This is a genomic window from Cellulophaga sp. RHA_52, from assembly GCF_007827205.1.
Taxonomy (GTDB): domain Bacteria; phylum Bacteroidota; class Bacteroidia; order Flavobacteriales; family Flavobacteriaceae; genus Cellulophaga; species Cellulophaga lytica.
Window position 1 is genome coordinate 1,742,844 of sequence record NZ_VIRZ01000001.1, and the last position, 57,671, is coordinate 1,800,514.

39 protein-coding genes and 5 tRNA genes (2 of these 44 cut by a window edge) are annotated in these 57,671 nt (G+C 34.2%); 34 read left to right on the forward strand and 10 right to left on the reverse strand.

Annotation, left to right across the window (positions count from 1 at the left end; genetic code table 11):
• The 3 genes in view from JM80_RS07685 to JM80_RS07695 are tightly spaced (at most 24 nt apart) and all read left to right on the forward strand, a layout consistent with a single transcriptional unit that may run on beyond the window.
• A protein-coding gene (locus JM80_RS07685; RefSeq protein WP_144709628.1) for a TonB-dependent receptor crosses the window boundary here: on the forward strand, positions 1–1,823 show its 3' portion. It extends 679 nt beyond the left edge of the window; the window shows 1,823 of its 2,502 coding nt (coding positions 680–2,502); its start codon lies off the left edge, out of view; it ends in the stop codon at positions 1,821–1,823.
• Positions 1,824–1,847: 24 nt separating this feature from the next.
• Positions 1,848–2,801, forward strand: coding sequence for a carboxylesterase (locus tag JM80_RS07690; RefSeq protein WP_038504699.1), 954 nt, complete (start codon positions 1,848–1,850; stop codon positions 2,799–2,801).
• A complete protein-coding gene (locus JM80_RS07695; RefSeq protein ID WP_144709629.1) occupies positions 2,798–3,733 on the forward strand; it encodes a glycerophosphodiester phosphodiesterase family protein in 936 nt (311 codons plus the stop codon). Before JM80_RS07690 ends, JM80_RS07695 begins: the two co-directional genes overlap by 4 nt.
• Positions 3,734–3,808: 75 nt before the next feature.
• Here JM80_RS07695 and trpA read toward each other — a convergent pair whose 3' ends face one another.
• The 9 genes from trpA to JM80_RS07740 all read right to left on the reverse strand — a co-directional run bounded on the left by trpA (position 3,809) and on the right by JM80_RS07740 (position 11,501).
• The gene (trpA, locus tag JM80_RS07700) at positions 3,809–4,570 is read right to left on the reverse strand and encodes a tryptophan synthase subunit alpha (RefSeq protein WP_144709630.1); all 762 of its coding nucleotides are present in this window, start codon (positions 4,568–4,570) and stop codon (positions 3,809–3,811) included.
• Positions 4,571–4,579: 9 nt separating this feature from the next.
• A complete protein-coding gene (gene trpB / locus JM80_RS07705; protein WP_144709631.1) occupies positions 4,580–5,761 on the reverse strand; it encodes a tryptophan synthase subunit beta in 1,182 nt (393 codons plus the stop codon).
• A gap of 31 nt (positions 5,762–5,792) precedes the next feature.
• A complete protein-coding gene (locus JM80_RS07710) occupies positions 5,793–6,434 on the reverse strand; it encodes a phosphoribosylanthranilate isomerase (RefSeq protein ID WP_034646244.1) in 642 nt (213 codons plus the stop codon).
• The gene (trpC, locus tag JM80_RS07715; protein ID WP_013620130.1) at positions 6,431–7,216 is read right to left on the reverse strand and encodes an indole-3-glycerol phosphate synthase TrpC; all 786 of its coding nucleotides are present in this window, start codon (positions 7,214–7,216) and stop codon (positions 6,431–6,433) included. The genes JM80_RS07710 and trpC overlap by 4 nt, the downstream gene beginning before the upstream one ends.
• Positions 7,217–8,209 carry an anthranilate phosphoribosyltransferase gene (gene trpD, locus JM80_RS07720; protein ID WP_034646242.1) on the reverse strand — a complete coding sequence of 331 codons (993 nt, stop codon included), beginning with the start codon at positions 8,207–8,209 and terminating at the stop codon, positions 7,217–7,219.
• Between the two features lie 46 nt (positions 8,210–8,255).
• Positions 8,256–8,819, reverse strand: coding sequence for an aminodeoxychorismate/anthranilate synthase component II (locus tag JM80_RS07725; RefSeq protein WP_144709632.1), 564 nt, complete (start codon positions 8,817–8,819; stop codon positions 8,256–8,258).
• A 4-nt stretch (positions 8,820–8,823) separates the two neighbouring features.
• The gene (locus JM80_RS07730; RefSeq protein ID WP_144709633.1) at positions 8,824–10,221 is read right to left on the reverse strand and encodes an anthranilate synthase component I family protein; all 1,398 of its coding nucleotides are present in this window, start codon (positions 10,219–10,221) and stop codon (positions 8,824–8,826) included.
• A gap of 240 nt (positions 10,222–10,461) precedes the next feature.
• Positions 10,462–11,022, reverse strand: coding sequence for a YceI family protein (locus JM80_RS07735; protein ID WP_013620126.1), 561 nt, complete (start codon positions 11,020–11,022; stop codon positions 10,462–10,464).
• 20 nt (positions 11,023–11,042) lie between these two features.
• Positions 11,043–11,501 (reverse strand): MarR family winged helix-turn-helix transcriptional regulator, encoded by a 459-nt coding sequence (locus JM80_RS07740; protein ID WP_144709634.1) that lies wholly within the window; start codon positions 11,499–11,501, stop codon positions 11,043–11,045.
• Positions 11,502–11,573: 72 nt separating this feature from the next.
• Here JM80_RS07740 and JM80_RS07745 point away from each other — a divergent pair, with 72 nt between their 5' ends.
• From JM80_RS07745 to JM80_RS07865, 25 genes are all read left to right on the forward strand, one after another.
• On the forward strand, positions 11,574–11,885 hold the full coding sequence (locus JM80_RS07745) for a rhodanese-like domain-containing protein (RefSeq protein WP_013620124.1): 312 nt from the start codon (positions 11,574–11,576) through the stop codon (positions 11,883–11,885).
• A gap of 52 nt (positions 11,886–11,937) precedes the next feature.
• Positions 11,938–13,221 (forward strand): DUF2851 family protein, encoded by a 1,284-nt coding sequence (locus JM80_RS07750; RefSeq protein WP_144709635.1) that lies wholly within the window; start codon positions 11,938–11,940, stop codon positions 13,219–13,221.
• Between the two features lie 9 nt (positions 13,222–13,230).
• Positions 13,231–13,458 carry a PspC domain-containing protein gene (locus JM80_RS07755; RefSeq protein WP_013620122.1) on the forward strand — a complete coding sequence of 76 codons (228 nt, stop codon included), beginning with the start codon at positions 13,231–13,233 and terminating at the stop codon, positions 13,456–13,458.
• A gap of 69 nt (positions 13,459–13,527) precedes the next feature.
• Positions 13,528–14,541 carry a TrkA family potassium uptake protein gene (locus tag JM80_RS07760; RefSeq protein ID WP_013620121.1) on the forward strand — a complete coding sequence of 338 codons (1,014 nt, stop codon included), beginning with the start codon at positions 13,528–13,530 and terminating at the stop codon, positions 14,539–14,541.
• Between the two features lie 81 nt (positions 14,542–14,622).
• Positions 14,623–16,695, forward strand: a complete 2,073-nt coding sequence (locus tag JM80_RS07765) for an amino acid carrier protein (protein WP_034646240.1) — start codon at positions 14,623–14,625, stop codon at positions 16,693–16,695.
• 9 nt (positions 16,696–16,704) lie between these two features.
• The gene (locus tag JM80_RS07770) at positions 16,705–17,580 is read left to right on the forward strand and encodes a helix-hairpin-helix domain-containing protein (protein WP_144709636.1); all 876 of its coding nucleotides are present in this window, start codon (positions 16,705–16,707) and stop codon (positions 17,578–17,580) included.
• 12 nt (positions 17,581–17,592) lie between these two features.
• On the forward strand, positions 17,593–18,762 hold the full coding sequence (locus JM80_RS07775; protein ID WP_013620118.1) for an acyl-CoA dehydrogenase family protein: 1,170 nt from the start codon (positions 17,593–17,595) through the stop codon (positions 18,760–18,762).
• 531 nt (positions 18,763–19,293) lie between these two features.
• Positions 19,294–19,488 (forward strand): 30S ribosomal protein S21, encoded by a 195-nt coding sequence (gene rpsU, locus JM80_RS07780; protein WP_013620117.1) that lies wholly within the window; start codon positions 19,294–19,296, stop codon positions 19,486–19,488.
• A 112-nt stretch (positions 19,489–19,600) separates the two neighbouring features.
• On the forward strand, positions 19,601–20,491 hold the full coding sequence (locus JM80_RS07785) for a tyrosine-type recombinase/integrase (protein WP_144709637.1): 891 nt from the start codon (positions 19,601–19,603) through the stop codon (positions 20,489–20,491).
• Between the two features lie 46 nt (positions 20,492–20,537).
• A complete protein-coding gene (gene hpf, locus JM80_RS07790; RefSeq protein WP_013620115.1) occupies positions 20,538–20,834 on the forward strand; it encodes a ribosome hibernation-promoting factor, HPF/YfiA family in 297 nt (98 codons plus the stop codon).
• Between the two features lie 110 nt (positions 20,835–20,944).
• Positions 20,945–21,018, forward strand: a tRNA-Thr gene (locus JM80_RS07795).
• Positions 21,019–21,102: 84 nt separating this feature from the next.
• Positions 21,103–21,184 (forward strand) — tRNA-Tyr (locus JM80_RS07800).
• Between the two features lie 101 nt (positions 21,185–21,285).
• Positions 21,286–21,358 (forward strand) — tRNA-Gly (locus tag JM80_RS07805).
• 174 nt (positions 21,359–21,532) lie between these two features.
• Positions 21,533–21,604: transfer RNA gene (locus JM80_RS07810), tRNA-Thr, on the forward strand.
• Between the two features lie 53 nt (positions 21,605–21,657).
• On the forward strand, positions 21,658–22,845 hold the full coding sequence (tuf, locus tag JM80_RS07815; RefSeq protein ID WP_013620114.1) for an elongation factor Tu: 1,188 nt from the start codon (positions 21,658–21,660) through the stop codon (positions 22,843–22,845).
• A gap of 67 nt (positions 22,846–22,912) precedes the next feature.
• Positions 22,913–22,985: transfer RNA gene (locus JM80_RS07820), tRNA-Trp, on the forward strand.
• Positions 22,986–23,041: 56 nt separating this feature from the next.
• Positions 23,042–23,230: a preprotein translocase subunit SecE gene (secE, locus tag JM80_RS07825; protein WP_013620113.1), complete on the forward strand. Its 189-nt coding sequence runs from the start codon at positions 23,042–23,044 to the stop codon at positions 23,228–23,230.
• A gap of 13 nt (positions 23,231–23,243) precedes the next feature.
• A complete protein-coding gene (gene nusG / locus JM80_RS07830) occupies positions 23,244–23,795 on the forward strand; it encodes a transcription termination/antitermination protein NusG (protein ID WP_013620112.1) in 552 nt (183 codons plus the stop codon).
• 73 nt (positions 23,796–23,868) lie between these two features.
• A complete protein-coding gene (rplK, locus tag JM80_RS07835) occupies positions 23,869–24,306 on the forward strand; it encodes a 50S ribosomal protein L11 (protein WP_013620111.1) in 438 nt (145 codons plus the stop codon).
• A 20-nt stretch (positions 24,307–24,326) separates the two neighbouring features.
• Entirely contained in the window at positions 24,327–25,019 is a 693-nt protein-coding gene (gene rplA, locus JM80_RS07840; protein WP_013620110.1) for a 50S ribosomal protein L1, read from the forward strand.
• A 22-nt stretch (positions 25,020–25,041) separates the two neighbouring features.
• Positions 25,042–25,557 carry a 50S ribosomal protein L10 gene (gene rplJ / locus JM80_RS07845; protein WP_034646237.1) on the forward strand — a complete coding sequence of 172 codons (516 nt, stop codon included), beginning with the start codon at positions 25,042–25,044 and terminating at the stop codon, positions 25,555–25,557.
• 49 nt (positions 25,558–25,606) lie between these two features.
• The gene (gene rplL, locus JM80_RS07850) at positions 25,607–25,984 is read left to right on the forward strand and encodes a 50S ribosomal protein L7/L12 (RefSeq protein ID WP_013620108.1); all 378 of its coding nucleotides are present in this window, start codon (positions 25,607–25,609) and stop codon (positions 25,982–25,984) included.
• A 132-nt stretch (positions 25,985–26,116) separates the two neighbouring features.
• Positions 26,117–29,926 carry a DNA-directed RNA polymerase subunit beta gene (rpoB, locus tag JM80_RS07855; RefSeq protein ID WP_013620107.1) on the forward strand — a complete coding sequence of 1,270 codons (3,810 nt, stop codon included), beginning with the start codon at positions 26,117–26,119 and terminating at the stop codon, positions 29,924–29,926.
• 61 nt (positions 29,927–29,987) lie between these two features.
• Complete coding sequence (gene rpoC, locus JM80_RS07860; protein ID WP_013620106.1) at positions 29,988–34,286, forward strand: DNA-directed RNA polymerase subunit beta'; 4,299 nt, start codon at positions 29,988–29,990, stop codon at positions 34,284–34,286.
• Positions 34,287–34,291: 5 nt separating this feature from the next.
• Complete coding sequence (locus tag JM80_RS07865; protein WP_034646236.1) at positions 34,292–34,603, forward strand: DUF3467 domain-containing protein; 312 nt, start codon at positions 34,292–34,294, stop codon at positions 34,601–34,603.
• A gap of 108 nt (positions 34,604–34,711) precedes the next feature.
• Here the strand turns inward: JM80_RS07865 and JM80_RS07870 are convergent, their stop codons facing one another.
• Positions 34,712–36,301 carry a peptide chain release factor 3 gene (locus JM80_RS07870; protein WP_075694365.1) on the reverse strand — a complete coding sequence of 530 codons (1,590 nt, stop codon included), beginning with the start codon at positions 36,299–36,301 and terminating at the stop codon, positions 34,712–34,714.
• Between the two features lie 376 nt (positions 36,302–36,677).
• On the opposite strand from JM80_RS07870, the gene JM80_RS16565 reads away from it, so the two are divergent.
• The 6 genes from JM80_RS16565 to JM80_RS07900 all read left to right on the forward strand — a co-directional run.
• A complete protein-coding gene (locus tag JM80_RS16565) occupies positions 36,678–41,267 on the forward strand; it encodes a gliding motility-associated C-terminal domain-containing protein (protein ID WP_255436715.1) in 4,590 nt (1,529 codons plus the stop codon).
• A 19-nt stretch (positions 41,268–41,286) separates the two neighbouring features.
• Positions 41,287–42,237, forward strand: a complete 951-nt coding sequence (locus JM80_RS07880; protein ID WP_013620102.1) for a type IX secretion system membrane protein PorP/SprF — start codon at positions 41,287–41,289, stop codon at positions 42,235–42,237.
• Positions 42,238–42,254: 17 nt separating this feature from the next.
• Positions 42,255–44,192 carry an OmpA family protein gene (locus JM80_RS16650; RefSeq protein WP_075694363.1) on the forward strand — a complete coding sequence of 646 codons (1,938 nt, stop codon included), beginning with the start codon at positions 42,255–42,257 and terminating at the stop codon, positions 44,190–44,192.
• A 215-nt stretch (positions 44,193–44,407) separates the two neighbouring features.
• Positions 44,408–48,883, forward strand: a complete 4,476-nt coding sequence (locus JM80_RS07890; RefSeq protein ID WP_255436716.1) for a Calx-beta domain-containing protein — start codon at positions 44,408–44,410, stop codon at positions 48,881–48,883.
• A 353-nt stretch (positions 48,884–49,236) separates the two neighbouring features.
• Entirely contained in the window at positions 49,237–56,715 is a 7,479-nt protein-coding gene (locus JM80_RS07895) for a collagen-like protein (RefSeq protein ID WP_222428950.1), read from the forward strand.
• Between the two features lie 31 nt (positions 56,716–56,746).
• On the forward strand, positions 56,747–57,671 hold the 5' portion of the coding sequence (locus tag JM80_RS07900; protein WP_144709639.1) for a gliding motility-associated C-terminal domain-containing protein. It continues 1,094 nt past the right edge of the window; 925 of the gene's 2,019 nt are visible here — the first part of the coding sequence; its start codon is at positions 56,747–56,749; the stop codon falls past the right edge of the window.

Consider the following 57,671-nt stretch of genomic DNA (forward strand, 5'->3'; position numbering starts at 1 on the left):
TGCATATTATTCAAAATAAAGCTAAAAATGAGACTTCTGCTTCCTTAAAAACAGGTATTGGTAATTACAATCAGTTTTTAGTAAACGGTTATGTAAACACACCTTTAGTAAAAGATAAGTTGTTTGCTCGTGTAGCTGCAATTTACAATAGAAGAGATGGGTATATAGAAAACCTTTCTGGAGGAGACCTAAATGGTAAAGAAACTTTGGCACTTAGAGGTTCTTTAAAATATATGATTAGTGATAATACTACGTTTGATTTTATTGCAAATTGGCAACAAGATACACCTCCAGGAACTTCTTTTAAAAGTGGAACTTTTGCTCCTTTAGGAGGTGACTTAAGTCCTAACTCTTTTGCAGATTTAGAGCGTGGTAAAGAATTAGGGTTAGACCGTACAGTATATGGTTTTACAGGAATTTTAAAGTCGGCACTTAATGACAATTGGGATATAACTTCTACTACTGCTTATAGAAAATTTAATTCAGATGAGGCTTTTGATGCAGATGGTACAGCGGCACCAGTTTTATTTTTTAGAGAGGTTGCAGAAGGAGAACAATTTAGTCAAGAAGTACGTTTTAATTTTGATAATGATGATAAACTATCTGGTTTCTTTGGAGCTAATTTCTTTTATGAAAACGGGTCACAAGCAGTACCTTTTGAGGTTAATGAGCAAAGTTACCTAGCACTTTTAGTAGCAACAGATGCTTTGGTTATAAACGGTGTGCCAACTTTATTTCCTAATATTCCTAACGACCCAGGTAGTTTTGGACCATTAGCAGGAGCTCCTTTATTGCCATTTAATAAAGAGGAATCTATTAATTACGGAGAAAATTACTCTGGTGATATTTTTGCAGATGCTTCTTATGATGTTACAGAGAAATTAACTCTTACACTAGGACTAAGAGCAACTTTAGAAAATAGTAATGCTGGTTTAGAGGTTATAAATGCAGATAATCCAGGATTGTTAGGTAACTTTTTAGGAGCTTTCCCTAACAACTTATTTACGCCAACAAACGGTAGAATTTCGGCAAGTGAAACTTTTACATCTGCCGTAGGTAGGTTTGCTGTTAATTATGATTTAAGTGATGCGGTAACTGTTTTTGGTAACGTTGCACGCGGAAGAAGACCAAATGTAATTAATGTATCGGCTACAGAAGTAAATGTGTTGTCAGACGAAACTGTATGGTCTTATGAGCTAGGACTAAAATCATTAATGTTAGATAATAAACTACAGTTTGATATTAATGGATATTATTATGACTACAGTAATTTTCAAACTACAATTGCACGTTTAGATGAAACAGATGGTTTGGTAATTCTTCCTAATGATAGTGGTAGTGCAACAGCATTAGGTTTTGAGGCTGCTATGCAGTACCAATTTGCAAAAAGTAGTTCTTTCTTTGCTAATTATGGGTATATAGATGCTTCTTTTGATGATGAAGATTCAGACGGTAACCCACAGCAATTGGCAGGAAATACGTTTAGGTTAACACCAGAACACTCTTTCTCAGCAGGATTTAATATCAACCCTACTTTAAGTGAAAAAGTAGCTGTATTTTTAAGACCAACATATACTTACAAGTCTAAAGTATTTTTTGAAGAAACTAATCTGCCAAATATATCTCAAGATGGTTATGGTTTATTAAACATTAGAACAGGTATAACTATACAAGATAGGTATGAAATTAGTTTATATGCAACTAATGTTTTAGATGAAGAATTTATTATAGATGCGGGTAATACAGGTGGTGCTTTTGGTATACCAACATTTATTGCAGGTCCTCCAGCATTTTATGGACTTCAATTGTCTGTGATATTTTAAGGTAAATTATTAAAAAACAATAAAATGATAAATAAAAAGACATATATCCTTTCTTTATTTCTAGTATTTGCGTTTTTTGCAACCGCACAAAAAGCGGCAAAAATGCAAAATTTAAAAGAGTTAGAGAAAAAGATACAAATAGAGGAGAGTAATGTAGTTGGTATTAAGGCAGATAATGAAGCTAGAATTATATGGGCAGACGATTATAAGTATAAAAAATCTCCTATTGCATTTGTTTACTTACATGGCTTTGGTGCTAGTTATGCAGAAGGTGAGCCGGTAATGTCTCAACTTTCAGCAAACTTTAAAGCAAACACATATATGGCTCGCTTAGAGGAGCACGGTATTTACAGAGATAATACTTTTGAAGACTTAACACCAGAAAATTACATTGCATCTGCAAAACAGGCAATTGCTTATGGTAAACAATTAGGAGATGAGGTTATAGTAATTAGTACATCTACAGGTGGTACATTAAGCTTAGCAATAGCAGCAGAAGATAAAGATATTAAAGCGTTGGTTTTGTATTCTCCGTTTATAGATTTGCTTAACCCAGCAATGAAAGCAGTAATACAACCAGGAGGTAAAGAGCAATTTGTTAAGGCTTTAGGGGGTACAATGCAAGTGCAAGAACGTCCAGAATTAGAAGCAAAGTATTGGTCTACCAACTATCACATAAATGGCTATATTTCTTTAATTACTATGCTTACAAATACAATGACAACAGAAACTTTTTCTAAAGTCACTTGTCCTGTATTTTTAGGATACTATTATAAAAATGAAGAAGAGCAAGATAAAGTTGTTTCTGTGCCAGCAATGCAAGTAATGTTTGATGCTCTTGGTACGCCAGAAGAAGATAAGACTAAAATGGCTTTTCCAAAAAGTGGAAATCACGTTATAGCAAGTGATATTAGATCCAAAGATTGGGAAGGTGTTTATGTAAATACAGTTGATTTTTTAAATAAAATAATAAAATGAAACTAAAAATAGCTATTTGTGGCCTTATTGGCCTTGGTTTTATGGCTTGTAAGCAGAGCGATAAAAAGAAAAAAACAAAAGAAGAAGCTGCTCCGGTTGAAGAAACAGTTGTTACTTATAATTTTGATTTAGAAGGTCACCGTGGTGCTAGGGGTTTAATGCCAGAAAATAGCATACCAGCTTTTACAAAAGCTATAGAGTTGGGTGTAAATACAATAGAGTTAGACCTTGCAGTAACAAAAGACAAACAAGTGTTGGTGTCACATGAGCCATATTTTAATCCGCTTTTTTGTTTAGATTCTCTAGGGAAAACTATTGCTAAAAAAGATTCTATTGCATTAAATATTTATGAGCATACGTATAAGCAAACTCAAAAATACGATTGTGGTAGTATGGGTAATGTTAAGTTTCCAGAGCAAAAGAAACAGTACGTTACAAAACCGTTATTGTTAGATGTTATTGCTCTTGCAGATTCTTTAACAGCAGGTAATACAACACCAATTAAATACAATATAGAAATTAAGAGTTTGCCAGAGGGCGATGATATTTATCATCCAAACCCAAAAGATTTTTCTGATTTAGTTATAGCAACTATTAAAGATAAAATTGCAGTTGAAAATGTAGTACTACAAAGTTTTGATTTTAGAGTGTTGCAATATTTACATCAAAATTATCCAGAGTATACATTGGCTGCTTTGGTATATAAAGATGATGTTAAAACTAATTTAGATAAATTAGGGTTTGTGCCACAAATTTATAGTCCGCTACATAATATGTTATCTAAAGAGGTTATAGCAGAGCTTCACTCAAAAAATATGAAAGTTATTCCTTGGACAGTTAATAATGAGACTGATATGGAAGAATTACTTGCAATGGGAGTAGATGGTTTAATTACAGATTATCCTAATAAAGCTATTAAGTACAGAAAATAATACTACAAATAACCAAAAACTAAAAAGCTGTTTCATAATTGAAACAGCTTTTTTTTATGATAAATAAGTTTAAACTTATCTTATTTTTTGTACAAACTCTTTAATAGTATTTACACCATTTTCTGTAAGGTGTTTTATAAATGCGGAGCCAATAATAGCACCTTTTGCATCTTCTGTTGCTTGTGTAAATGTTTCGTTATTATTAATACCAAAACCAACAATTTGTGGGTTTTTAAGTTGCATACTAGCTATGCGTTTAAAATAAGCAGTTTGTTCATCTCCAAAACCAGACTTAGAACCCGTTACACTAGCAGAACTTACCATATAAATAAATGCATCAGAAGCTTCATCAATCTGCATAATACGCTCGTCACTAGTTTGTGGTGTAATTAAAAAGATATTTTTTAAATTATACTTTTTAAAAATAGCCTCGTATTCATCCTGGTAAACAGCCAAAGGTAAATCTGGCATAATTAAACCATCTATACCTATTTCTGCACATTTTTTACAAAAGGCTTCAACACCATATTGTAGCATTGGGTTAAAATATCCCATAACTATTAAAGGTATAGAAACAGTTTTACGTATATCTTTTAACTGCTCAAAAAGTAAATTGGTAGTCATACCATTTTTAAGCGCAATTGTAGAGCTGTTTTGTATTGTTGGGCCATCTGCTAATGGGTCACTAAAAGGCAATCCAATTTCTATCATATCTATACCGCTAGCTTCTAAATCTTCAATTATTTTAACCGTATTGTTAAGCTCTGGGTAACCTGCTGTAAAGTACAATGAAAGAAGTTTTTTGTCTTCTTGCATTTTTTTATTAATTCTATTCATTATACAATTTTATAAGTTAAAATATTTAATGTAATTATCTAAATCTTTATCACCACGACCAGATAAACTTAGTACAACAACGTCGTCTGGTTTAAAAGTTTTATGTTTAAAAATAGCTAAAGCATGGCTACTTTCTATAGCAGGTATAATACCTTCTAATTTTGTTAATTCTAAACCAGACTGCATAGCCTCATCATCTGTGGCAGAATAAAATTCTCCTCTTCCTGTTTTGTATAAATGTGCGTGTAGTGGTCCAACGCCAGGATAATCTAAACCAGCAGAAATAGAGTAGGGCTCTGTAATTTGTCCGTCATTGGTTTGCATTAATAGTGTTTTACAACCGTGTATAACACCTTCTTTACCAAGCGCAGATGTAGCAGCGCTTTCGCCAGAATTTATTCCTTTACCTGCAGCTTCTACAGCAATAATACCAACTTCTTCTTCGTGTAGAAAGTGATAATATGTACCAGCAGCGTTACTACCGCCACCAATACAAGCAACTACATAATCGGGATTTTCACGACCTTCTTTTTCTTTTAGTTGCCACTTTATTTCTTCGGATATAATAGATTGAAATCTAGTAACCATATCTGGGTAAGGATGTGGCCCAATTGCAGAACCAATAATATAATGTGTGTCTACAGGGTTGTTAATCCAGTCACGAATAGCTTCATTAGTTGCATCTTTTAGTGTTTTACTACCAGACAGTGCAGGTCTTACTTCTGCACCTAGCATTTTCATACGTGCTACGTTTGGTGCTTGGCGTGCAATATCTATCTCACCCATATACACCACACAGTCCATACCCATTAGTGCACAAACTGTAGCAGTGGCAACACCGTGTTGGCCAGCGCCGGTCTCAGCAATAATGCGTTTTTTACCTAGTTTTTTTGCCATTAAAATTTGGCCAATAGTATTGTTAACCTTATGAGCACCAGTATGGTTTAGGTCTTCTCTTTTTAAATAGACTTTTGTGTTGTACTTTTCAGACAATCTTTTTGCAAAGTACAAAGGAGACGGCCTGCCTACGTAATCTTTTAAAAGCTGATCAAACTCTGCTTTAAAGTCTGGCTCTGCCATCACTTTAAGATAGTTTTGGCGTAGGTTTTCTACGTTAGGATATAACATTTCTGGAATATAGGCACCGCCAAATGTTCCGTAATATCCTTTTTCTGTTACATTATAATTCATCTGAATTAGTATTTAGTTTTAAGTAGTTGTTTTAGATACTTAATGCTGTTTTAAATTCTTTTAATTTTTCAATATTCTTTAACCCTGGTTCAATCTCAAAACTACTGTTTACATCTAGGGCAACGCAGTACTTTGAGGCAGACGTTTTTAAAAATGCTTTAACCTTTTCGGTGTCTTTTATACCTATACCGCCACTTAAAAAATAGGGTTTGGTAGATGGGTAATTTTCTAAAACAGACCAATTAAAAGTATAACCGTTACCACCAGGTAGTTTACCTTTGGTGTCAAACAAAAAATAGTCGCATACTTTTTCAAAAGGAGTAATAACGCTAAAGTTAAAACTGTCTTTAATTGAAAAAACTTTTATAATTTGTGGTTGTTTCCCTTTAAGGCCAAGATTAGAATTTCGTAAACCTTTACAAAATTCAGGAGATTCTTTACCGTGTAGTTGCACAACATCTAGACTGTATTGGTTAATTTTTTCTACCACATAATCTAAATCTGCATCAACAAAAACACCAACTTTTTTAATGTTCTTGGATATAGCACCCATTTTTCCATTAAAATACCTAGATGAAGGTTCCCAAAATATAAAGCCTAGATAGTCTGGTTGTAAAGCTGCAACAGCCTCCATATTATCTAAATACTTCATACCACAAACTTTTAGTTTCATGAGGTTAAAGATGTTATAAAATTAGTGGCACTATCGCCAGGGTTATCAGTCTTCATAAAATTTTCACCTATTAAAAAACCTTTGTAGCCGTATGGTTGTAATTCTTTAATGGCCTCTATATTGCTTATGCCACTTTCAGATACTTTTACAAAATCATTAGGTATTAAAGCAGATAAGGATTTACTAGTGTCTAAACTTACCGTAAAAGTTTTTAAATTACGGTTGTTTACGCCTAGCATATCTAAACTAGGCATAATAGATTTTTGCAATTCTTCTTGGTTATGTACTTCTAGTAAAACATCTAAGTCTAGACTTTTAGCAAACTCAGAAAATTGTTTTATTTCTTCTCTAGTAAGTATAGCTGCTATTAACAAAATAACATCTGCGCCATAAGCTTTTGCTTCTAGTATTTGGTACTCATCTATAATAAACTCTTTACGTAGTAATGGCATTTGTACTGCTGCTCTGGCGGTTAGCAAATCATCTAAAGAGCCACCAAAATATTTGCCATCTGTTAAAACAGACATACCGCAAACGCCAGCATTTTGGTAACCCGTAGCAACATCTTGTACAGATAGGCTATTATTTATTACTGCTTTTGATGGTGACCTTCTCTTATGTTCTGCAATAATACCAGAACTACTGTTTTTTAATACAACAGCTAAAGAGTTACTAGGTCTATTAAATAAAACTGAAGCCTCTAATTGAGATACAGGAATAAGAGCTTTTCTTAAAGCAACTTCCTTACGTTTGTCTAGTACTATTTTTTCTAAAATATCCATTTATGCACTTAGCTTTTGTAATTTTTTTAATGCTTCTAAACCTTTACCACTACGTAAAGATTCTTGTGCTTTTAAAAAGCCTTCTTTAGGGGTAATATTTTGTACTGTAGCAATTGCAATACCTGCATTTGCACAAACAACATTGTTTTGCGGATCTGTACCTTTTCCACTTAAAATATCTACAAATATTTTAGCAGAAGCCTCTACAGTATCTCCACCAACAATGTCAGATTGTTTAATTTGCTGTACTCCAAAATCCTCAGGTTTAAGCATACTTTCTGATAGGCGAGATATTGTTTTTGTTTTTCCAGTTAAACTAATTTCATCATAGCCATCTAAGGCGTGTAAAACAGTAAAGTTTTTATCTGTGTTTTGATAAAGGTAACCGTACATTCTGGCTAATTCTAAATTAAAAACACCTACCATTTGGTTTTTAGGAAAAGCAGGGTTTACCATTGGGCCTAACATATTAAAGAAAGTTTTTACTGCCAACTCTTTACGTATTGGAGCAACATTTTTCATTGCAGGATGAAAAAGCGGAGCGTGTAATACACAAATACCAGCTTCATCTATGGTTTTTTCTAAAAAGCCTGCATCATTACTAAATTTAATACCCAAAGACTCCATTACATTACTACTGCCACATTTGCTAGATACACCATAGTTACCGTGTTTTGTAACTTTAATACCAGCACCAGCAGTAACAAATGAGGCAAGCGTAGAAATATTAAATGTATCTTTACCATCACCGCCAGTGCCACATAAATCTATTGGGTTGTAGGCAGATAAATCTACAGCTAAACAAAGGTCTAAAAGAGCATCTCTAAAACCTTCTAGCTCTTCAATAGTTACACTACGCATCATATATACAGTTAAAAATGCTGCAATTTGACTGGTGTTATAATCACCTTTTGCAATATTAACCAAAACATTTTTTGCGTCTTCTTTAGAAAGAATTTCGTGATTAATTAATCTATTTAATATTGTTTTCATTTTTATTTTTTTAGTTGAATAAGTAAATTTTTACGAATAGTTTATTTTACTTATTTACCCAATTTTTTAGCATTTGTTTTCCTTTAGGTGTTAGTACAGATTCTGGGTGAAACTGTACAGCATTAACGTCATAAGTCTTATGGCGTAAAGACATTATTTGTCCGTTTTCATCTACAGAAGTAGCTTCTAAAACATCTGGCAAATCAGAGTTTACAACCCAAGAATGGTAACGCCCAACTTTTAACTCGTTACCTAAACCTGCAAATAAAACATCGTCTTTAATAACTGTAATAGTGGTAGCAATACCGTGGTAAACTTGTTCTAAATTAAGTAAAGAACCGCCAAAAACTTCACCAATAGCTTGCTGACCTAAACAAACACCTAAAATGGTTTTTGTAGGGGCATATTTAGCAATAATATCTTTTAATAGTCCTGCTTCATCTGGTATACCTGGGCCAGGAGAAAGTACTATTTTTTCAAAAGCATCTACTTCTTCAAGTGTAAGTTGGTCATTTCGTTTTACAGTAACATCACACTCTAAATCTTCTAGGTAATGCACTAAATTGTATGTAAAACTGTCGTAATTATCTATAACTAATATCTTTTTCATCTTCTTAAATATTCTCAGCTATTTCTAAAGCTTTGGTTAGTGCTCCTAATTTGTTGTATGTTTCTTGTAGTTCATCTTTAGGGTTAGATGCAGCAACTAAACCAGCGCCAGCTTGGTAATGTAATTGGTGGTTTTTACTTAAAAAAGTTCTAATCATTATAGCGTGGTTAAAATTCCCATTAAAATCCATAAAACCAATAGCACCACCATAATACCCGCGACTAGTTTTTTCATATTTTTCTATAAGTTGCATAGCCATATGCTTAGGTGCACCGCTTAAAGTACCAGCAGGGAAAGTATCTGCTACAACTTTCATTGTGGGTATGTTGTCTTTTTTTATACCAGTAACCTTAGAAACTAAATGTATTACATGCGAAAAAAACTGTACTTCTCTATAATTTTCTACCGTAACAGTATTCCCGTTTCTGCTTAAATCATTTCTGGCCAAATCTACCAACATAACGTGCTCACTATTTTCTTTGTCGTCTTCTGTTAATTCTTTGGCAATAATAGCATCTTTTTCATCATTACCGGTACGTTTAAAAGTACCTGCAATTGGGTGAATTTCTGCCTTGCCATCTTTTACAATAATTTGTGCTTCTGGTGAGCTACCAAATATTTTAAAATCTCCGTAATCAAAATAAAATAGGTATGGAGATGGGTTTACAGAGCGTAAGGCCCGGTATACATTAAATTCATCTCCTTTAAATTCCTGAGAAAACCTTCTAGACAATACTAATTGAAAAACATCTCCACGCTGACAGTGTTTTTTTGCTAAATCTACCTGCTCTAAAAAATCTTCATCTGTTAAGTTAGAAGTTGCTTCTCCTTCTTTAGAAAAATTATAGGTAGCAAAGTTTCTCACGTTTAATAGTTGTTCTATTTCTGGGATGTTACTTTCTGCATTAAATGTGTGAGCAAATATGTATGCTTCATTTTTAAAATGATTAATAGCAATTACATTTTTATATACTGCATAGTACATATCTGGTATTGTAACAGAGTTGTCTTTTTTAGTAATATTTACATCTTCAAAATAACGAACAGAATCATAAGCCATATAACCAAAAAGCCCATTGTTTATAAACTTAAAGTCGTTATTGTTAGAGTTAAACTTTGTGCTAAAATTGTGTAAAATAGTTGCTACGTCTACAGTGTTATCTATAGCTGTAGTATTGCTAGTACCATCTGGATAGTTTTCAAAAATGGTTTCGTTTTCTATTTTTATAGATGCTATTGGGTTACAGCAGATATAAGAAAAACTATTATTATTTGCGTGGTAATCACTACTTTCTAATAAAATACTATTAGGAAACCTGTCTCTAATTTTTAAGTACATACTAACAGGAGTAATGGTGTCTGCCAGTATTTTTTTGTAGTGTGATGTTAGATTGTATTTCATTTTATTTTTAAAAATTTAAATAAAAAAAGGCTTGTCGTGATAGACAAGCCTTTAATGTATATTGTTACAATGGTGCTTTGCTCACGACGTTTGACGTAAGTTATTCCACCACCATATGTTAGTTGTTATTTTCATTAGTTCAAATATATAAAGGAATTTTATAATACCCAACAAGAGTTGCATAAAAAATAAAAAACCTCACAAAAGTGAGGTTTAAAACATTTATTGGTTTTGTTTTATTTAGAATTGTAAATCTACAACTAAATCAAAATCGTCATAAATAGCTTTATCTCCTAAGTTTTCTATAAAACTACCAGACTTGTATTTAATGTCAAAATCTGTTCTGTCTATTTTTAAACTAGCAGTAGCTTTACTACCGTAAACAGAAATTGTAAAGTCTACCGGCTTGGTAATACCTTTAATAGTTAGTTTACCTTTGGCAGCATAAGCATTTTTACCAGTTGCTTTGCTAATAGTAAAAACTAATTTAGATGTTGTGTTTTTTTCAGTGCTAAAGAAATCATCAGACTTTAGGTGACCTTCTAATTTGCCTTTCATTCCACCTTCTAAGTCTGTAACAGTTAATGTAGTCATATCTACAACAAACTCACCAGCAGTTAATTTATCGTTCTTAAAAACTAAAGAACCATCCTTAAAATCTAAAGTTCCTTCATGAGAACCGGTTACCTTGTATCCTTTCCAAGTAATGTTACTTGTTTCTGTATTAATCTTTTTTTCTTGAGCAGTTAATGATGCTACAGAAAATACTAATGCTAAAATACTAATTGATAATTTTTTCATAATTCTTGTTTTTATTTGTTTTAATTGTCTGTATTAAATTTATCTAATAATTTATTTAAAGTTTTTAAGTCTTCTTCAGTTGTGTTTTTTAAAAGGTTTTTTTCCATATCTAACATTGCGCTACTCATTTTAATGAGTTCTTCTTCACCTTTTTCAGTAATGTAAATTTCTATTTTTCTTCTATTTTCTTTGCAAACAGTACGTTTTACAAAATCTTTTAAAATTAATTTATCTACCAACCTTGTGGTGTTACTCATTTTAGACACCATTCTGTCATTTAACGTGCTAAGGTTTGCAGGTTTGCCATTTTGCCCTTTTAAAATGCGCAATACATTAAACTGTTGCGCAGATACATCAAAAGGTTTTAGGGCTTCTGCTGTTTTTTCAGTTATACTTTGGTGTATTAACAATAGATGAATAATAGTCCTACCTTCTAAGGGTATAGGCTTATTTGTTTTTAAAATTTTTTCTACATCCATGTCGTTACAATAATTGTATATACAAATGTATGTAATTTTATTTTAATTACTTTTGAAAAAAAAATATTTAAGATGGATTTAACACAGGAAGAATGGAGCGCAAAATTAGCAGAAGATGCTAACGCTTTTATATTAGATGTAAGAACAGAAGACGAGATAGCAGAAGGTATTATACCAAATGCTGTAAATATTGATATTTACAAGGGGCAAGATTTTATTGATGAGCTAGAAAAACTAGACAAATCTAAGACGTATTACGTGTATTGTAGATCTGGTAACCGTAGTGGCCAAGCTTGTGCAATTATGAATAGCCTTGGTTTTGAAAACGCTTACAATTTAGAAGGTGGCTTTATGAACTGGGAAGGAGAAGTAGCTGAAAAATAAGTACATGTACTTTTTTTGTTTACATTAGTAAACAAAAACCTTAGTTATAGTTATGCGAGAAGACCTTTTACATTTTATATGGAAATATAAAAAATTACAACTAAAAGGTTTACAAACCACAAAAGGAGACGCAATTAATGTAGTGTCTGTTGGTACGCATAACTATAATGAAGGTCCAGATTTTTTTAACGCACAGTTAAAAATAGGAAGCCAGCTATGGGCAGGCAATGTAGAAATTCACATAAACGCATCAGACTGGTATGCACATAATCACGAAAAAGATAAAAATTACGAAAATGTAATTTTGCATATTGTTTGGCATGATGATGCAACAATATTTAGACCAGACAACTCTGAGATACCTACGCTTGTATTAAAAGATTATATACCTGCTAATGTACTGGCAAACTATCAGCAATTATTTTTGTCAGGAAAACAAAAGTTTATCAATTGCGAAAAAGATATCACTTCTGTAGATTCTTTTTTACTACAAAATTGGTTAGACCGTTTGTATTTTGAAAGATTAGAACAAAAATCTATTGTTATAACCCAACTCCTAAAAGAATCTAATAACAATTGGGAACACGTACTTTTTGTATTGTTAATGAAGAGTTTTGGGTCTAGTATAAACGGAGATTCTTTTTTTCAATTAGCTAAAAATATTGATTTTAGTATTTTTAAAAAGGTTAGTGTAAAACCAATGCAGGCAGAGAGTCTTTTGTTTGGTATGGCAGGCTTATTAAATAATAATGATATTTTAGATGCGTATTACAATCAGCTTAAAGAGGAATATGTTTTTTTGCAAAACAAATTTGGTTTTACTATTAATGATGAAGTCTCTGTAGCTTTTTTTAAGTTAAGACCAACCAATTTCCCTACTATTAGGCTTTCTCAATTAAGCGCATTATATGCAGAGCATCAAGCTTTATTCTCAAAATTAATAAAAGCTAAAACGGCAGAAGAAATATATGGGTTATGTACAGTTGTAGCTAGCGCATATTGGGACAACCACTACACATTTGGAAAACAATCCAAGCAAAGTAAAAAAAGACTTACTGCATCATTTATTAATTTGCTTATTATAAATACAATTTTACCGCTTAGGTTTTGCTACTCTAAATATATAGGAAAGAATGATGATGAAACTATTTTAGAAATTATAACTAGTTTGCCTGAAGAAAAAAATAGCATAATAGATAAATTTAAAACACAAAAGGTAGCTATTAGTAACGCAAAGGATAGTCAATCTATATTGCAACTCTACAAACATTATTGTAAAAAAAATAAATGTTTACAATGTGGTGTTGGTAGTAGTTTATTAAGTAGAAATGGTTAATTTTATAGTATGAATTTTTTCTATAACATATTGTATTATTTTCAAAAACGAGGTTTTGAAGTCTGCAGGCGTATTGCAGAACGTTTTGGCATACGAGCCAGAATTGTGCGTACATCTTTTATATACTTAACATTTGCTACATTAGGTTTTGGTTTTGCATTGTATCTATTTTTGGCTTTTTGGTTAAAAATTAAAGATTTGGTGTATACTAAAAGAACTTCGGTTTTTGATTTGTAGCAAACAATCATAAAAAAAGACTAGATAAAACTAACAATTAATAGTCTTTGTAACAAACACAATATATAAGTGAAGCTTTTAAAACTATTTAGATCTAAAATATATATAGCTCAACTATTAATAGTGTCTATTTTGGTTATTGGAGTTTTGGGTTACAGGTACATATCTAACTATAGTTGGATGGAAGCTGTTTATATGACCGTTATTACAATGGCTACAGTTGGTTTTTCTGAGGTTAAGCCACTAGATACACCATCTAAAGTTTTTACCATATTTTTAATAATATCTAGTGTGTTTATTGTTGCTTATGCAATATCTGTAGTTACAGAGTACGTGCTAGGTAAAAATTCTGTACAACTATTAAAAAAGAAACGTGTGAAAAATAAAATAAAAGATTTTTCTGGGCATATTATTATTTGTGGTTACGGAAGAAATGGAGCTCAAGCAGCAGAGCGTTTAGGTAGTTATAAAAGGCCATTTGTTGTTATAGAAAAAGATAAAGAGGTTATAGAAAGATATGAGGATGAAGTACTTTTTATAGAAGGTGACGCCACAGATGACGAAGCATTAATTGAAGCAGGAGTATCTAAGGCTAAATATTTAATTACAGCATTACCAGATGATGCATCAAACTTATTTGTAGTACTGTCTAGTAGGCAATTAAATAAGGAGTTGTTTATAATTAGTAGAGCCTCTTTAATAAATTCTCAGCGTAAGTTAATACTAGCAGGTGCAGATAAGGTAATAATGCCAGATAAAATAGGAGGAGACCATATGGCTTCACTAGTAGTTATGCCAGATTTAATTAGTTTTATGGATAAACTTTCTACAGAAGGTAAACACACAACTACTTTAGAGGAAATAGCAATAGAAGATCTTACAGATAAAGTTACAGGCAATTCATTAAGAGATTTAGATTTAAGAAAAAGAACAGGTTGTACTATAATAGGTTACATTGCTCCAGATGGCGATTACATTATAAACCCAGAGGCAGATTTGCAGTTAGAATCTAAAAGTAAGGTAATTGTTTTAGGTAGGCCAGAGCAAATTATGAAATTGAATGAAATCTTCCAGATTGGTTGATAATTTAGTTGAAAATTCTTGATTGAGTTGATTATTTTTTGGATATTGCCATCCTAACTAACTCAAAAAATTCAATCAACGATGAAGAAATACCTATATTTTCTTTCTTTTATTATGTCTATGTCTGTTTTAGCTCAAGACTTTAGCGTAGAAGGAAAAGTTTTTAATCCCTCAAATTCTATAAATGATGGAGTGATTAAGTTAGAGGTAAGTGGAGGTGAAGCTCCTTATACTTATAAATGGAGTAACCAAAATACTCCCTTAACCTCAAGTAAAGCCACAGGTTTAGTAGAAGGTATCCCGTATACCTGTGTAATTACAGATTCTAGTGGAAAAAGTGTTACTAAGGTTTTCACTGTAGAATCAGAAGCAATAACCGAAATTTTTAACGGTACTATGACTCCAGCTGTAAGCGCTCTGGGGTCTGTTTTGTTTTGGGACCCTTTTGCAGCAATAGGTATTTATGATCCTGTGGTGTATGCAGACTCTAAAAGAGTGGGTATTCCTAATTGGTCTCCAGAATTAGAAGATAAGTTTACTTTAAAAAAATGGCTTAAATCTAACGGAGAAAAAGTAAAGCAAGGGGAGGCTATAGCTGTTTTATCTAATGCAGCAGGTGAAGATATTAATATTAGCGCTTTAGCAAACGGTACATTAGATCACCTTACAAAAGAGGGTAATGTTGTTTATAACTCAGACAATAAAGAGCACATTATAGAGCAAGGTGCTCATTACTTTGCAGAAATTAAGTATGATGAGCCAATTGTATTAACTCATCCTAACGGAGATCCATTAACTAAACCAATTTCATTTATAGTTATTTGGTTGGTATTAGGAGCTACTTTCTTTACTATTAGAATGGGCTTTATTAATATTCGTGGATTTGGTCATGCATTAGAATTAGCAAAAGGTAAGTATGATGATCCTAATGCACCAGGACAGGTTACTCACTTTCAAGCATTAGCTACAGCAGTATCAGGTACTGTAGGTTTAGGTAATATTGCAGGTGTGGCTGTGGCGGTATCATTAGGTGGTGCAGGTGCTACTTTTTGGATGATTGTTTGTGGTTTACTTGGTATGTCTTCAAAATTTGTAGAATGTACTTTAGGTGTAAAGTACAGAGATATTTTACCAGATGGTAGAGTATTTGGAGGTCCAATGAACTACTTACGTTACGGACTAGAAAAAAGAAATATGAAAGGATTAGGTAAAGTACTAGCAGGTTTATTTGCAGTATTAGCCGTAGGTGCTTCTTTTGGAGGTGGTAATATGTTTCAGGCAAATCAATCTTTTGAGCAATTAGCAGGTCAATTCCCGGCGCTTGCAGGTAACGGGTTTTGGTTTGGTGTGGTAACAGCAATTTTAGTAGGTGTTGTTATTATTGGAGGTATAAATAGTATTGCTAAAGTAACAGGTAAAATTGTACCAGTTATGGCGTCTATATATGTTGTGGCTGCTTTGGCTGTTATTGTAATGAATATTCAGAACATAGGACCAGCTTTCTCTGCAATTGTAGAAGGAGCATTTAGTCCGTCTGCTTTAAAAGGAGGTATTGTAGGTGTATTAGTTGTAGGTTTCCAAAGGGCAGCATTCTCTAATGAGGCAGGTGTAGGTTCTGCAGCAATTGCACACAGTACGGCAAAAACAAATAATCCGCCATCAGAAGGTTTTGTGGCGCTTTTAGAGCCATTTATAGATACGGTAGTTGTGTGTACATTAACTGCATTGGTATTAATTTTTACAGGTATGCATGAGGTAGAAGGTATGGCAGGTGCGCAATTAACATCAGACGCTTTTGGAAGTCAAATTTCTTGGTTCCCATACGTGTTAGCATTAGCAGTTTTCTTATTTGCATTCTCTACAATGATATCATGGTCTTATTACGGTATGCGTGCTTGGACTTACTTGTTCGGGAAAAGTAAAAGAACAGAGTTTATTTATAAAATATTTTTCTTAGTATTTGTTGTAATAGGAGCATCTGTGAGTTTAGGAGCAGTGTTAGATTTTTCAGATATGATGATTTTAGCAATGTCTTTCCCTAATATAATTGGTCTTTATATAATGTCTGGTGAGGTTAAAAAAGATCTGTCAGAATACTTTAGTAAATTAAAATCTAATCAACTGTTTAAAAAGCAGATGGTAGAAAAGGAATAATACATAATAATGAAGAATTTTAAATCCCACTTTCAGTTTGATAAAGAACAGAAAAGTGGGATTTTCTTTTTGTTATTATTAATTGTAATTTTTCAGGCTATATATTATTTGGTTTCAAATGGTGTATTTACTTCTAAAAATAATAGTTTACTACATAATAAAGAGCTTCAGGTTGTAATAGATTCACTAAAAAATCAATCTGTAAAAAAGAATACATATAAAATGTACCCTTTTAATCCTAATTATATAACAGATTATAAAGGTTATAAATTGGGGATGTCTATTAAAGAAATAGATAGGTTGCATTTGTATAGAGAAACGGGTAAATATGTTAACTCTACAGAGGAGTTTAAGAAAGTAACAAATGTCTCAGATTCATTATTAAAAGCAATATCTCCATATTTTAAATTTCCAGATTGGAAAGCTTCAAAATTTGATAAAAAAATAACTGTTGCAAATAAGTCTTCTAGAAACATCAATTATACAGTTAAGGATATTAATAATGCCACTGCAATAGACTTGCAGGTGGTAAGTGGAATTGGAGAAAAAATATCTTCCAGAATAGTTAAATTTAGAGATAGGCTAGGTGGTTTTGTGGTTAATGAGCAGTTGCAAGATGTTTATGGTTTAGATAAAGAAGTTTTAAATCGGTTGTTAAAGCAATTTAAGGTAATTAGTAAGCCTGTTATAAGTAAAATTAATATAAACGAGGCTAGTGCTTATGAAATTTCTAAGTTGGTATATATAAAATATGATGTTGCTAAGGCTATTGTGGTTTACAGAGAAGAAAATGGAAGATTTACATCTTTTAACGATTTGGTAAATATTGAGGGTTTTACTGTGAATAAGATTGATAGAATTAAGTTATATTTGAGCATTGATTAAAAAACAACAGGTATGGCAGGTATGTACTTCACAGAAGAGCATCAATTATTTAGAGAAAGTTTAAAAGAGTTTTTAAAAAAAGAAGTTGTTCCTAACATAGATAAATGGGAAGAGTCTGGTACTATAGATCGTTCTATTTGGAAAAAATTTGGAGATATGGGCTATTTTGGATTGGCCACTCCGGAAGAATATGGAGGATTAGATTTAGACCTTTTTTATACGATTATATTTTTAGAAGAATTACAGAAGATTAATTCTGGTGGATTTGCAGCTGCAATGTGGGCACATGCTTACCTGGCAATGACTCACGTTAATAAGGAAGGAGATAAAGCAATTAAAGATAATTATTTGGCTCCAAGTGTTGCTGGTGAAAAAATAGGATGCTTGTGTGTTACAGAGCCTTTTGGAGGTAGTGACGTTGCAGGTATGAGAACTACAGCAGAAAAAAAAGGAGATACTTATGTCTTAAACGGTTCAAAAACCTTTATTACTAATGGGGTTTACGCAGACTATATGGTTGTTGCAGCTAAAACAAGTCCTGAATTAGGAAATAAAGGTATTAGTATTTTTATGGTAGATAAAAATACAGTAGGTGTATCTGCATCTAAATTAAATAAGTTAGGTTGGAGGGCGTCAGATACTGCTGAGATAGCTTTTGATAATGTAACAATACCTGCGGCTAATTTAATGGGTGAAGAAGGCAAAGGTTTTTCATATATTATGCAGCATTTTGCTTTAGAGAGGTTGGTAATGGGAGTTAATGCACATGCAAGAGCAGAATTTGCTTTGGATTACGCTCGCCAATATATGTCTGAGCGTTCTACATTTGGAAAAACAATAGATAAATACCAAGCACTTCGTCATACATATTCAGATTTATATGCAGATATGGAAATTTGTAGAGAGTATAATTACTCAGTTGCATATAGGTTAAATAAGGGGGAGTATGTAGTAAAAGAGGCTACAATATCTAAGCTGAAATCTACAAAAATGGCAGACGAAGTTATCTACGGATGTTTACAATTTTTAGGAGGTTATGGTTATATGGAAGATTACCCTATGGCTAGAATGTTAAGAGATAGTAGACTTGGACCTATTGGTGGCGGCACTAGTGAAATCTTGAGGGAGATTATTGCTAAAATGGTTATAGATAAAAAGGAGTATAAACCTGCAACAAAATAGCCTTTATCATTTTAGCAAAAATAATTTCCAAGAGATTATTGCTAAAATGGTTATAGATAAAAAGGAGTATAAACCTGCAACAAAATAGCCTTTATCATTTTAGCAAAAATAATTTCCAAGAGATTATTGCTAAAATGGTTATAGATAAAAAGGAGTATAAACCTGCAACAAAATAGCCTTTATCATTTTAGCAAAAATAATTTCCAAGAGATTATTGCTAAAATGGTTATAGATAAAAAGGAGTATAAGCCTGCAACAAAATAGCCTTTATCATTTTAGCAAAAATAATTTCCAAGAGATTATTGCTAAAATGGTAATAGATAAAAAGGAGTATAAGCCTGCAACAAAATAGCCTTTATCATTTTAGCAAAAATAATTTCCAAGAGATTATTGCTAAAAGTAATTGTAAGTCTAATCTTTAGCTGTAAAGTTTAAAGAAAATAGAGAATAAAAAAATAAGTAGTTGTTAATTGAAAATTAGTTTATATATTTGCAGTCTTAAAAATCACAAAAGAGAGGAGGTTATTGCCCATGTTAATTATACCAGTAAAAGAAGGAGAAAATATAGATAGAGCACTTAAGCGTTTTAAGCGTAAGTTTGATAGAACAGGTGGAATGCGTCAGTTAAGAAAGCGTCAACAGTTTTCAAAGCCATCGGTTGTTCGTAGAGCTCAAATTCAAAAAGCACAATACGTACAAGGATTAAGAGATCAAGAAGAAGTATAGTTCTTTAAGATTTAATTCTTAGTATTTTAGTATAAATCCTATTTAGGTTGATGTCTTTCAATCTAAATAGGATTTTTTCTGTTTAATAACATAAATTGTATCTTTAGTTGTTATGTCGTTAGAAGCTTTTGTATCATACCTGTCATTAGAAAAAAAATACTCAACACATACAGTGACTGCTTATAAAAAAGATATAAGTGAGTTTACAGAGTTTTGTGGGGTAAATTACCAATTGACATCTATAGATGATGTTCCGTACGCTTTTGTGCGTAATTGGATAGTGGTTTTGGTTTCAAAAGGAATTTCAAATAGGTCTATAAATAGAAAAATAGCATCATTAAAAGCGTATTACAAGTTTTTGCAAAAGATAGGTCGCGTAGTAGTTAACCCTTTAGCTAAACATAAAGCCTTAAAAATATCTAAGAAAATAGAAATCCCGTTTTCTTTTGAAGAGGTAGAGGCAGCTTTAAATGAGGTAGATTTTGAAGCGGGTTTTGAGGGAGAGAGAGATAGGTTAATAATAGGACTTTTATACGCAACAGGTGTTAGAAGGATAGAGTTAGTTAATTTAAAGCTTAAAAATGTAGATGTAAAAGCTAAGACAATTAAAGTTTTAGGGAAAAGAAATAAGGAACGAGTTGTTCCTTTGGCTCCTTTTGTATGTCCTTGGGTGTATTCTTATTTAGAAAATAGAGAAGCTTTACCGGTAATTAACGATGAGGCATACTTTTTTCTGCTAAAGTCAGGAGATAAAGTGTATGAAAGTCTTGTTTATAGAATAATAAATCGTTATTTTAGTAAGGTCTCTTCTAAGCAAAAAAATAGTCCACATATATTAAGGCATACATTTGCGACACATTTGTTAAATGAAGGGGCAGATCTAAATTCAGTAAAAGAATTGTTAGGGCATTCAAGCTTAGCGTCTACTCAAGTCTATACGCACAATAGTATAGCAGAACTTAAAAAAGTGCATTTAGCAGCTCATCCTAGAAATAAGAAATAACAATTTTTGTATTGCTGGTATTGTTTAATTTTAAAAACCTTCTCTTATGAAAGTAAACACGCAATCAGTTAATTTTAATGCAAACGGAGATTTAATGTCTTTTGTGCAAACCAGATTAGATAAGTTAGAAACCTTCTATGATAAAGTAATAAGTTCGGATGTTTATCTAAAAGTAGAGAACACAAGTTCAAAAGAAAATAAGGTTGTAGAGATCAAAATTAGGGTGCCTAAAGAAAATATTATGGTAAAAAAACAATGTAAGTCGTTTGAAGAGGCAATTGACTCTGCATGCAATTCTATTGAAAGACAGCTTGTTAAAAGAAAAGAGAAATTAAGGGTGTAAATTTTTTTAAATTTTTTTTAAAAAATATTTTGAATAACTGAAAACTAGTTATACATTTGCAGTCCGTTAGAAATAGCGGGCTTTTTTAAAGCAGAAAAGCAAGGTTAAAAGCCGATGTAGCTCAGCTGGCTAGAGCAGCTGATTTGTAATCAGCAGGTCGTGGGTTCGAGTCCCTCCATCGGCTCTAAATTTTGAAAATTAAGTCTTGGTTTTAAGTTTAAAACTAAGTATTTTTGAAAGTTCATTTTGTACTGAAAAAAAAAGTTTTGGGGAGATACTCAAGCGGCCAACGAGGGCAGACTGTAAATCTGCTGACTACGTCTTCGCAGGTTCGAATCCTGCTCTCCCCACAAATTAGTTAAAGCAAGATAAAATTAGGTTATTTTGTTTGAAATAATGGTAGTTGTAGATTTTTAAATTTTTTTAGAAATTTGCAGAATAAAAGAAGAATGCGAGAGTAGCTCAGTTGGTAGAGCGTCAGCCTTCCAAGCTGAATGTCGCCGGTTCGAACCCGGTCTCTCGCTCTAAGTTTTTCTAGGTTTTTGAAGTCTAGAGGAAGTTGTGTAAAAATATATTTTGAAGTTGATTTTTTTGAAGTAGAAAATATGTTTTTATAGACAGCGATGTCGTTCCTGATTATAGGCATTGGTTTTTTAGGTTATTTTTAATAATAACAATTAAATTAAACAACGTTTTACGCCGGTGTAGCTCAGGGGTAGAGCGTTTCCTTGGTAAGGAAGAGGTCACGAGTTCAAATCTCGTCATTGGCTCAAGAAGTATAATTTGTACACTAATATATAACTAAGATTAAAACTCATTAAACATGGCAAAGGAAACTTTTGATCGTTCCAAACCGCACTTAAATATAGGTACTATTGGACACGTAGATCACGGTAAAACTACTTTAACTGCTGCTATTACAACAGTATTGGCAAATGCAGGTCTTTCTGAATTAAGAAGTTTCGATTCTATCGATAACGCTCCAGAAGAAAAAGAAAGAGGTATAACAATTAATACTTCTCACGTAGAGTATTCAACTGCAAACCGTCACTATGCACACGTAGATTGTCCAGGTCACGCGGATTACGTTAAGAACATGGTAACTGGTGCTGCTCAGATGGATGGTGCTATTTTGGTAGTTGCTGCAACTGATGGTCCAATGCCTCAAACACGTGAGCACATCTTATTAGGTCGTCAGGTAGGTATTCCAAGAATCGTTGTTTTCTTAAACAAGGTTGATATGGTTGATGATGAAGAGCTTTTAGAGCTTGTTGAAATGGAAGTTAGAGAATTGCTTTCTTTTTACGAGTATGATGGTGATAATGGTCCTGTTGTTTCTGGTTCTGCTTTAGGTGCACTTAATGGTGAGCAAAAATGGGTAGATACAGTAATGGAATTGATGGAGGCTGTTGATAACTGGATCGAATTGCCAAAGCGTGATGTAGATAAGGATTTCTTAATGCCTGTAGAGGATGTATTTACAATTACAGGTCGTGGAACAGTTGCAACTGGTCGTATTGAAACTGGTGTTGCTAATACAGGTGATGCTGTTGATATCATTGGTATGGGTGCTGAGAAATTAGCTTCTACTATTACTGGTGTTGAAATGTTCCGTAAGATATTAGATAGAGGTGAAGCTGGTGATAACGTAGGTATCTTATTAAGAGGTATTGAAAAGTCTCAAATCAGTAGAGGTATGGTAATCTGTAAGCCAGGTTCTGTTAAGCCACACTCTAAGTTTGAAGCTGAGGTTTATATCTTGAAAAAAGAAGAAGGTGGTCGTCACACACCATTCCATAATAACTACCGTCCACAGTTTTACGTAAGAACAACGGATGTAACAGGAACTATTAGTCTTCCTTCAGGAGTTGAAATGGTTATGCCTGGTGATAACTTAACTATTACAGTAGAATTATTATCTCCTATTGCACTTAGTGAAGGTTTACGTTTTGCAATCCGTGAGGGTGGTAGAACAGTAGGTGCTGGTCAGGTAACTAAGATCATAGAATAGATCTAAAATAATTACATTACATTGAGGGTGTCCTGCCGAGGTAGGATACCTTTCGATGTAAATATAGACGGGCGTAGCTCAGTTGGTAGAGCACTGGTCTCCAAAACCAGGTGTCGGGAGTTCGAGTCTCTCCGCCCGTGCAATAGAAAGGAAATGCGTTTCCTTTTATTTATAAATAATAAAGTAAAACATTCGCATGCTAACATATATTAAAGAATCAGTAGAAGAACTTAGAAATAATGTTACATGGCCAACAAGAGCAGAGGCTTCTAACCTTATGGTTGTTGTCGCTGTTTTTACTATTTTGTTTGCCTTGGCAACTTGGGGTGTAGATGAGCTTTTTAGTAAAGCTGTTAAGTTTTATTTTGATAAAGTTATAAACTAATAACCCTTGTGCTATGTCAGAAGTATTAGAGAAAAAATGGTATGTAGTTAGGGCGGTAAGTGGTCAAGAAAATAAAATTAAAGGCTATATCGAGAGTGAGGTAGCTAGATTAGGTTTTTCAGACTACTTGGAAGATGTTTTAGTTCCTACAGAAAAAGTGGTTCAGGTTCGTAATGGAAAAAAAATAAACAAAGAAAAGGTTTATTTTCCTGGGTACATAATGGTAAAGGCTAATTTAGGAGGAGAGATGGTGCATATTATCAGATCTATAACTAATGTAATAGGCTTTTTAGGAGAAGTTAAAGGTGGCGATCCTGTTCCTTTAAGAAAATCAGAAGTAAATCGTATGTTAGGAAAAGTAGATGAGCTAGCTGTTACAACAGATAGTGTTGCTATTCCTTTTGTATTAGGAGAAACAATAAAGGTTGTTGATGGTCCTTTTAATGGTTTTAACGGAACTGTTGAGAAAATTAACGAAGAAAAGCGTAAACTTGAAGTGATGGTTAAGATTTTTGGAAGAAAAACACCATTAGAGTTAAGTTATATGCAAGTTGAAAAAGTATAATTAAGAACTGTTACATAGTAAAAATGTGTGTTGCTTCCGAATAACATATATTTTTCGAATTTAATTTTATACAATGGCAAAAGAAGTAAGTAAAGTAGTTAAACTACAAGTTAGGGGAGGTGCAGCGAATCCATCGCCACCGGTTGGACCCGCTTTAGGTGCTGCCGGAGTTAACATCATGGAGTTCTGTAAGCAATTTAATGCGCGTACACAGGACAAACAAGGTAAGGTTTTACCAGTTGTTATCACGGTATTTAAAGATAAGTCATTTGACTTTATCGTTAAGACACCGCCAGCGGCAGTTCAGCTTTTAGAGGCAGCTAAGATAAAGAAAGGATCTGGCGAACCTAACAGAAACAAAGTGGCAAGTGTATCTTGGGACCAAGTTAAGCAAATTGCAGAAGACAAAATGGTAGATTTAAATGCATTTACAGTAGAGTCGGCAATGAGTATGATAGCAGGTACTGCAAGATCTATGGGTTTAAAAGTTTCAGGTACTAGACCTTTTTAAAATCTTAAAAGCAATTTAAAATGGCGAAATTAACAAAAAAGCAAAAAGACGCTTACGCAAAGATAGATAAGAACAAACTTTATTCTTTGGAAGAAGCATCTGCTTTAATAAAAGAAATAACTAATACAAAATTTGATTCATCTGTAGATGTTGCTGTACGTTTGGGTGTAGATCCAAGAAAAGCAAATCAAATGGTGCGTGGGGTTGTAACATTGCCACACGGAACAGGTAAAGATGTTAAAGTTTTGGCTTTAGTAACTCCAGACAAGGAAGCAGAAGCAAAAGAAGCTGGTGCAGACTATGTTGGATTAGATGAATATTTGGATAAAATAAAAAGCGGTTGGACAGATGTTGATGTAATTATCACTATGCCAAGTGTAATGGGTAAACTAGGACCTTTAGGTAGAGTTTTAGGACCAAGAGGTTTAATGCCTAATCCAAAAACAGGAACAGTTACTATGGATATAGCTAAAGCTGTATCTGAAGTAAAAGCTGGTAAAATTGATTTTAAAGTTGATAAAACAGGTATTGTGCATGCTGCGATAGGGAAAGTTTCTTTCTCTGAAGATAAAATTGCAGAGAACGCAAAAGAGTTGTTTGATACACTTATGAAATTAAAGCCTACTGCTGCAAAAGGTGTTTATGTAAAAAGTATTTACCTATCTAGTACAATGAGCCCAAGTGTTCAATTAGATCCAAAAGTAGTAGCGTAACTGTTGCTTTAAAGTTTATATTATGACAAAAGAAGAAAAATTAAACGTAATAGAAGATTTAACTTCACAGTTAGCTGAAAATGCAACCATTTATTTGGCTGATATTTCAGGTTTAGATGCTGTAGCTACTTCAGATTTAAGAAGAGCTTGCTTTAAAGCGGGTGTTAAACTTTCAGTTATTAAGAATACATTGCTTGCTAAAGCAATGGAAGCTTCGGATAAGGAGTTTGGAGAACTTCCAGAGGTGTTAAAAGGAAACACTTCTTTAATGTTTTCTGAAACAAGTAATGCGCCAGCAAAATTAATAAAGAACTTCAGAAAAAAATCTGATAAGCCTTTATTAAAAGGAGCATTTATTGAAGAAGAAGTATATATAGGAGATGATCAATTAGATGCTTTAGTTAGCATTAAGTCTAAAGAAGAAGTTATTGGCGATATTATTGGATTGTTACAATCACCAGCTAAAAACGTTATTTCTGGACTTAAATCTGGTGGTGGAAAAATCGCTGGAATTCTAAAAACATTATCAGAAAAATAGTACGCACTAAAAACAATTATATTTTAAAAATTTATTAAACGATAGAAAAATGGCAGATTTAAAAGATTTCGCAGAACAATTGGTTAACTTAACTGTAAAAGAGGTAAACGAGTTAGCAAATATATTAAAAGATGAGTACGGTATAGAGCCTGCTGCTGCTGCAGTAGCTGTTGCTGCTGGTGGTGGAGCTGCTGGTGGTGAAGCTGCAGAAGAGCAAACTGAATTTGATGTTGTATTAAAATCAGCTGGTGCTTCTAAATTAGCAGTTGTAAAATTAGTTAAGGAATTAACTGGTTTAGGTTTAAAAGATGCTAAAGATATCGTAGATAGCGCACCAAAAGCTGTTAAAGAAGGTGTTTCTAAAGACGAAGCTGAAGGTATTAAAAAATCTTTAGAAGAAGCAGGAGCGGAAGTTGAGCTTAAATAATAGCAACAACCATAACGTTTTTGGGATAGGTCTTTACGCTATATGCGTATAGACCTAATCCCATTTTTATATATATTGTATATGAAGTAATATACTACGAGAATACTATTCATAACATAATTTTGTCCATTGATGTTCACAAAACAGACTCAAAGAATAAATTTTGCATCAGCTAAGAATATTCCAGATTACCCGGATTTCTTGGACATTCAGATTAAATCATTTCAGGATTTCTTCCAACTTGAAACTAAATCTGATGAAAGAGGCGACGAAGGTTTGTATAATACCTTCTTGGAAAACTTTCCAATTACTGACACAAGAAATCAATTCGTATTAGAGTTTCTTGATTACTTTATTGATCCACCTAGATATTCTATTCAAGAATGTATAGAAAGAGGGTTAACCTATAGTGTTCCACTAAAGGCAAGACTAAAACTTTATTGTACGGACCCAGAACATGAAGATTTTGAAACTATAGTACAAGATGTGTACTTAGGAACAATTCCTTACATGACACCAAGTGGTACATTTGTTATTAATGGTGCAGAACGTGTTGTTGTATCTCAATTACACCGTTCTCCAGGGGTTTTCTTCGGACAGTCTTTCCATGCTAACGGTACTAAATTGTATTCTGCAAGAGTAATTCCTTTTAAAGGCTCTTGGATAGAATTTGCAACAGATATCAATGGCGTTATGTACGCTTACATTGATAGAAAGAAAAAATTACCAGTAACAACCTTATTTAGAGCTATTGGCTTTGAACGTGATAAGGATATTTTGGAAATCTTTGATTTATCAGAAGAAATCAAAGTTTCAAATGCTGGACTTAAAAAAGTATTAGGACGTAAGCTTGCAGCTAGAGTATTAAATACTTGGCACGAGGATTTCGTAGATGAGGATACAGGTGAAGTTGTTTCTATAGAAAGAAACGAAATTGTATTAGATAGAGATACAGTTCTTGAAAAAGAACACATTGCCGAAATTATGGAGGCAGATGTAAAAACTATTCTTTTACATAAAGAGAATAATGCACAATCTGATTATGCAATTATTCATAATACATTACAAAAAGATCCAACAAACTCAGAAAAAGAGGCTGTTGAGCATATTTATAGACAATTACGTAATGCTGAGCCGCCAGATGAGGAAACAGCACGTGGTATTATAGATAAATTATTCTTCTCTGACCAACGTTACAACTTAGGTGAAGTAGGTCGTTATAGAATGAATAAAAAATTACAGTTAGATATTGGAATGGACAAGCAAGTCTTGACTAAAGAAGATATTATAACTATTATTAAATACTTAATAGAGCTTATAAACTCTAAAGCAGAGATTGATGATATTGACCACTTGTCTAACCGTCGTGTACGTACAGTAGGTGAGCAATTATCTCAGCAGTTTGGTGTAGGACTTGCTCGTATGGCAAGAACTATTCGTGAACGTATGAACGTTAGAGATAACGAAGTATTTACACCTATTGATTTGATTAATGCAAAGACATTGTCTTCTGTAATTAATTCTTTCTTTGGAACAAACCAGTTATCTCAGTTTATGGATCAAACAAATCCATTAGCAGAAATAACACACAAACGTAGATTATCTGCCCTTGGGCCAGGTGGTTTATCTAGAGAAAGAGCAGGGTTTGAGGTACGTGATGTTCACTATACACACTACGGTAGACTTTGTCCTATTGAGACTCCTGAAGGACCAAATATTGGACTTATTTCTTCATTATCTGTATATGCAAAAGTGAATCCTATGGGATTCTTAGAAACTCCTTACCGTAAGGTTACTAATGGTGTTGTAGATACAGAAGAATATGCATATTTAAGTGCAGAGGAAGAGGAAGGTATGAAAATATCTCAAGCCAATATTCCTTTAAAAGAAGATGGTGAAATAGATGTAGATAAGGTTATTGCTCGTGAAGAGGGTGATTTCCCAGTTGTAGATCCTGCAGAAATTAATTATACAGACGTTGCTCCAAATCAAATTGCATCAATATCTGCCTCTTTAATTCCGTTCTTAGAACATGATGATGCCAACCGTGCATTGATGGGGTCTAACATGATGCGTCAGGCAGTTCCTTTGTTAAGACCAGAATCTCCAATTGTTGGTACTGGTTTAGAACGTCAGGTAGCATCAGACTCTAGAGTTTTAATTAACGCAGAAGGAGATGGTGTTGTTGAGTATGTAGATTCTCAAAAAGTTACTATTAAGTATGATAGAACTGAAGAGGAACGTTTAGTTAGTTTTGAAGAAGACTCTAAAACATATAACTTGGTTAAGTTTAGAAAAACAAACCAAGGTACAAGTATTAACCTTAAACCTATTGTAGAAAAAGGTGATAAGGTTAAAAAAGGTCAAGTATTATGTGAAGGTTATGCTACTCAATTAGGGGAGTTAGCCTTAGGTAGAAATATGAAGGTAGCCTTTATGCCTTGGAAAGGGTATAACTTTGAGGATGCAATTGTGATTTCTGAAAAAGTAGTTCGTGAAGACATTTTTACATCTATACATATTGATGAGTATTCTTTAGAAGTAAGAGATACTAAATTAGGAGCAGAAGAATTAACACATGATATCCCTAACGTTTCTGAAGAAGCTACTAAAGATTTAGATGAAAACGGGATGATCCGTATAGGTGCAGAAGTTAAACCTGGTGATATTTTAATTGGTAAAATTACTCCAAAAGGAGAATCAGATCCAACACCAGAAGAAAAATTACTTCGTGCTATATTCGGTGATAAGGCAGGAGACGTTAAAGATGCATCTTTAAAAGCATCACCATCTTTAAGAGGTGTTGTAATAGGTAAGAAATTATTTTCTAGATCTATTAAAGATAAACGTACTCGTGTAGAAGATAAAGATGCTATTAATAAATTAGAGCTAGAATACGAAGTTAAATTCCAACAGCTTAAAGATATATTAGTAGAAAAACTATTTACATTAGTTAATGGTAAAACATCACAGGGTGTACTTAATGACTTAGGAGAAGAAGTTCTTCCAAAAGGTAAAAAGTACTCTATGAAAATGTTAAACTCTGTTGACGATTTTGCTCACCTTGTAGGTGGAAGCTGGACAGTAGATAAGGATCTTAATGCAATGGTTGCAGATTTAATTCACAACTATAAAATTAAGCTTAACGATCTTCAAGGAAACTTAAGAAGAGATAAATTTACTATTTCTGTTGGTGATGAGTTACCTCCAGGAATAATGAAATTAGCTAAAGTTTATGTTGCTAAAAAACGTAAACTTAAAGTTGGTGATAAAATGGCGGGTCGTCACGGTAACAAAGGTATTGTTGCCCGTATTGTACGTCATGAAGATATGCCTTTCTTAGAAGACGGAACTCCAGTAGATATCGTATTAAACCCATTAGGTGTACCATCTCGTATGAACATTGGGCAAATATATGAGACTGTATTAGGTTGGGCCGGTTTAAAATTAGGCAAAAAGTATGCAACTCCAATTTTTGATGGTGCTACATTAGAACAAATTAACGGATACACAGATGAAGCAGGTATACCACGTTTTGGTCATACTTACTTATACGATGGTGGAACTGGAAAACGTTTTGATCAGCCAGCAACTGTAGGTGTTATTTACATGCTTAAATTAGGACATATGGTAGATGATAAAATGCACGCTCGTTCTATAGGTCCATATTCTTTAATTACACAACAACCATTAGGTGGTAAAGCACAATTTGGTGGTCAGCGTTTTGGAGAGATGGAAGTATGGGCACTAGAAGCATATGGTGCGTCTGCAACACTAAGAGAAATATTAACAGTTAAGTCTGATGATGTTATTGGTAGAGCTAAAACGTATGAGTCTATTGTAAAAGGCGAAACAATGCCAGAACCTGGTTTACCAGAATCTTTCAATGTATTAATGCATGAACTTAAGGGATTAGGTTTAGATATTAGATTGGAAGAATAACAAGACCTTGTCTTGAACACTATTTGTTAGATATATTTAATTTTAAGATCACCATATTGTTATGGCTAGACCAAAGGATAATAATACAATAAAAAGGTTCGATAAAATTTCAATCGGATTGGCATCTCCAGAAGCTATTTTGGCAGAGTCAAGAGGGGAAGTTTTAAAACCTGAAACAATTAATTATAGAACCCACAAACCAGAAAGGGATGGTCTTTTCTGTGAGCGTATTTTTGGCCCTGTAAAGGATTATGAGTGTGCCTGTGGTAAATACAAACGTATCCGTTACCGTGGTATTGTTTGTGACCGTTGTGGGGTAGAGGTTACAGAAAAGAAAGTACGTAGAGACAGAGTTGGGCACATTAACTTAGTAGTTCCTGTTGCTCACATCTGGTACTTCCGTTCTTTACCAAATAAAATAGGTTACTTATTAGGATTACCTTCTAAGAAATTAGACATGATCATCTATTATGAGCGTTATGTTGTAATTCAGCCAGGTATTGCTAAAGGACCAGAAGGTGAAGAAATTCAGAAAATGGATTTCTTGACTGAAGAAGAATACTTAAACATACTAGAGTCTATACCAGTAGAAAACCAATATTTGGAAGATACAGATCCAAATAAGTTTATTGCTAAAATGGGTGCTGAATGTTTAATAGAATTATTGTCAAGAATTAACTTAGACGAATTGTCATTTGAGTTAAGACATAAGGCAAATACAGAAACATCTAAACAACGTAAAACTGAAGCGTTAAAGCGTTTACAGGTTGTAGAATCATTAAGGGAGTCTCAAGAAAATAGAGAAAACAGACCTGAGTGGATGATTATGAAAGTAATCCCAGTTATTCCACCAGAGCTTAGACCTTTAGTGCCATTAGATGGTGGTCGTTTTGCAACATCAGATTTAAATGATTTATATAGAAGAGTAATAATCAGAAACAATCGTTTAAAAAGATTGGTAGAGATAAAGGCTCCAGAAGTAATTCTTAGAAATGAGAAACGTATGCTTCAGGAATCTGTAGATTCTCTTTTTGATAATACACGTAAATCATCAGCTGTAAAAACTGAATCTAATAGACCATTAAAATCATTATCAGATTCTTTAAAAGGTAAACAAGGGCGTTTCCGTCAAAACCTATTAGGTAAACGTGTAGATTATTCTGCTCGTTCGGTAATTGTTGTTGGGCCAGAATTGAAGTTATTTGAGTGTGGTTTACCAAAAGATATGGCTGCAGAGCTTTACAAACCTTTTGTTATACGTAAGTTAATAGAAAGAGGTATTGTAAAAACAGTTAAATCTGCTAAGAAAATTATAGATAAAAAAGAGCCAGTAGTTTGGGATATTTTGGAAAACGTTCTTAAAGGACACCCAGTATTACTAAACCGTGCTCCTACGCTTCACCGTTTAGGTATACAGGCATTTCAGCCAAAACTTATAGAAGGTAAAGCTATCCGTTTACACCCATTAGTATGTACGGCATTTAACGCCGATTTTGATGGGGATCAAATGGCAGTACACTTACCATTAGGTCCAGAAGCAATTTTGGAAGCTCAGTTGTTAATGCTTGCATCACACAACATATTAAACCCTGCTAATGGTTCACCAATAACAGTACCATCTCAGGATATGGTTTTAGGTCTTTATTATATGACTAAAGAACGTAAATCTACTCCAGAGGTGCCAATTAAAGGTGAAGGGTTAACTTTCTATTCTGATGAAGAAGTTGTAATAGCTTTTAATGAGGGAAGACTTGATTTAAATGCAGGTATAAAAGTAAGAGCAAAAGACTTTAATGAAGAAGGAGAACTTGTATACCAAATAATACCTACTACAACAGGTAGAGTTTTATTTAATATGATGGTGCCAGAACAGGCAGGTTATATTAATGATGTATTAAATAAAAAATCTTTAAGAGATATTATTGGTGGTATTTTGGCTGTTACAGACGTGCCAACTACTGCAGAATTCTTAGATAAGATAAAAACTTTAGGATATGAATTTGCCTTTAAAGGTGGTTTATCTTTTAGTTTAGGAGATATTATTATCCCTAAAGAAAAACACGAAATGATTGCAGAGGCTAACGGTCAAGTAGACGGTATTATGGCTAACTACAACATGGGTCTTATTACTAACAATGAGCGTTACAACCAGGTAATTGATGTTTGGACATCTACCAATGCAATGCTTACAGAGTTAGCAATGAAGCGTATTCGTGAAGATCAGCAAGGATTTAACTCTGTGTATATGATGTTAGATTCTGGTGCAAGGGGTTCTAAAGAGCAAATTCGTCAGTTAACTGGTATGCGTGGATTAATGGCTAAGCCTAAAAAATCTACTGCAGGTGGTGGTGAAATTATTGAAAACCCTATTCTTTCTAACTTTAAGGAAGGTTTATCAATTCTTGAATACTTTATTTCTACTCACGGTGCACGTAAAGGTCTTGCAGATACCGCTTTAAAAACTGCCGATGCAGGTTATTTAACTCGTCGTTTGGTTGATGTATCACAAGATGTTATCATTAACACAGAAGACTGTGGAACATTAAGAGGTATAGAAGTTTCAGCTTTAAAGAAAAACGAAGAAATAGTTGAATCTTTAGGAGCTCGTATTCTAGGTAGAATTTCACTACATGATTTATTTGATCCTGTAACGGAAGAACAATTATTATCTGCTGGTCAGTTGATAGTAGAGTCTGATGTTAAGAAAATTGAAGCATCACCAATAGAGAGCGTAGAAGTACGTTCTGCATTAACTTGTGAGGCAGAAAAAGGAATTTGTGGTAAATGTTATGGTCGTAACCTTTCAACCAATAAAATGGTACAAAGAGGTGAGGCTGTAGGTGTTGTTGCTGCACAGTCTATTGGAGAGCCAGGTACACAGTTAACACTACGTACATTCCACGTGGGTGGTATTGCAGGTAACATTTCTGAGGATAATAAATTAGAAGCTAAATTTGCAGGTATTGCAGAAATAGAAGATTTAAGAACTGTTAATGGTGAAGATAATGAGGGTAACAAAGTAAAAATTGTTATCTCTAGAACATCAGAAATAAAAATAGTTGATGCTAAAACAGGTATTACTTTAAGTACAAGTAACATACCTTATGGTTCTCAACTAGCTATAGAAAACGGAGCTAAAGTTGCTAAAGGTGATGTAATATGTTCTTGGGATCCATATAACGGTGTAATTGTATCAGAATTTACTGGTAAAGTTTCATACGAAAATATAGAACAAGGTGTTACTTACCAGGTAGAAATAGATGAACAAACAGGTTTCCAGGAAAAAGTAATTTCAGAATCTAGAAACAAGAAGTTAATACCAACATTATTAGTTAAAAATAATAATGATGAGATATTACGTTCTTACAACCTTCCAGTTGGATCTCACATTATGGTAGATGACAATGATAAGGTTACTGAGGGTATGACGTTAGTTAAAATTCCACGCAAGTCTGCTAAGTCTGGTGATATTACGGGTGGTCTTCCAAGAGTTACAGAACTTTTCGAAGCACGTAACCCATCTAACCCAGCAGTTGTTTCAGAAATTGATGGTGTTGTTTCTTTTGGTAAAATTAAAAGAGGTAACCGTGAAATTATTATAGAGTCTAAATTAGGTGATGTTAAAAAGTACTTAGTAAAACTATCAAATCAAATTCTTGTACAAGAAAATGATTATGTCAGAGCTGGTATGCCATTATCTGATGGATCTATAACACCTGCAGATATCTTAGCAATTAAAGGCCCTTCTGCTGTACAACAATACTTAGTGAACGAAGTTCAGGAAGTATATCGTTTACAAGGTGTAAAAATTAATGACAAGCACTTTGAGGTTGTTGTTAGACAAATGATGCGTAAAGTTCGTATACAAGATCCGGGTGATACTATTTTCTTAGAAAACCAATTGGCACATAAAGAAGATTTTATCAGAGAGAATGATGAGATTTACGGTAAAAAAGTTGTTGAAGAGGCAGGAGATTCTGATAACTTAAAAGCTGGACAAATAATAACAGCTAGAGAGTTAAGAGATGAAAACTCAATCTTGAGACGTGCTGATAAAGCATTAGTATCTGCTAGAGATGCTGTTGCAGCAACTGCAACACCAATTTTACAAGGTATTACAAGAGCATCTTTACAAACTAAATCTTTCATCTCAGCGGCATCGTTCCAGGAGACAACTAAAGTATTAAACGAGGCAGCAGTAGCTGGTAAGGTTGATAACTTAGAAGGATTAAAAGAAAATGTAATTGTTGGTCATAAGATTCCTGCAGGAACAGGTATGAGAGATTATGATAGCATCATAGTAGGTTCTAAAGAAGAATATGATGAGATTATGGCTCGTAAAGAGGAACTTAAATTTTAAGTTGTATGAGTGATTCTAATCAAGATCAGAAGCAAATAAATATTGAATTGGATGAGAAAACTGCTGAAGGAGTTTATTCTAATTTGGCAATAATTAACCATTCAGTATCAGAATTTGTAGTAGACTTTGTTAGTTTAATGCCAGGAGCACCAAAGGCAAAAGTGAAAAGTAGAATTATACTTACACCACAACATGCTAAAAAGCTTTTAAAAGCATTAAATGATAATGTTCAACGTTTTGAAAAGGCTCACGGAGCAATTAAAGATTATGAGCAGCCTTCAGTACCAATTAATTTTGGTCCAACAGGAGAAGCATAATAAAAGAACCACGCAATTTGCGTGGTTTTCTTTTTTATAAAAAATAGGTAATAAAAAAGCCAAACAATTTATGTTTGGCTTTTTTTATTTTTCTGGTAACACTAGTTGTTATTCAAACTCAGATGTAAAATGTAATTTTACACTTGGGTATTTTTGTTGTGTCATTTGTAAAGAGAATTGTGAATCTGCTAAGAACACTAATTTTCCAGACTTATCCTTGGCTAAAAACTTTTGTTTTACACGTTTAAACTCTTTAAACTCATCGTTGTTTTTATCACTAGGGTCTACCCAACAAGCTTTAAAAACAGGGAAATTTTCATATGTACATTTTGCCCCATATTCATGTTCTAGCCTATATTGTATAACCTCAAACTGTAAGGCTCCAACGGTTCCAATTATTTTACGCCCGTTCATTTCTAAAGTAAATAATTGAGCAACACCTTCATCCATTAATTGGTCTATACCTTTGTACAAAGGTTTTGATTTCATAGGATCTGCATTGTTAATGTACCTAAAGTGTTCCGGGCTAAAACTAGGAATCCCTTTGTAATGCAACTCTTCTCCTTCAGTTAAAGTATCACCTATTTTAAAATGCCCTGTATCGTGTAAACCAACAATATCTCCTGGGTAAGAGATGTCTACTATTTCTTTTTTCTCTGCAAAAAATGCATTAGGACTAGAGAATTTTAACTTTTTCTTATTTCTAACATGTAGATATGGTTTGTTACGCTCAAAAGTACCAGACACAATTTTTATAAACGCTAGTCTATCTCTGTGTTTAGGATCCATATTGGCGTGTATTTTAAAAACAAATCCACTAAATTGTTTTTCATTTGCAATTACCTCTCTTTCTTCTGCTTTTTTAGGCCTTGGAGAGGGGGCAATTTCAATAAAACAATCTAATAGTTCTCGAACACCAAAATTATTTAAAGCAGAACCAAAGAAAACTGGCTGCTGTTCACTAGATAAATATTTCTCTTTGCTAAACTCAGGGTAAACACCATTTACCAACTCCAGGTCATCCCTTAAAGTCTGCGCCGCTTTTTCTCCTATTACGTTTTCTAATTCTGAATTTTGAACATCATCAAAAGCAATAGTTTCTTCAATATTTTTTTTACTGTCGCCGCTAAAAAGGTTAATGTTTTTCTCGTAAATATTATAAATTCCTTTAAAGTCATAACCCATGCCAATTGGGAAACTTAATGGAGTAACAGATAGGCCTAGCTTTTGTTCTACTTCATCAAGTAAATCAAAAGCATCTTTACCTTCACGGTCTAATTTATTTATAAAAACAATAATTGGTATTTTACGCATTCTACATACTTCAACCAATTTTTCAGTTTGCTCCTCTACACCTTTAGCCACATCAATAACAACAATAACGCTATCTACAGCTGTTAAAGTTCTAAATGTATCTTCAGCAAAATCTTTGTGTCCTGGTGTATCTAAAATATTTATTTTCTTATCCTTGTATATAAAGGCAAGTACAGACGTAGCAACAGAAATACCTCTCTGTCTTTCAATTTCCATAAAATCACTGGTAGCAGATTTCTTTATTTTATTGTTTTTTACTGCTCCGGCTTCTTGTATTGCACCACCAAAAAGTAATAACTTTTCTGTTAATGTTGTTTTACCAGCATCAGGGTGAGATATGATTCCAAAAGTCCTTCTCTTTTGTATTTCTTTTTCAAAACTCATTTAAAAAAATTTGTTGCAAAAGTACGGTAAATAATAGAATGCTAATAACTCTGTTAACAAATATTAAGTAGCTAGATTACTAACTAGTTAGCTTTTTTTAATTTCGATGAAGTGCTTTTTTTTTAGATTATCCTTTTTTTATAAAATGACGTTAAGATATTTTTTTGTTAAATTTTCAAACAAGAAAGTTAAAAAATTAACATTTAAACGATTAAATTTGCGCTTCAAAGAACGGATGCAACTTATGATATCAAATTTAATGCAGTATATAAAAATAACTTTAACTTAGCATCCAGTTTAAGCAAGAAGTCCCAAAATCTTTTTAAGTAAACTTAACAAAAAATGCCATGGTGATTAGTAACACTAACTATCATTTATGGAAAACTTTACTTTAATAATTAGCAGGTCCTTATCTAAAAAAAGGACACCTCTGTTTACTTTTTTACTTGTATTTATATTCTCTTCATTCACTGTTTACGCAGACTTTGGTCCTGGTGTAGACACAGACGGTGATGGCGTTTTTGATCACGTTGATATTGACGATGATAATGACGGTATTATTGATACAGTAGAAGGAAACGGTGATTTTGACAAGGACGGAATACCAAATAGTTTAGATATAGATTCTGACAATGACGGTATTTTAGACAATGTAGAAGCGCAGTTATCAGTGGGGTTTATAGCTCCAAGTGGCATAGATTCTGACGGTAATGGTTTAGATGATGCATACGAGGAAACACCAGGAAGTTGTGGAGGTTTAACTCCAATAGATACTGATGGAGATACTAGAAAAGATTATTTGGATATAGATTCTGATAATGACGGAATTTTAGATAATGTAGAAGCTCAGCCTACAAACGAATTTACTGCACCTTGCGGTATGGATTCTGCTCCAAAAAATGGTTTAGATGATCATTATGAAGATTATTGTGGTACAGGTCAGGGAATTACACCTGTTGATACAGATGGTGATTCTCATCCGGATTTTAGAGATATAGATTCTGATGATGACGGAATTATAGATAATATAGAAGCGCAAAATACAGACGATTATATTGCACCTAAAGGAAAGGATGCTAACTGTGATGGTTTAGATGATGCTTACCAAAGTTGTCCAGGTTTAGGTTTAACTCCAGTTGATACAGACGGAGATAAGAAACCAGATTTTAGAGATATAGATTCTGATAATGATGGTATTATAGATAATATTGAAGCTCAAGGAGGTAATGCTATTGTGCACCCTTGTACTTTTGATACAGATGGTAACGGTTTAGATGATGCTTATGAAACTACACCTGGCTCTGGAGAAGGTATTATACCAACAAATTCAGATTCAGATTCTAATCCAGACTTTAGAGATATAGATGCAGATAACGATGGTATTCCAGACAACGTAGAAGGACAAACAACAGACGGTTACGTAGCACCAAGCGGAAACGATTCAGATATGGATGGTTTAGATGATGCTTATGAAGGATCAGGAGATGAAGGAATTACACCAAACAATCACGATGGTGAGGATACACCAGATTATATCGATTTAGACAGTGATAATGATTCAGTTCCAGATAATAATGAGGGTAACGATTTTAACTTTGATGGAGAACCAGACCAAACATTTACAGGTGTAGATACAGATGGTGATGGTTTAGATGATGGTTATGAAGGATCAGATGTAAACGATGGATTTGATGTTAATGATGAGATTAATGATCCAGCAAACGATTTACCAGATACAGACGGTACAGAAGATGTAAACTACAGAGATTTAGATGATGATGGTGATGGTATAAACACACCAGATGAAGATGCAGATGGCAATGGTGACCCAACTAATGATGATACAGACGGGGATGGTACACCAGATTATTTAGATCCTACGGATGACAGAAAAGATACAGATGGTGACGGAGTTCCAGATGCTGTAGATTTAGATGATGATAATGATGGTATTTTAGATACAGTAGAAGATCCAAACTTAGATAATGATCCATTAACAGATCCTCTAGATACAGATGGCGATGGTATACCAAACCATTTAGATATAGATGCAGATAACGATGGTATTCCAGACAACGTAGAAGGACAAACAACAGACGGTTACATAGCACCAAGCGGAAACGATTCAGATATGGATGGTTTAGATGATGCTTATGAAGGATCAGGAGATGAAGGAATCACACCAAACAATCACGATGGTGAGGATACACCAGATTACATTGACTTAGATAGTGATAATGATTCAGTTCCAGATAATAATGAGGGTAACGATTTTAATTTTGATGGAGAACCAGACCAAACATTTACAGGTGTAGATACAGATGGTGATGGTTTAGATGATGGTTATGAAGGATCATATGTAAACGATGGATTTGATGTTAATGATGAGATTAATGACCCAGCAAACGATTTACCAGATACAGACGGTACAGAAGATGTAAACTACAGAGATTTAGATGATGATGGTGATGGTATAAACACACCAGATGAAGATGCAGATGGCGATGGTGACCCAACTAATGATGATACAGACGGTGATGGTACACCAGATTATTTAGATCCTACGGATGACAGAAAAGATACAGATGGTGACGGAGTTCCAGATGCTGTAGATTTAGATGATGATAATGATGGTATTTTAGATACAGTAGAAGATCCAAACTTAGATAATGATAATGATCCATTAACAGATCCTCTAGATACAGATGGCGATGGTATACCAAACCATTTAGATATAGATGCAGATAACGATGGTATTCCAGACAACGTAGAAGGACAAACAACAGACGGTTACATAGCACCAAGCGGAAACGATTCAGATATGGATGGTTTAGACGATGCTTATGAAGGATTAGGAGATGAAGGAATTACACCAAACAATCACGATGGTGAGGATACACCAGATTATATCGATTTAGACAGTGATAATGATTCAGTTCCAGATAATAATGAGGGTAACGATTTTAACTTTGATGGAGAACCAGACCAAACATTTACAGGTGTAGATACAGATGGTGATGGTTTAGATGATGGTTATGAAGGATCAGATGTAAACGATGGATTTGATGTTAATGATGAGATTAATGATCCAGCAAACGATTTACCAGATACAGACGGTACAGAAGATGTAAACTACAGAGATTTAGATGATGATGGTGATGGTATAAACACACCAGATGAAGATGCAGATGGCAATGGTGACCCAACTAATGATGATACAGACGGTGATGGTACACCAGATTATTTAGATCCTACGGATGACAGAAAAGATACAGATGGTGACGGAGTTACAGATGCTGTAGATTTAGATGATGATAATGATGGTATTTTAGATACAGTAGAAGATCCAAACTTAGATAATGATAATGATCCATTAACAGATCCTCTAGATACAGACGGAGATGGTATACCAAACCATTTAGATATAGATGCAGATAACGATGGTATTCCAGACAACGTAGAAGGACAAACAACAGACGGTTACATAGCACCAAGCGGAAACGATTCAGATATGGATGGTTTAGATGATGCTTATGAAGGATCAGGAGATGAAGGAATTACACCAAACAATCACGATGGTGAGGATACACCAGATTACATTGACTTAGATAGTGATAATGATTCAGTTCCAGATAATAATGAGGGTAACGATTTTAATTTTGATGGAGAACCAGACCAAACATTTACAGGTGTAGATACAGATGGTGATGGTTTAGATGATGGTTATGAAGGATCAGATGTAAATGATGGATTTGATGTTAATGATGAGATTAATGATCCAGCAAACGATTTACCAGATACAGACGGTACAGAAGATGTAAACTACAGAGATTTAGATGATGATGGTGATGGTATAAACACACCAGATGAAGATGCAGATGGCGATGGTGACCCAACTAATGATGATACAGACGGTGATGGTACACCAGACTATTTAGATCCTACAGATAATACACCTGGTACAGATACAGACGGCGATGGAGTTCCAGACACTGTAGATTTAGATGATGATAATGATGGTATTTTAGATACAGTAGAAGATGAAAATATTGATGGAGATAATGACCCGTTAACTAATCCTGCGGACACAGACGGAGACGGTATACCAAACCATTTAGATATAGACGCTGATGATGACGGTATTCCTGATAATGTAGAAGCGCAAACAACAGCTGGCTATATTGCTCCTAATAATGATGATGCTGCGACTTACTTAGCTAATGATGGTGTAAATAGTGCATACTTGGGTGGTTTAACACCAAACAATCACGATGGTGAGGATACACCAGATTATATTGACTTAGATAGTGATAATGATTCAGTTCCAGATAATAATGAAGGTAACGACTTTGATTTTGACGGAGTTCCAGATCAGCAATATACTACTATAGATACAGATGGTGATGGCTTAGATGATGGTTATGAAGGATCAGATGTAAACGATGGATTTGATGTTAATGATGAGATCAATGATCCAGCAAACGATTTACCAGATACAGACGGTACAGAAGATGTAAACTACAGAGATTTAGATGATGATGGTGATGGTATAAACACACCAGATGAAGATGCAGATGGCGATGGTGATCCAACTAATGATGATACAGACGGTGATGGTACACCAGATTATTTAGATAATATGGATGATAGCACGCCAGATGAAGATGCGGTAGTAGTTATGCAAATGGTTACACCAAACAGTGATGGTAAAAATGATTTCTTATGGATAGATAATGTAGACCTTGTTCCTAACAACTCATTAAAAATTTATAACAGATGGGGTATAGCAATTTTTGAAGCCAATGGATACAACAACATCAATAATGTTTTTGATGGTAAATCTAAAGGAAGATCTACAGTAAGAGCCGGTGAAGTTTTACCTTCTGGAGTATATTATTACATTTTCAACTACGAACAAAACGGAAAAGATAATACCGATAGTGGTTATCTATACGTAAGTAAATAACAATATTTAATATCATAAAATGATAAAAAGAAGCATTCTAGCAACAATTATATTAGTAATCCTTGTTTTAGATAGTGTTAGTGCACAACAAGATGCGCAATACACACAATATATGTTTAATACTTTAGCTGTAAACCCGGCATATGCAGGCTCTAGAGGGCAATTAAGTATAGCTGCATTATATAGGTCTCAATGGGTGGGTCTAGATGGTGCACCAAAAACTCAGACTATAAATTTACACTCTCCAATAAGGAACAGTAATTTAGGATATGGCGTGTCTATAGTTAATGACCAAATTGGAGATGGTGTTGTACAGGAAACATATATAGATGGTACAGTATCATACACATTAAAACTTGCCCAAGACAGAAAGCTGTCTTTTGGAGTTAAAGTAGGTGGTAACTTATTAAACTTAGATTTTGAAAAACTAAGAAAAATAGATGACGAAGTAGTAGAAACAGATAATATAGATAATAAATTTTCTCCAAATTTTGGGTTGGGTTTTTACTATCATACAAACAAGTTTTACTTAGGGGTATCTGCTCCTAATTTAGTAGAAACAGATCATTTTGATAATAGCAATAGAGACTCAGATGGTGTTCAGTTTTTATCTAAAGATAAGGTAAATTTATATGCTATAACAGGTTATGTTTTTGACCTAAATAATACATTAAAATTTAAACCAGCAGTACTAACTAAAGTAGTTAGTGGTGCACCACTTCAGGTAGATTTATCAGCAAACTTTATGTTTAACGAGAAATTTACATTTGGAGCAGCTTACAGATGGGATGCAGCTGTAAGTGCAATGGCTGGTTTTCAATTGTCAGACCAACTTATGCTTGGTTTAGCATATGATAAAGAGACAACAGAACTGGGAGGTACACAATTTAATGATGGCTCTTTTGAAGTATTTATGAGGTTTGAATTGGTTAGAGCTTTTGAAAAGCTAGTTTCACCTAGATTCTTCTAAAATTTAAAATTAAAAAAATGGTTAAGAAAATTATAGTTTTACTTGCTATACTGTTTTTTGCTGTTGGTAACATTAGTGCCCAAGAGAAATTAATAGAAAAGGCAAATAATAAATACAAAAGTTACGCTTTTAGTCCTGCAATAGATATTTACACTAAAGTTATAGAAAAGGGTTTTGTATCTGCAGAATTATTAGGCAAATTAGCTAACTCATATTATTTTAATGCAGATTATAAAAACGCATCCGTAATATATAAAAGATTAGTAACAGAGTTTGAGGCAGATGTTACAGCAGAACAATATTTTAAGTATGCACAAACGTTAAGAACCTTAGGTGAGTATGATGAATCTAATGCTATTTTAGAGAAGTTTTATGATGTTGCATCTTCTGGAGATAAAGCCTTATTTTCTAAAGATACAGTTGCTTCATCAGAAAAAATTAAAGCCAATACAGACAAATTCAAAATTTCAAAATTTAAGTACAATAGTGCGCATAATGAGTTTGCCCCAACTTTCTTTAAAGAAGGCTTACTTTTCTCATCAGATAGAGATACAGGAAATTTTGCAAAATATAGGCATACTTGGAACTCAAGAGACTTTTTAGATTTATACAAAGTAAACGTAGATAGTGTGTCTTTAGATAAGGTTGCAAAGTTAGATAAAAATGTAAACACAAGATATCATGAATCTACTTCTGCAATTACAAAAGACGGTACTACAATGTACTTTACCAGAAACAATTATAAAGATGGTAAAAGAGTAAAAGATAGTGATGGTGTAGTAAGATTAAAAATATTTAGGGCAGATTATGTAGATGGAATGTGGACAAATATTACAGAATTACCTTTTAATAGTGATAGTTATTCTGTAGCTCACCCTGCATTAAGTAGTGATGAAAAAACATTGTACTTTGCATCTAATATGCCAGGGACTCTTGGTCAGTCTGATATTTTTAGTGTTAGTATTAATGATGACAATACATTTGGAACACCTGTAAACCTTGGTAATAAAATAAATACAGAAGAAAGAGAAACGTTCCCTTATGTATCTAATGAAGATATTTTGTATTTTTCTTCAGATGGTCATTTAGGCCTTGGAGGCTTAGATATTTTTGCTACCAAAATAGCCAATAATAACTTTGCAGGTTCTATTGTAAATGTTGGCGAGCCAGTAAATAGTAATATGGACGACTTTACGTTTATTTTTGATAGTGAAAATAGAAATGGATATTTTGCTTCTAACAGAAAAGGCGGTATAGGAGAAGATGATATTTATGCTCTTGTAGAAAATGAACCGTTAGTGTTAGATTGTGTACAGGAAATTACAGGAACAGTTAGAGATAAAATTTCTAACGAAATTTTGGTTGGAGCAGCAATAAAAGTTATAGATGAAAATAACGAAGAAATATCATCAACAATAATGAGCTCTAAAGGTGTATACAATATTACATTAGATTGTAATCAAGGTAACTTTGTTAGAGCAGTTGTAGAAGGGTATGTGCCATCAGAAAAATATTTAAACAAATCTAATGGAGAGCCACAGGTTATTGATTTTTATTTAGAGAGAGATAAGGTAACTGCTGGGGCAGGAGACGATTTAGCAAAACTATTACAATTAAGTACTATTTATTTTGATTTAAATAAGTTTGATATTAGACCAGACGCAGAGATTGAAATACAAAAAGTAATAGTTGCAATGGAAAAATTTCCTAGTTTAAAAATTAAAGTGAACTCACATACAGACAGTAGAGGAAAAGATTCTTACAACTTATGGTTATCTCAAAAAAGAGCAGAAGCCACAGTAAATTATATGGTATCTAAAGGTATTGATGCAAGTCGTTTGCAAGGAGAAGGTTTTGGAGAAACTAAACTTGTAAATAAGTGTGAAAATGGTGTGCCTTGTACAGTAAAAGAACATCAATTAAACAGAAGATCAGAATTCATTATTATAGAATAGATTAACTGCTAGTTAATTCCGAAGAAAGCCTTAACCTAAAAGTTAAGGCTTTTTTTTTATTTCTTCTCACTTCATCTTTGTAGAGGTATACATTACATTAACTATTGTTCACAACAAATATTATACACGCTACTCTAAAGGTTATAATTTAGCAGATTAATAAGATAGGTGTGTTTACTTATAACACATTCCCCAAATTAAACCCAATTCTTATTATGAAGTTGATTAATGTATATTTAGTGTTTTTTTTCTTGCTTTTTACTAGCTTGGTATTAGGTCAAGATACTTTTAGAGATAATTTTTCATCTATTTCTTACAGTAGAAACGATGGAAACCAAAACTTTTCTTCAAATTGGATAGAATCTGGTGATAACAATAGTGCTTGGAATGGAGATATTAGGGTAACGGGTGGTAGATTACGACTAAGAAACTTAGATAATGCTTTTATTTATAGGTTTGTTCCTTTAGCAGGTTATGATTCTGTTACGCTTACTTTAGATTATGACGCTCGCAATAGAGGAGGAGAATCATTAGGAGTATATATTTATAATAGTAATACAGGAGCTTGGAATCTTGTAAATAACATAAATACAAATAACCAAGGATCTATTTCATATACTTTGTCTGCTGCAGAAGTTACATCTAACCCCGCAATTATTTTTAGGTCTACTAGCGGTAATAACTGGGCTAATAATGACCAGATATTTATAGATAATGTTTTGTTTACTGCAGTGTCTAGTCCTGTATTAGAGATAAACGATGTTACGGTTAATGAAGCTGATGGTACTGCTACTTTTACAGTAAGACAAACTGTTGCAAGTGTATCAGGTTCATACAGTGTTAATTATTCTACTTTTAATGGTAGTGCAACTGCAGGAGCAGATTATACAGCTAGAACAGGAACTTTAAATTTTAATGGTAATATTAACGATTCTGAGACCATAACAATACCAATTTTAGAAGATACAACTATAGAAGGAGCTGAAGATTTTACAATTAGGTTTACAAGTTCCTCTAACAATAGTATAGATATATCAGACATAGGCACAGGTACAATAATAGATAATGATGCCTTGGTGATGACAGATGGAGTTACGGTAAATAGTTGTAACGACACTTTTTTTGATCCAGGTGGTCCATCAAATTATAGTAATAATGAAGATGCCACGTACACAATTTGTCCAGATACAGCAGATACATATGTAAATGTAGATTTTACAGCTTTTGAAGTTGTAACTGGAGATATTTTATACATATATGATGGTAATTCAACAAGTGCACCATTAATTGGTGAATATGATAGTGCTAACATTCCTAGTTCAATAAATTCATCTGCGGTATCTGGTTGTTTAACGTTTAGATTTACATCTAATGGTAATTCAACAGGAGCAGGTTGGGAAGCACAGGTTAATTGTTACCCAGAAGGACCAGTAATAGAAATTGAAGATGTAACTATAGACGAGGATGCAGGTGTTGCAATTTTTACAGTAACATCTACAAGAGCTGCACACGGTAGAAATGTATTTTTATTTGGTTTTGTTGAAGCACCTTTTACGGTAGATTATACAACAGTAGATGATACAGCTTTGGCAGGTAGTGATTATACAGCTGTAAGTGGTACTTTAACCTTTACAGGAGAGCTAGGTAATGTACAAACTATATCTGTACCCATAACTAATGATGGTACACCAGAATTTGCTGAAAATTTTAAAATTGAGTTTACAAATGCTACAGCAGAATACGCTACTGTTAATTATGCAGATACAGGCACGGGTACAATTAATTCACAAATTTTAGCAAATGATCCATTAACTTTATTTCAGGAGTTTGATGGGTATTATGATTATTCTACAACTGGTGGTACTTTAAGAACAGGTGCAAACGGAGCTTCACCTTGTACAATTACTACATCATCTTCTAATACATTAATATCACCTATACCTAATACAGGAACGGTAGAAAGAGCATATTTATATTGGGCTCACTCAAGTACAGTTAGAGATCCAGATGTTATTTTTGAAGGACAAAATGTATCAGCAAATTTCCTATATCAAACATCTTTAACTAATAGAAACTTTTTTGGTTATGTAAGTGATGTAACTGACATTGTTAAAAGTGTAGCAAATCCAAGTACAAATGTTTTTGATTTTAGTGGACTAACTATTAATAATACGGGAGATTACTGTAATTCTAGTACCGTTTTAGGTGGTTGGGCATTAATGGTCTTTTATGAAGATCCAAATTTACCAGCAGTAAATATAAACTTATACCAAGGTTTTGATGGTTTAAGTAATGAAGGAACATCTTTTACATTAGATTCTTTTTATGCTATTTCTGGAGCGGGAGCAAAAGCATCATTCTTATCTTGGGAAGGAGATCCAGATTTAAATGGTTTTAGTGAGGGGTCAACAAACCCTGAAGAACTATCTATTACAAACCAAGCAGGTCAAAATTTTGTGTTAGCAAACGATGGTGGTCAGCCTGGTAATAACGCATACAATTCAACAATTTATGATAATACAGTAAATCCAACATACAACATATCAAATTCATATGGAGTAGATTTAGATACGTACGATATTTCTTCATTTATTTCTCCAGCAGATAGCCAAGTAACAGCTAATGTAGATGTGGGTCAAGATTTTGTAATATCAGCAGCTGTTGTTATAAAAGTGCCATCTAACTTAATTGCAGGTACTGTTTTTGAAGATGTAAATTACCCAGGAGGAGTTGGGCGTAACCAGGCAACAGCTAATGGTGTTGGTTTGCAAGGAGCAGTAGTAGAACTTTTTGATTCTTCAGGAAACTTTATTCAGAGAAAAACAACAGATGCATCTGGTTATTACTCCTTTGGTGGTATGGCAGATGGTGATTACCTTATTAGAACAGTTAGTTCTACCGTAAAATCTACTAGAGGAGGAGGTTTTAGCTGTTCAGATTGTTACCCTGTACAAACATATAGATCTTTTGGAACAGCAGGAGCTATACAAGAGGAGCCTAATGAAGTAGGAGGTAAAGATCCAACAGCAACTCAAGATGTTTCTTTAGGTGTTATTAATAATGCTCAAAGTGTATCTAATGTATCTGTTTCGGGTAATGGAGTTGTAGGTATTGATTTTGGTTTTAATTTTAATACAATTGTAAATACAAATGAAGACGGACAAGGGTCTTTAAATCAATTTATAAAAAATTCTAATAGCTTAGGAGAAGCAACTGTGGATATTGAAGCAAATAGTCTTTTTGATCCAGGAGCAGGAGAGGACACATCTATTTTTATGATACCTCCAACATCAGATGCATTAGGAAGAACTGCAGATCAAAATTACACTGGTGGTATTTTTGATATTTTAATATCTAATGGTAATCCTTTAGAGGTAATAACAGGAGAAAACACCATTATAGACGGGCGTACACAAACAGCATATTCTGGAAATTCTAATTTTGGAGCAGAGGGTGCAGGTGGTACATCTGTTGGTGTTTCCGCTATTGCTTTACCAGGATATGATAGACCAGAAATACAAATTCATAAAAATAATGGAGATGTTCTTAATACTTCTGGTAATGGTACTGTAATACGTAACGTATCTGTATATGCTAATAACAATGCAGGTGTTATTATTAGTGGAGGCCAAGGTACAGTTTCTCATTCACTTTTGGGTGTTAATGCTGTTGGTGCTAATGCAGGTAATATTGATTATGGTGTAGAAGTTACAGGAGGAGATGCTACAATAGATTCAAATTTTATAACAACAAACTCCAATGCAGGTATACAAATTAGGGGAGGTTCTTCTGTACTTGTTCAAAATAATCATTTAACAGAAAATGGAACAGGGGCTTGCTTTGATAATATATTTATTGATGGGGGAAATAATATAACAATTACGCAAAATTTAATAGAAAAAGCCGGAGCACTAGGTATTGAAGTTGAAGATGTAGACGATGTTGTTGTTTTAGAAAATACAATTAAAACCTCTGGACAAAATGGAGGGAATTGTAGTGGTGTAATTGAAAATGCAGGTATAAAAATTGATGGCAATAATGCCGCAATTACTAACAATATAATAACATCTAATGGTGGTGCAGGTATAGTAATTGCAGGAGGTAATACTAGTGGAAATTTAATATCTAGGAATTCAATATTTGCTAACGGAACTACAAGTCCTGCTTTAGGTATAGACTTAGATGCAGGTAATGCTGTTGGTGATGGCGTAACTATTAATGATAACGGAGATGCAGATAGTGGGCCTAACGGTTTAGCTAACTTTGCAGTAATATCTAATGCATTTGTATCTGGATCTAACATTATAGTAGAGGGTTGGTCTAGACCAGGCGCTACCATAGAGTTGTTTTTAACAGATATTAATGAAGGAACTGCAAATACAGGAGACAATAGTTTAGGTATGGTTACAGATTATGGAGAAGGACAAGTGTTTATCGGTTCTATGGTAGAAGGTAGTTCGTCAGATCAATTTCCTAATACTTCTTCTTATTCAGATGATGATGGAAATAATGATACTACAAATAAATTTAGGTTTGTAATTCCAAAACCAGCATCTGTAACTGTTGGAAATTTTGTAACTACTACAGCAACAATTTCAAATTCTACTTCAGAGTTTTCTCCCTTTGTAGTGTTAAAAGTTTTTAATGCTATTACAAATAGAAATATTACGTACAGAATAAAAGGAAATTAAAATTGATAAAAGTTAATTTACAGATATAAAAACAAGATAAAGACTACTTAATTGTAGTCTTTTGTTTTTTTGTAATCCGTTTAAAATGGCATTGTTATCGATTAAAAACGTCTGTTCATAACCAATTTAACAAACATAATTATACTCCACATTGTTTTTATAGAAGTTAACCATACAAATAGGGCTATACACAACATTTATTTTCTAGCGGACTATCTAACGTTAATTTTGTAAAGTAAAGTTATGTATAAGTTACAATCAGATGTTTAAATGTATCAACTCAAAAAAAGTAGAGTAGAAGTACAAGCATCTTAACTTATTACAAAGAAATGAATAGAATAAAAAACCCCAGTATGAAGAAGATTTTACTACCGATGATGCTTTTAATATCATCAATTGCATTCTCACAAACTACCGTGACCTTAGAAGATCAATGTAATTGTGAGGTTTTAAGCGGTACAGATGTCACTGTAGCAGGTATGACCAGTCCTGCAGGAGCAGATTTAGGAGATGTATATGTAAACACAGATACTGGAGTAATTTACTTTTGGGATGGTAATTCTTGGGAGTTGACATCTACTGATGATCAGCAAATTCAAGATTTTAGTTTCGATTCAGATACAAACACATTGACACTTCAATTAGAAAATGGGGGAACTTCTAGTGTTGATTTGACGAGCTTACACATAGTTGAAACATTGACAACTATAATGGCAAACACTGATGGTACTTTCACATACAGAGATGAAGACGGAGTAAATACGGTTATCGATATTAAAGACTTAGAGACGTTAACAGTAGCAGCTTTAAATGCAGATAATACAAATATTGATTATACAGACGAAGATGGAAACACCACACAGTTAGACTTAACTGCATTAGTAGAAAACTTAGAAACTTTAACTACTGTAGTAGCAAACACTGATGGTACTTTCACGTATAGAGACGAAGATGGTGTAGATACGGTTATTGATATTAAAGACTTAGAGACGTTAACAGTAGCAGCTTTAAATGCAGATAATACAAATATTGATTATACAGACGAAGATGGAAACACCACACAGTTAGACTTAACTGCATTAGTAGAAAACTTAGAAACTTTAACTACTGTAGTAGCAAACACTGATGGTACTTTCACGTATAGAGACGAAGATGGTGTAGATACGGTTATTGATATTAAAGACTTAGAGACGTTAACAGTAGCAGCTTTAAATGCAGATAATACAAATATTGATTATACAGACGAAGATGGAAACACCACACAGTTAGACTTAACTGCATTAGTAGAAAACTTAGAAACTTTAACTACTGTAGTAGCAAACACTGATGGTACTTTCACGTATAGAGACGAAGATGGTGTAGATACGGTTATTGATATTAAAGACTTAGAGACGTTAACAGTAGCAGCTTTAAATGCAGATAATACAAATATCGATTATACAGATGAAGATGGAAACACCACACAGTTAGACTTAACAGCGATTGTAGAGAACTTAGAAACTTTAACTACTGTAGTAGCAAATACTGATGGTACTTTCACGTATAGAGATGAAGATGGTGTAGATACGGTTATTGATATTAAAGACTTAGAGACATTAACAGTAGCAGCTTTAAATGCAGATAATACAAATATCGATTATACAGATGAAGACGGAAATACCACACAGTTAGACTTAACAGCGATTGTAGAGAACTTAGAAACTTTAACTACTGTAGTAGCAAATACTGATGGTACTTTCACGTATAGAGATGAAGATGGTGTAGATACGGTTATTGATATTAAAGACTTAGAGACATTAACAGTAGCAGCTTTAAATGCAGATAATACAAATATTGATTATACAGACGAAGATGGAAACACCACACAGTTAGACTTAACTGCATTAGTAGAAAACTTAGAAACTTTAACTACTGTAGTAGCAAACACTGATGGTACTTTCACGTATAGAGATGAAGATGGTGTAGATACGGTTATTGATATTAAAGACTTAGAGACATTAACAGTAGCAGCTTTAAATGCTGATAATACAAACATCGATTATACAGACGAAGACGGAAACACCACACAGTTAGACTTAACTGCATTAGTAGAAAACTTAGAAACTTTAACTACTGTAGTAGCAAACACTGACGGTACTTTCACGTATAGAGATGAAGACGGAGTAGATACAGTTATCGATATTAAAGATTTAGAGACGTTAACAGTAGCAGCTTTAAATGCAGATAATACAAATATTGATTATACAGATGAAGACGGAAATACCACACAGTTAGACTTAACAGCGATTGTAGAGAACTTAGAAACTTTAACTACTGTAGTAGCAAACACTGATGGTACTTTCACATACAGAGATGAAGATGGTGTAGATACGGTTATCGATATTAAAGACTTAGAGACGTTAACAGTAGCAGCTTTAAATGCAGATAATACAAATATTGATTATACAGATGAGGATGGAAACACCACACAGTTAGACTTAACTGCATTAGTAGAGAACTTAGAAACTTTAACTACTGTAGTAGCAAACACTGACGGTACTTTCACATACAGAGATGAAGATGGTGTAGATACAGTTATTGATATTAAAGATTTAGAGACGTTAACAGTAGCAGCTTTAAATGCAGATAATACAAATATTGATTATACAGATGAAGACGGAAATACCACACAGTTAGACTTAACAGCTATTGTAGAGAACTTAGAAACTTTAACTACTGTAGTAGCAAATACTGATGGTACTTTCACATACAGAGATGAAGATGGTGTAGATACAGTTATTGATATTAAAGATTTAGAGACGTTAACAGTAGCAGCTTTAAATGCAGATAATACAAATATTGATTATACAGATGAAGACGGAAACACCACACAGTTAGACTTAACTGCATTAGTAGAAAACTTAGAAACCTTAACTACTGTAGTAGCTAATACTGATGGTACTTTCACTTATAGAGATGAAGACGGAGTAGATACGGTTATTGATATTAAAGACTTAGAGACATTAACAGTAGCAGCTTTAAATGCAGATAATACAAATATTGATTATACAGACGAAGACGGAAACACCACACAGTTAGACTTAACAGCGATTGTAGAGAACTTAGAAACTTTAACTACTGTAGTAGCAAACACTGATGGTACTTTCACGTATAGAGATGAAGATGGTGTAGATACGGTTATTGATATTAAAGACTTAGAGACATTAACAGTAGCAGCTTTAAATGCAGATAATACAAATATTGATTATACAGATGAAGATGGAAATACCACACAGTTAGACTTAACTGCATTAGTAGAAAACTTAGAAACTTTAACTACTGTAGTAGCAAACACTGATGGTACTTTCACGTATAGAGATGAAGATGGTGTAGATACGGTTATCGATATTAAAGACTTAGAGACGTTAACTAATCTAGTTAATAATAATGACGGTACAATTACATACACAAATGAGGATGGAACGGATCAAGTTATTGATTTGGTTAGTGATCAAGCTAATAATGATATCCAAGTTGGGGCAGATGGTGGATTGTATTTGAATGTTGCATCTGTTACAATTGATGAAACAGTAACAACTTTAGTAGATAATACAGACGGAACATTTACGTATACAAATGAAGATGGAGTAACCACTACATTTGATGCAAAGCGTTCTACAGTATTAGACAACGGTGATGGAACCTTTACATTAACAGATGACTCAGGAAATTCAGCAACTATTGACACAAACAATACCATAACTACTTTAGTAGATAATGGCGATGGTAGTTTTACGTACACATCAGAAAATGGTACAACAACTACATTTACAGAGACTTTATCAACTTTAGTAGACAATACAGATGGTACATTTACGTATACAAATGAAGATGGAGTAACCACTACATTTGATGCAAAGCGTTCTACAGTATTAGACAACGGTGATGGAACCTTTACATTAACAGATGACTCAGGAAATTCAGCAACAGTAGATACGAACAATACCATAACTACTTTAGTAGATAATGGCGATGGTAGTTTTACGTATACATCAGAAAATGGTACAACAACTACATTTACAGAGACTTTATCAACTTTAGTAGACAATACAGATGGTACATTTACGTATACAAATGAAGATGGAGTAACCACTACATTTGATGCAAAGCGTTCTACAGTATTAGACAACGGTGATGGAACCTTTACATTAACAGATGACTCAGGAAATTCAGCAACAGTAGATACGAACAATACCATAACTACTTTAGTAGATAATGGCGATGGTAGTTTTACGTATACATCAGAAAATGGTACAACAACTACATTTACAGAGACTTTATCAACTTTAGTAGACAATACAGATGGTACATTTACGTATACAAACGAAGATGGTGTAACCACTACATTTGATGCAAAGCGTTCTACAGTTTTAGATAACGGCGATGGAACCTTTACAATCACAGATGATTCTGGTAATGCAGCAACTATTGATACAAACCAGGTTGCTGGTACTTTAGTTAATAACAATGATGGTACAATAACATATACAGACGGTACAGGTTCTTCTCAAACAATAGGATTAGTAAGTTCAGATGCCAACAACGATATTCAAGTGGGTACAGATGGTGGTTTATATTTAAATGTAGCATCAGTTACAATTGACGAAACTATTACCTCTTTAACAGATAATGGAGACGGAACATTTACTTATGAAAACGAGAGCGGAGCTGCAACTACATTTGATTCAAAGCGTTCTACTGTTTTAGATAATGGAGATGGAACATTTACAATCACAGATGATTCTGGTAATGCTGCAACTATTGACACAAATAATACAGTTACAACATTAGTAAATAATGGAGATGGTAGCTTTACCTACACATCAGAGGATGGTACTTTAACCAATTTTGTAGGTACAGACAGTCAAGATTTATCATTAACTGGAGATAACTTAACGTTAACTAATGATCCAACAGCTACACCAATTGACTTATCAAATTACAGAGAGACAGTTATAGGAGCAGGAGATATTAATGTAACTAATGATGGTTCTGGTAATTACACTGTTGCATACACAGACGGAGATAATGACAATCAAAACGAAATAGAATTACCTACAGGAGGTGCAGACGGACAAGTTTTATCAACTGATGGAGCAGGAGTATATACTTGGGTAGATCCAGATTCTGGTCCACAAGGAGAAAAAGGAGATCAGGGAGACCAAGGACCTCAGGGAATCCAAGGAGAAACTGGTCCACAAGGAATACAAGGTGAGACTGGCGCAACAGGAGCGCAAGGTCCACAAGGAGAAAAAGGAGATCAGGGCGACCAAGGACCTCAGGGAATCCAAGGAGAAACTGGCCCACAAGGAATACAAGGTGAGACTGGCGCAACAGGCGCACAAGGTCCACAAGGAGAAAAAGGAGATCAGGGAGACCAAGGACCTCAAGGAATACAGGGAATCCAAGGAGAAACTGGTCCACAAGGAATCCAAGGTGAGACTGGTGCAACAGGTGCTCAAGGTCCACAAGGAGAAAAAGGAGAAAAAGGCGATCAGGGAGACCAAGGACCTCAAGGGATTCAAGGAGAAACTGGCCCACAAGGAATCCAAGGTGAGACTGGTGCAACAGGTGCACAAGGTCCACAAGGAGAAAAAGGAGATAAAGGCGATCAGGGAGACCAAGGACCTCAAGGGATTCAAGGAGAAATTGGCCCACAAGGAATTCAAGGTGAGACTGGTGCAACAGGAGCACAGGGTACACAAGGAGAAAAAGGAGATAAAGGCGATCAGGGAGACCAAGGAGAAACTGGCCCACAAGGAATCCAAGGTGAGACTGGCGCAACAGGTGCACAAGGTCCACAAGGAGAAAAAGGAGATCAGGGCGACCAAGGACCTCAAGGTATCCAAGGTGAGACTGGAGCAACAGGCGCACAAGGTCCACAAGGAGAAACTGGCCCACAAGGAATTCAAGGTGAGACTGGTGCAACAGGAGCACAGGGTCCACAAGGAGAAAAAGGAGATAAAGGCGATCAGGGAGACCAAGGAGAAACTGGTCCACAAGGAATCCAAGGTGAGACAGGTGCAACAGGAGCACAAGGTCCACAAGGAGAAAAAGGAGATCAGGGAGACCAAGGACCTCAAGGTATCCAAGGAGAAACTGGTCCAGAAGGAATACAAGGTGAGACTGGCGCAACAGGAGCGCAAGGTCCACAAGGAGAAAAAGGAGATCAGGGCGACCAAGGACCTCAGGGAATCCAAGGAGAAACTGGCCCACAAGGAATACAAGGTGAGACTGGCGCAACAGGCGCACAAGGTCCACAAGGAGAAAAAGGAGATCAGGGAGACCAAGGACCTCAAGGTATCCAAGGAGAAACTGGTCCACAAGGAATACAAGGTGAGACTGGCGCAACAGGAGCGCAAGGTCCACAAGGAGAAAAAGGAGATCAGGGCGACCAAGGACCTCAGGGAATCCAAGGAGAAACTGGCCCACAAGGAATACAAGGTGAGACTGGCGCAACAGGCGCACAAGGTCCACAAGGAGAAAAAGGAGATCAGGGAGACCAAGGACCTCAAGGAATACAGGGAATCCAAGGAGAAACTGGTCCACAAGGAATCCAAGGTGAGACTGGTGCAACAGGTGCTCAAGGTCCACAAGGAGAAAAAGGAGAAAAAGGCGATCAGGGAGACCAAGGACCTCAAGGGATTCAAGGAGAAACTGGCCCACAAGGAATCCAAGGTGAGACTGGTGCAACAGGTGCACAAGGTCCACAAGGAGAAAAAGGAGATAAAGGCGATCAGGGAGACCAAGGACCTCAAGGGATTCAAGGAGAAATTGGCCCACAAGGAATTCAAGGTGAGACTGGTGCAACAGGAGCACAGGGTCCACAAGGAGAAAAAGGAGATCAAGGTGACCAAGGACCTCAGGGAATCCAAGGAGAAACTGGTCCACAAGGAATCCAAGGTGAGACAGGCGCAACAGGCGCACAGGGTCCGCAAGGAGAAAAAGGAGATAAAGGAGATCAGGGTGAAAGAGGTGCCACTGGAGCAACAGGAGCACAAGGTCCGCAGGGACCTCAAGGACAACCAGGACAAAATGGTCAGGATGGTCAAAAGGGAGATAAAGGAGATCAAGGAGAGAGAGGTGCCACTGGAGCAACAGGTGCTCAAGGACCACAAGGCCCAGCGGGACAAAAAGGAGATCCAGGAGATCCAGCATCAGATGATCAGACATTATCAACAAATGGTAATGCAGGTTATGTAGCTATATCAGGAGGTAATAATGTTACTATTAATGTTGATGATGCAGATTCTGTAATCGGTAACGAATACAATACTAATTTTAGAGTAGTAGGTACTAATTTAAGATTAACAGATGGCGGAGGAAACTTTAATGTTCCATTATCAGATTTAGGTTCAGATGATCAATATGATGACGAAGTAGAGTTACGTACACCTATAGATGTAGATGAAGGAGGTGAAGCATCACCAACAGCAGAAACAAATGTGCAAGAAGTAATACAAGCAATAGCTCCTATTACATCTAAAGCAGCACGTATATTTTATCCGCCTTCTGTAGAAGTAGATGTTGCAACAAACGGAACTAAAACATTAGATTTATATGATGAGTATATTAAGCAATATGGTACGCCAACTATTGGTAGTGCAGGTGCACCATCAGCTTTACCAACATATACTAGAACAGAATTATATTACTATGTTACATATGCAGATCCTACTGTATTTAATACGGCTACAATGTCTATAAATGCAAATGGAGTATTAACATATACAGTAACTAATCAACCTACAGACTACAACACTTTAATAAACGTTGTATTTGTAGTAAAGTAAGCTAAAGCGAATAAAAACTTATCCTAGAAATTTGAAATCAATTAAAACATATAAATTTTTATTCGCTCTGCTACTAGGCTTGTTCTGCGCTAATGTAGTTAGTGCTCAATTTTTATTGCAAGCACCAAATAGTACAGACGAGAATAATTATAAGTGGTATAATGCAGCTGATACAAGTACTGTTTTAGGTACCGATTTCTTCTATGAAGTTAGTCAGCCTGGCGTATATTTTGCAACGTATGATGGTACCTTGTGTGGTAAAAACGCAAGTACATATTTTATATTAACAGACTGTAATACTCCAAATAATGAGGTCACATTAGATATTTCTGCTAATGTGCCGTCAGGAGCAACTGTAAGTTGGTCTCCTGCGTTAACAGGTAATCAAACAGCACCACAAGTTATAGCAACTAAAGATGTTATAAAATATGTGGCAACATTGCTTAAAGCAGGTAACTCTGTTCAGCTACCTAGTTTTAAGGTAGTATGTATGAGTGAGGCAAGTGATTTAGAAGATGATATTGTTACAGTAGATGAAGACACCTCAATAATCGTAGATGTTTTTGCTAATGATAATGGTTTACCTAATCCTGGCACATTAACAACTTCAGACCCTGTAAATGGTACGGTAATTATTGATGATAATGGAACACCAAATATTCCGTCTGATGATATTATTACCTATATCCCAGATGCAAATTATAATGGTCCAGACTCTTTTACATACACCGTGTGTAATAGTTATGGTGATTGTAGTACAGCAACTGTAGATGTTACTGTTGTACCAATATTAGATACACAAGATGATGTTGTGGCAACTAATGAAGATGAAACATTAATTATAGATAATTGGCATTTAAATGATAACGATTTACCTACCAATGGTACATTTACAACAACAAACCCAACAAACGGTACAATTGACGTAAATGATAATGGTACACCAAACAACCCGT

Bases quoted from the DNA above. Each gene is read 5' to 3' on its own strand.
- JM80_RS07690 (WP_038504699.1), top strand. From the start codon at position 1,848: ATGATAAATAAAAAGACATATATCCTTTCTTTATTTCTAGTATTTGCG.
- JM80_RS07695 (WP_144709629.1), top strand. From the start codon at position 2,798: ATGAAACTAAAAATAGCTATTTGTGGCCTTATTGGCCTTGGTTTTATG.
- trpA (WP_144709630.1), bottom strand. From the start codon at position 4,570: ATGAATAGAATTAATAAAAAAATGCAAGAAGACAAAAAACTTCTTTCA.
- trpB (WP_144709631.1), bottom strand. From the start codon at position 5,761: ATGAATTATAATGTAACAGAAAAAGGATATTACGGAACATTTGGCGGT.
- JM80_RS07710 (WP_034646244.1), bottom strand. From the start codon at position 6,434: ATGAAACTAAAAGTTTGTGGTATGAAGTATTTAGATAATATGGAGGCT.
- trpC (WP_013620130.1), bottom strand. From the start codon at position 7,216: ATGGATATTTTAGAAAAAATAGTACTAGACAAACGTAAGGAAGTTGCT.
- trpD (WP_034646242.1), bottom strand. From the start codon at position 8,209: ATGAAAACAATATTAAATAGATTAATTAATCACGAAATTCTTTCTAAA.
- JM80_RS07725 (WP_144709632.1), bottom strand. From the start codon at position 8,819: ATGAAAAAGATATTAGTTATAGATAATTACGACAGTTTTACATACAAT.
- JM80_RS07730 (WP_144709633.1), bottom strand. From the start codon at position 10,221: ATGAAATACAATCTAACATCACACTACAAAAAAATACTGGCAGACACC.
- JM80_RS07735 (WP_013620126.1), bottom strand. From the start codon at position 11,022: ATGAAAAAATTATCAATTAGTATTTTAGCATTAGTATTTTCTGTAGCA.
- JM80_RS07740 (WP_144709634.1), bottom strand. From the start codon at position 11,501: ATGGATGTAGAAAAAATTTTAAAAACAAATAAGCCTATACCCTTAGAA.
- JM80_RS07745 (WP_013620124.1), top strand. From the start codon at position 11,574: ATGGATTTAACACAGGAAGAATGGAGCGCAAAATTAGCAGAAGATGCT.
- JM80_RS07750 (WP_144709635.1), top strand. From the start codon at position 11,938: ATGCGAGAAGACCTTTTACATTTTATATGGAAATATAAAAAATTACAA.
- JM80_RS07755 (WP_013620122.1), top strand. From the start codon at position 13,231: ATGAATTTTTTCTATAACATATTGTATTATTTTCAAAAACGAGGTTTT.
- JM80_RS07765 (WP_034646240.1), top strand. From the start codon at position 14,623: ATGAAGAAATACCTATATTTTCTTTCTTTTATTATGTCTATGTCTGTT.
- JM80_RS07770 (WP_144709636.1), top strand. From the start codon at position 16,705: ATGAAGAATTTTAAATCCCACTTTCAGTTTGATAAAGAACAGAAAAGT.
- JM80_RS07775 (WP_013620118.1), top strand. From the start codon at position 17,593: ATGGCAGGTATGTACTTCACAGAAGAGCATCAATTATTTAGAGAAAGT.
- rpsU (WP_013620117.1), top strand. From the start codon at position 19,294: ATGTTAATTATACCAGTAAAAGAAGGAGAAAATATAGATAGAGCACTT.
- JM80_RS07785 (WP_144709637.1), top strand. From the start codon at position 19,601: ATGTCGTTAGAAGCTTTTGTATCATACCTGTCATTAGAAAAAAAATAC.
- hpf (WP_013620115.1), top strand. From the start codon at position 20,538: ATGAAAGTAAACACGCAATCAGTTAATTTTAATGCAAACGGAGATTTA.
- tuf (WP_013620114.1), top strand. From the start codon at position 21,658: ATGGCAAAGGAAACTTTTGATCGTTCCAAACCGCACTTAAATATAGGT.
- secE (WP_013620113.1), top strand. From the start codon at position 23,042: ATGCTAACATATATTAAAGAATCAGTAGAAGAACTTAGAAATAATGTT.
- nusG (WP_013620112.1), top strand. From the start codon at position 23,244: ATGTCAGAAGTATTAGAGAAAAAATGGTATGTAGTTAGGGCGGTAAGT.
- rplK (WP_013620111.1), top strand. From the start codon at position 23,869: ATGGCAAAAGAAGTAAGTAAAGTAGTTAAACTACAAGTTAGGGGAGGT.
- rplA (WP_013620110.1), top strand. From the start codon at position 24,327: ATGGCGAAATTAACAAAAAAGCAAAAAGACGCTTACGCAAAGATAGAT.
- rplJ (WP_034646237.1), top strand. From the start codon at position 25,042: ATGACAAAAGAAGAAAAATTAAACGTAATAGAAGATTTAACTTCACAG.
- rplL (WP_013620108.1), top strand. From the start codon at position 25,607: ATGGCAGATTTAAAAGATTTCGCAGAACAATTGGTTAACTTAACTGTA.
- rpoB (WP_013620107.1), top strand. From the start codon at position 26,117: ATGTTCACAAAACAGACTCAAAGAATAAATTTTGCATCAGCTAAGAAT.
- rpoC (WP_013620106.1), top strand. From the start codon at position 29,988: ATGGCTAGACCAAAGGATAATAATACAATAAAAAGGTTCGATAAAATT.
- JM80_RS07865 (WP_034646236.1), top strand. From the start codon at position 34,292: ATGAGTGATTCTAATCAAGATCAGAAGCAAATAAATATTGAATTGGAT.
- JM80_RS07870 (WP_075694365.1), bottom strand. From the start codon at position 36,301: ATGAGTTTTGAAAAAGAAATACAAAAGAGAAGGACTTTTGGAATCATA.
- JM80_RS16565 (WP_255436715.1), top strand. From the start codon at position 36,678: ATGGAAAACTTTACTTTAATAATTAGCAGGTCCTTATCTAAAAAAAGG.
- JM80_RS07880 (WP_013620102.1), top strand. From the start codon at position 41,287: ATGATAAAAAGAAGCATTCTAGCAACAATTATATTAGTAATCCTTGTT.
- JM80_RS16650 (WP_075694363.1), top strand. From the start codon at position 42,255: ATGGTTAAGAAAATTATAGTTTTACTTGCTATACTGTTTTTTGCTGTT.
- JM80_RS07890 (WP_255436716.1), top strand. From the start codon at position 44,408: ATGAAGTTGATTAATGTATATTTAGTGTTTTTTTTCTTGCTTTTTACT.
- JM80_RS07895 (WP_222428950.1), top strand. From the start codon at position 49,237: ATGAAGAAGATTTTACTACCGATGATGCTTTTAATATCATCAATTGCA.